The sequence below is a fragment of the Actinacidiphila bryophytorum genome (genome assembly GCF_016916835.1).
Lineage (GTDB): Bacteria > Actinomycetota > Actinomycetes > Streptomycetales > Streptomycetaceae > Actinacidiphila > Actinacidiphila bryophytorum.
In genome coordinates this window covers 1-56,455 of sequence record NZ_JAFFIX010000019.1, presented here as the reverse complement: position 1 = coordinate 56,455, position 56,455 = coordinate 1, and the positions used below count along the sequence as shown (strand labels likewise).

The window sequence follows — 56,455 nt, the reverse complement described above, 5'->3', positions numbered from 1 at the left end:
CTGGCTGTACAGCACCGCCCACCCGTCGGGGTGAGCCGCGGTGTGCTCGAAGAAGCCGAGCAGGCCGCTCCACAACTGCCGTTCGGGGGTCGCGCCGACCTCCACGGCGTCCCGTACGGCCGCGGTCAGCGCGGCGGCCTCACGCCGGATGCAGGCGGAGAACAGCTCGTCCTTGGAGTTCAGATAGAGGTACACCAGCGGCTTGCTGACGCCGGCCGCCTCGGCGATCTCGTCCATCGACGCGGCGCGGTAGCCGCGGCGGGCGAAGGTCGCCACGGCCGCGTCGAGCATCTGCCGCTCGCGTTCCGCCCGCGGCAGCCGCCTGCTGCCGGCGGCGGCCATCAGGCCGTACGCGGGGCGCTGTCCCTCGCGGCGTCGTCCGCCGCGTCTTCCTGCTGGGCGTTGGCGGCCAGGTTCAGCCGGGTGCGCTCGACCTTCTGCGACACCTTGATCGCGGCCTGTTCGCGCGCACCGCGCAGCAGGACCAGGCTCAGCGGGGCGGAGATGACGAGGGCCAGGAGTGCGACCCACAGGTAGTTCGAGTCACCGAGCCCGGCCGGCAGGATGTGCAGCCGCACCAGGCCCCAGATGACACCGAAGCTGGCGACGATGAGGCCGAAGCGCAGGGCGGTGTATCGGAGCATGCTCCCAGTGAAGCACGGCTCCCCTGCGACCCCACCCCCGCCCCCACGTCCTGCCGCCCCGTGCAGGGGGTGCCTCTTCGGCGGGGCCGAACCCCCAGCCCACCACCGGCCGGTGGTCCGACACGAACCGAACAGCCCCTTTCGGACGGAGACGACCCGCGCCCCGGCGGGGGCTTGTCGCGCAGTTCCCCGCGCCCCTCAAAACGCTCACCGCCAGGCGCAAGGGCAACCCCTCAGCCCCCGCAGCCCCGGAGGGATGCCCTTGCCCGGGAGGGCAACCACCAGGGGCGCGGGGAACGGCGCGCTCAGCCACCCACCGGCCGGTGGTCCGGCACGGACCGAACAGCCCCTCTCGGACGGAGACGACCCGCGCCCCGGCGGGGGCTTGTCGCGCAGTTCCCCGCGCCCCTGAAAAACGCTCGCCGCCCTGCGCAAGGGCACCCCGAAGCCGCCGCGGCCGGTGGAGGGTTGCCGCCTACGTCAGGGGGAGGTAGAGGGTGATGTCGTCGCGGTCGTCGGTCGGGGTGACGCGGATGGCCGCGGGGACGCGGCCTACTTCCTTGTAGCCGCAGGCCGAGTAGAAGGCGTCGGCGCCCGTGCCGCCACGGCACGTGAGGCGGATCGCCTCGATGCCGTCGAAGCTGCGGGCGGCCTGCTCGACGGCCGTCATGAGAGCGCGGCCGTAGCCGCGCCCCTGGTACCGGGGGTGGACCATCACCGTGTAGACCCAGACCCAGTGCCGCATGAGCCGGTGCGCGTTGTACGCGATGAAGGCCGTGGCCGCGACGCGGCCGTCCTCGTCGCGGCCGACGACGAGCCGGCGCCGCCCGTCGGCCACCGCGGCGAGCGCCGCGTCGAGGTCGGGCACGATCTCCTCGGGCGTGACCGGCGGCACGAACCCGACCGCACCGCCGGCGTTGGACACATCGGCCCACAGCGCGAGTATCTGCTCGCGCACGACCTCGTCGACCAGCGGATCCAGCTCACACGTAAGGGTCATAGCTCCAGAGTAGCCATTACGCGCGCCGGGTCGCCGTGACCCGGGTCACACCCGCATGGGCTGCGGGGACTCCCGGCGCGACCCGTCGGGGCCGGGGTACTCGCGGATGATCTCGTAGCGCGTGTTGCGCTCGACGGGGCGGAAGCCGGCGTCGCGGATCAGGTCGAGGATGTCGTCCCTGGTGAGCTTGTTGGGGGTGCCGTAGTCGTCCGCGTCGTGGGTGATCTTGTACTCGACGACCGAGCCGTCCATGTCGTCGGCCCCGTGGTTGAGGGCCAGTTGGGCCGTGGACAGGCCGTGCATGACCCAGAAGACCTTCACGTGCGGCACGTTGTCGAACAGCAGGCGCGAGACCGCGAAGGTCTTGAGCGCCTCGGCCCCGGTGGCCATCGTGGTGCGGGCCTGCAGGGTGTTGCGGACCTTGCCGTCCTTCATGTCCACGAAGTCGTGCTGGTAGCGCAGCGGGATGAAGACCTGGAAGCCGCCGGTCTCGTCCTGCAGTTCGCGCAGCCGCAGCACGTGGTCGACGCGGTGCCTGGGCTCCTCGATGTGGCCGTAGAGCATGGTGCAGGGGGTCTTGAGGCCCTTGGAGTGCGCCAGCCGGTGGATGCGGGACCAGTCCTCCCAGTGGGTGCGGTGGTCCACGATGTGCTGGCGCACCTCCCAGTCGAAGATCTCCGCGCCGCCGCCGGTCAGCGATTCGAGGCCGGCCTCGATCAGCTCGTCGAGGATGTCGGAGGCGGACATGCCCGAGATGGTCTCGAAGTGGTGGATCTCGGTGGCGGTGAAGGCCTTGAGCGAGACCTGCGGCAGCGCTTCCTTGAGGGCCTTGAGCGAGCGCGGGTAGTAGCGCCACGGCAGCGTCGGGTGCAGGCCGTTGACGATGTGCAGCTCGGTGAGGCTGTCGCCCTCCATCGCCTTGGCCAGCCGCACGGCCTCCTCGATGCGCATCGTGTACGCGTCCTTCTCGCCCGGCTTGCGCTGGAAGGAGCAGTAGGCGCACGAGGCCGTGCACACGTTGGTCATGTTCAGGTGGCGGTTGACGTTGAAGTGGACGACGTCGCCGTTCTTCTTCGTGCGCACGTGGTGCGCGAGCCCGCCCAGCCAGGCGAGGTCGTCGGACTCGTAGAGGGCGATGCCGTCCTCCCGGGTCAGCCGCTCGCCGGCGTAGACCTTCTCCTCCAGCTCCCGCTTGAGCCCCGCGTCCATGTGCTCCTCCTCCTGCCGGCCGCTGCCGGGTCCCGACCGACCCTACGCTCAGACTTCCTCGGGCAGCGCCCCGACCCGGTTCTCCCACTTCGTGGACAGCACGATCGTGGTACGGGTGCGGGCGACGCCCTTGGTCCCGGACAGCCGGCGGATGGTGTGTTCGAGGCCGTCCACGTCGCCGACCCTGACCTTGAGCATGTACGAGTCGTCGCCCGCGATGAACCAGCAGTCCTCGATCTCGTCCAGGTCGCGCAGCCTGCCTGCCACGTCCTCGTGGTCGGCGGCGTCGCTGAGCTGGAGTCCGACCAGGGCGGTCACGCCCAGGCCCAGTGCGGCGGGGGCGACCGTGGCGCGGTAGCCGGTGATCACTCCGGCCTGTTCCAGGCGGTTGATGCGGTCGGTGACGCTGGGACCGGACAGGCCCACCAGTCGGCCCAGTTCCGCGTACGACGCCCGGCCGTTCTCCCGCAACGCCTGGATGAGCTGCCTGTCCACCGCGTCCATCAGAAGGGACCCTCCCGTTCATGCCACGACTGCGCTGTCTGGACACGAATCTAAGGCATGAACGGGTCAGCGCCCTGCGCATGTGGTCTTCCCGGTGATGCCGCACCCGTCTCATGAGCCGCAGCGGCCTCCTGTGTCGCGGCGCCCAGCTCGCCCTGCCAGCGGCGGTACAGCTTGTGCGGCACACCTGCGGCGTCCAGCACCCGGCCGGCGACGAAGTCCACCAGGTCCTGGATGTGGACGGCGCCGGTGTAGAAGGCCGGCGAGGCGGGCAGGACCACCGCGCCCGCGTCGTCGAGGGCCACCAGGTGGCGCAGCGTCTGGCCGCCGAGCGGGGTCTCGCGCACCGCGACCACCAGCGGGCGGCGCTCCTTGAGGGTGACGCTCGCGGCCCGCTGGAGCAGGTCCTTGGACAGCCCGAGCGCCACCCCGGCCACGCACGCGGTGCTGGCCGGCACGATCAGCATGCCCTTGGCCGGGTACGACCCGGAGGACGGTCCGGCGGCCAGGTCGCCCGCGGGCCAGTGGCGCACCCGGGACAGGTCGGCCGGCGGGTGCAGGTCCGGGGTGCCGTCGGCGCCGCGGGCGAGCAGCCTGGCCAGGTCCTCGCGCCAGTGCGCGTCGCGGAAGCCGGCGCCGGTCTCGTCCAGCAGGGTCAGCCGGGCCGCCCGGCTGACCACCAGGTCGACGTCCTCGCCCGCGTGCAGCAGCGCCCGCAGCACGGCGGCCGCGTACGGCGTGCCCGAGGCCCCCGACACCCCGACGACCCACGGTTCGCGCGCGCGGCGCCGCGGGGTGCCGTCGGGGGTGCCGTCCTGGGCACCGTCGGGGATGTCGTCCACGCCGACGAGCGTAACCGGACCGGGGCGGAGCCGCCGAAGCGGGAACCGGGCGCGGGCGGCAGGCGTTGTCAACGGTGGAAGGCACTGGGCTCAGGGGGGACTCAGGGGGGTTTCGTGGCATACGGACAGACCGCGGGACGGGCCGCGCGGCCGCGGGCGGGCCTGGTCGACACGGTGCTCTCCCCGCTGCGTGCCGGGAGCCGGGTCGTCGCCGCCGCGGCGCTCATGCTGGGCTGGCTGGCGCTGCTGTGGGTCCTGGAGGCCGTCAGCGCGCTGAGCGGCCAGCGGCTCGACACCTTCGGCATCACCCCGCGCAAGGGCAGCGAGCTGCTCGACATCGTGCCCGCCGCCTTCATGCACGTCGGCTTCGCGCACCTGGCCTCCAACAGCCTGCCGCTGCTGGTGCTCGGCTTCATCGCGGCGCTGCGCGGCATAGCCCGCTACCTCGCGGTGGCCTTCACCATCGTGGTCATCAGCGGCCTGGGGGTGTGGCTGATCGCGCCCGCGCACACCACGACGCTCGGCGCGTCGGGCCTGATATTCGGCCTGTTCGGCTATCTGCTCAGCCGCGGCTTCGTGGACAAGCGCCCGCTGGACGTCGTCGTCGGCCTGATCGTCGGTGTGCTCTACGGGTCGATCCTGTGGGGCGTGCTGCCGACCGCCGACGGGGTGTCCTGGCAGGCGCACCTGTTCGGTCTCGTCGGGGGTGTGGTGGCCGCGTTCCTCTTCCGCGAGCGCACGGTCTCGGTGTCCTCCTGACCGCAGGCTGCCGCATCCCGGCAGCGCAGGCCGCCACAACTCAGCCGGAAACCCCCGCGAGACCACAGCTCCCGCACAGATACGCTTCTGCCAGCCCCCCACCGACAGCACACCGACACCACACCGCCGTTCGCGATCTGGTCGCCACGTCCGAGGAGTTCGTCATCATCACCATGCGCAAGGGTCTCGCCGCCGCCGGAGTGGTCGCGCTGATAACCGCCGGGGCGGCCGCATGCGGCAGCGAGGAGCCCGGCACCCCGCAGGGCAAGGTCACCAACGCCTTCACCAAGCTCGGTGAGCAGAAGTCGGTGACGATGGGGCTGTCCTTCGACGGCACCCCCGAGCAGATCTACGCGGCCCTCAAGGACCAGGACGACTTCAAGCGCGCCGACGCCGACATGCTCGGCGGGCTGCGGGTCTCCACGTCCTTCAGCGCCGACAAGGCGCTCGCCGAAGTCAAGGGCGACGACAAGGGCACGTCCTTCGGCCTCGAAGTGGCCGGCGGCGCCACGGGCAAGTCCGAGGGCAAGACGCTGGTCGGGGTGCGCTCGGTCGACCAGAAGGCCTACGTACAGGTGGACCTCAAGGGCCTGGCGGCCCTGGACACCACCGGTGACGCGGGCCTGTCCGACCTCACCGGCATGCTGAACTCGGTCGACCAGCTGCCGTCGTCCTTCGCCTCGATCAAGACCCTCGCCAAGGGCGGCTGGGTCTCCATCGACCCGCAGGCCTTCGCGGACTTCGCCAAGACCCTCGGCGGCGGCAAGGGCTCCGGCGGCTCGGACGACGGCTTCGGCAGTTCCGACGGCTCCGGCAGCTCCGAGGACTCCCCGCTCGGCGGCCTCGGGCTGCCCTCGGACCTGCCGACCGCGCTGCCCACCGACCTGGCGCAGAAGACCTTCGCCGAACTGCTCGCGCCGCTCCAGAAGTCGCTGGCCAAGGACGCGAAGATCACCGACCTGGGGAGCAAGGACGGCGCCGACCACCTCAAGGTCAGCCTGCCGGCCCGCACCCTGGCCCAGGACATCGAGAACAGCCTGGGCTCGATGACCTCGATGCTGCCGGGCGACCTCAAGAAGAGCCTGGACGACGTGCCGAACAAGACGGTGTCGCTGGACCTGGCCGTCAAGGGCGGCAAGCTGAACCACATCAGCGTGGACCTGGCGCAGTTCGACGACACCATCCACGGCTCGCTGCCGCTCGGCCTGTCGATCGACGGCGGGGCCGACCCGGTCAAGGCGCCGTCGGGCGCCCAGCAGCTCAACCCGCAGGACCTGATGGGTGCGGTGATGTCGCAGCTGGGCGACCTCATGGGCAACAAGGACGCCTGACCGCGCCCGACGGGAACCCGCCCGCGCGGCCCCGGCGCCTCAGGTGCCGAGGCCGCGCGCCAGCAGGTCGAGCAGGGCGAAGACGAAGAGCGTGATGCCGATCACGCCGTTGACGGTGAAGAAGGCCCGGTTGAGCCGGCTCAGGTCGTGCGGCCTGACGATGGAGTGCTCGTAGAGGAAGGCACCGCCGACCACCACGAGCCCCGTCCACCAGAAGCCGCCCGCGTGGACCGCGGCCCCGTACCAGACCAGCAGGGCCGTGGTGACGACGTGGCAGATCCGGGCGCCGTGCAGCGCGGCCGGGATGCCGAAGCGGGCCGGCACCGACTTCACGCCGTGCGCCCGGTCGGCGGCCACGTCCTGGCAGCCGAAGATCAGGTCGAAGCCGCCGATCCACACCCCGACCGCGAGGCCGAGCACCACCGGCTGCCAGGCCCACTCCCCGGTCACCGCGAGCCAGGCCCCTATCGGCCCCATGGCCTGCGCGATGCCCAGGATGGCGTGCGGGAAGTTCGTGAACCGCTTGCCGTAGGGGTAGACGACCATCGGCACCACCGCGACCGGCGCGAGCGCCAGGCACAGCGGGTTGAGCAGGGCGGCGGCGCCCAGGAAGACCACGACGGCGATCAGTGCGCCCGTCCACGCGGACCGTACCGACAGGGCGCCGGTGACCAGTTCGCGGGTGGCGGTGCGCGGGTTGCGGGCGTCGATCTCCCGGTCGATGATCCGGTTGCAGGCCATCGCGAAGGTGCGCAGGCCGACCATCGCCACGGTGATCAGCAGCAGTTCGCCCCAGTGCACGGAGCCGTTGTCGCGGAACATCGCGGTGAGGGCGGCGATGTAGGCGAAGGGCAGCGCGAAGACCGAGTGCTCGATCATCACCAGCCGCAGGAAGGCCTTGACCCGGCCGTCGGGGCTCGGCTGCGGTCCGAACAGGTCCGGGGTGGCGGATTCCGCGCTCACAGGCCGTACTCCCTCCATCGGCGGTCGACCTTCGCCGCCGTCTCCGGGTCGGAGAGCACCATCTCCGGCCAGCCCCCGTCCCGCGTGTAGCCCTCCTCGGGCAGCTTGCGGGTCGCGTCGATCCCGGCCTTGCCGCCCCAGAACTGCTGGTACGAGGCGTGGTCCAGGTGGTCGACGGGTCCCTCCACGACGGTCAGGTCGCGGGAGTAGTCGGTGTTGCCCAGCGCACGCCAGGCCACCTCGTGCAGGTCGTGGACGTCGCAGTCGGAGTCCACGACGACGATCAGCTTGGTGAGCGACATCATGTGGGCGCCCCAGATCGCATGCATCGTCTTCTGCGCGTGCTTGGGGTACTTCTTGTCGATCGAGACGATGGCGCAGTTGTGGAAGCCGCCGGCCTCCGGCAGGTGGTAGTCCACGATGTCCGGCACGATGATCTTCAGCAGCGGCAGGAAGAAGCGCTCGGTGGCGCGGCCCAGCGGCCCGTCCTCGGTCGGCGGCCGGCCGACCACGATGGACTGGAAGAGCGGGCGCTTGCGCATCGTGACGCAGCCGACGGTCAGTGCGGGGAACGGTTCCTGCGGGGTGTAGAAGCCGGTGTGGTCGCCGAACGGCCCCTCCGGCAGCATCTTCCCGGGCTCCAGCCACCCCTCGACGACGACCTCGGCCTGCGCGGGCACCTGCAGCGGCACCGTCTTGCAGTCGACCAGCTCGACCCGCTTGCCCTGCACGAAGCCGGCGAAGAGGTACTCGTCGATGTCGCCGGGCAGCGGTGCGGTCGCGGCATAGGTGACGGCGGGCGGGCAGCCGAAGGCGATGGCCACCGGCAGGCGCTCGCCGCGCCGCTGGGCGACCTGGTAGTGGTTGCGGCTGTCCTTGTGGATCTGCCAGTGCATGCCGATGGTGCGCCGGTCGTGCCGCTGGAGCCGGTAGAGGCCGAGGTTGCGCACCCCGGTGCCGGGGTCCTTGGTGTGGGTCAGGCCCAGGTTGAAGAAGGAGCCGCCGTCCTGCGGCCAGGTGAAGAGCGCCGGCAGCGCGTCGAGGTCGACGTCGTCACCGGTGAGCACGACCTCCTGGACGGGCGCGTCCCCCGACTTGACCTTCTTCGGCGGCACATGGACCATCCCGGCCAGCTTCCCGAAGGCCTCCCGCACCCCGACGAAGCCGTGCGGCAGCTCCGGCTTGAGCAGCCCGGCGATCTTCTCGCCGATGTCGGTGTACGCGCTCAGGCCGAGCGACTTGAGCAGTCGGCGGTCGGTCCCGTAGACGTTCATCGCCAGTGGCGCGACCGAGCCCCGCACGTTCTCGAAGAGCAGTGCGGGGCCACCGGACTTGTTCACCCGGTCGGTGATCTCGCCGACCTCCAGGTACGGGTCGACCTCGGCGGTGATCCGCCGCAGGTCGCCCTCCTTCTCCAGCGCCCGGAGGAACGAGCGGAGATCGTCGTAAGCCATGGCGCCAGTCTCGCATCCCGCCGGGACAGCTTCGTCAGACCCCGGCGTAGGAGTGCTTGCCGCTGACGAAGATGTTCACGCCGTAGTAGTTGAACAGGAAGCACGCGAAGGCGATCAGCGCCAGATACGCCGCCTTGCGGCCCTTCCAGCCGGCGGTGGCGCGCGCGTGCAGGTAGCAGGCGTAGGCGACCCAGGTGATGAACGCCCAGGTCTCCTTGGGGTCCCAGCCCCAGTAGCGGCCCCATGCGGCCTGCGCCCAGATCGCGCCGGCGATGATGGTGAAGGTCCACAGCGGGAAGACCAGCGCGTTCATCCGGTACGCGAACTTGTCCAGGGTCGCCGCGGACGGCAGCCGCCGCATGATGTCGCCCCACCGGCCGTCCTGCGCCCGGCCCGCGGTCACCGCGACCTCGTAGTGGTCGCGGAAGAGGAAGAGCAGGGTGCCGACCGCGGCCAGGTAGAAGATCGCGCCGGAGATGATCGCGCACGAGACGTGGATCCACAGCCAGTACGAGTGCAGCGCCGGCACCAGCTGCTCGCTGTTGGTGTAGAGCACCGAGGTGGCAAGGCCCAGGTCCAGCAGCACCGACGTGGTCAGGAACAGCCCGATCCAGCGGACGTCCTTCTTCAGCGCGAGCAGCAGCAGGTACGAGCCGACGGCGACGGCGCCGAAGGTGGTGGAGAACTCGTACATGTTGCCCCAGGGGGCGCGCTGCACGGAGGCCGCGCGGAAGGCGACGCCCGTGGCGTGCAGCAGCCAGGCCAGCACGGTGAAGGACACCGCGATCCGGCCGTAGAGGTCGCCCTTCTCGCTGCCGCCCGCGGCGCCCGGGCCGTCCTCGATACCGCGGTCGCTGGCCGAGGCACGGGTGACGACCGTGGGGCGCTCCAGGGTGACCGTACTGCCGCCCGCGGTCTTCACCGTGACCTGCTGGGCCGCCTTCCGCCGGGCCGCCTCGGCCGCGTCCTGCTCGGCCTGCGCCTCGGCGGTCAGGGCCGCGGACTGCACGGCGACCTTGCTGCGCCCGCCGAAGACCCACTCGGCCAGGTGGGCGAGGAAGGCGAGGGCGTAGACGAACATCGCCGAACGGATCAGGTAGTTGCTGTTGTTCGCGAAGCTCTCGTTGACCGCGGCAGCGATGTTCACGCGCGCGCTCCTTCGTCGTCGTTCACGGCTGTGGTCTCGGCGTCGGCGGTGGCCTCGGCGTCGGCTGGGGTCCCGGCTTCCGCCGGGGGTTCGCCTTCTGGTCTGACGGGCGCGTCGGGCAGCAGTTGCAGGGCGACGTCGCCGATCTCGTCGGCGATCCGCGCGGACTCGCTGCGGCCGAGGCCCCCCATCTCCACGACGGTCACGCCGTCCTCGGCCCGCACCGCCCGCACCCAGATCCTGCGGCGCTGGATGAACAGCGAGCCGGCCAGTCCCAGGATCGCGCCGACCCCGCTGACCAGGGCGGCCTCGTTGCCCGACTGGTGGGAGATGGTGAAGCTGGCCCAGGTCTTGACGCCGTCGAAGGTGAGGCTGCCCGCGCCGTTCGGCAGCGTCATGGTGTCGCCGGGCTTCATCGCCTTGCTGACGAGCTGGCCCTTGCTGTCGGTGAACTGCTTCATGTGCGCGGTGTCGAGCTGGTACACGTTCTGCTGGGCGCCGGAGTCCAGGCCGAGGTCGCCGTGGAAGGCGTTCAGGACCAGCGCCGGGTACTGCAGGGTCGGGAAGGACGAGTGCGGTCCCCGCACCGAGTCCAGCGCGAAGGTCGGGGTGAAGATGCCGCGGAAGCCCAGCTGGTCGGGCTTGCCGTCCTTGCCCAGCGCGTCCGGCACCTTGATGACGCCGACCGAGGTCAGCGCGGTGTCCTGGGGCAGGAAGGGCACGATGGACTTGAGCACGTTGCCCTTGGCGTCCCTGACCGTCACGACGGGCGCGTAGCCGTGCGAGATCAGGTAGACCTTCTCGCCGCCGATGCTCAGCGGGTGGTTGACCGAGATCTCGCCCTTGACGGGCTTGCCGTCGGTGCCGCTGTAGTAGTGGATGTTGGCCTTGAACTCCAGCGCCGTGCCCTTCTCCGGGCCGCTGGTGGCGTACTTCTGGTCGAAGCTGTCCAGGTCGAAGCCGAAGGGCTGGAGGTCGTCGGCGCCGTAGAGGGTGCCGCCGCTGAAGTCGTCGTACTGCGTGAGGTTGTTGACGAAGCCGTCGCCCTCGACGACCAGCTTGCCGCCCTCGGCCTTCTCCAGCGACGTCAGCGCGAAGGCGATGAGCAGGCCGAACAGCGAGACGTGGAAGAGCAGGTTGCCGAACTCGCGCAGGTAGCCCTTCTCGCCGGCCACCGAGGTGCCGGTCACGCTGGTGCGGAACCGGCGGCCGCGCAGCGCCTTGCGGGCCGCCTCCGTGACGTCCTCGGGGCTCGCGTCGGTACGCCAGGTGCTGTACGCCGGCAGCCGGGTCAGGTTGCGCGGGGCGTGCGGCGGCCGGGAGCGCAGCTGGCCGACGAACTGCCAGGTGCGCGGCACGATGCAGCCGGCCAGCGAGATGAACAGCAGGATGTAGATCGCCGCGAACCACGGCGAGCTGTAGACGTGGAAGAGCCCGATCTTCTCGTAGAACGGGCTGACCGTCGGGTGCTTGGCCTTGAAGGCGTCGACCTTGAGCTGGTCGCTGTGCTGCGGGACCAGCGAGCCGGGGATCGCGGCGAGCGACAGCAGGAAGAGCAGGATCAGCGCGACCCGCATCGAGGTGAGCTGGCGCCACATCCAGCGCAGCCAGCCCAGCACGCCGAGCGCGGGCGTCTCCGCGAGGGTGTCGGCGGGGGCGGTGCTCAGCTGCGCGCCTGCCGCGCCGAGGTCTTCGCGCTCGGACTTCTCGGTGATGCTCATGGGTTCAGACCCCTGTGGTGAAGCTGCCAGACCAGATCTGCATCTGGTAGGTGATGTGATCCCACACTCCGGTGACCAGCAGGACGCCGACCGCCACGAGCATGCCTCCGCCGATCCGTACGACCCACGCGTAGTGGCGCTTGACCCAGGCGAAGGCGCCCAGCGTACGGCGGAAAGCTATGGCCGCCACGATGAAGGGCACGCCGAGGCCCGCGCAGTAGAACGTCATCAGCAGCGCACCGCGGCCGGCGCTCGCGTCGTTGAAGGCCAGGAAGTTGACGGCGCCCAGGGTGGGGCCGACGCAGGGCGTCCAGCCGAGCCCGAACAGCACGCCGAGCAGCGGCGCCCCTGCCAGGCCCACCGCGGGCCTGGTGTGGAAGCGGAACTCGCGCTGGGTCATGCCGCCGACGAAGCCCATGAAGGCCAGGCCCAGCACGATGGTCAGCGCCCCGAAGACCTTCGTCAGGACGTCCTTGTGCACCAGCAGCGTCTGCCCGAAGTTGCCGAAGAGGGCGCCGCCGGAGACGAAGACGGCGCTGAAACCGAGGACGAACAGCGACGCGCCGGCGAGCATCCTGCCCCGCCTGGCCTCGGCCAGGTCGGTGCCGGTCATGCCGGTGACGTAGGACAGGTAGCCGGGGACGAGCGGCAGGACGCAGGGCGAGAAGAACGAGACCAGGCCGGCGAACATCGCGATCGGGATCGCGGCCAGCAGCGCCCCGGTCAGCACCGTCTGGTTCTGGTCGGCCGCCAGGACGGTCAGCGCACCCGTGCCGCCCACGTCACTTCTCCGCGGCGATCGGGTCGATCAGCTGGTTCAGGTCGTCCAGGCCGAGCGGCTTGAGCGCCCGGGCGGCGAGCCGGCCCTGCCGGTCGATGACCAGCGTGGCGGGCAGGCTCTGCGGGTTGAGGCTGCCCTTGGGGAAGCGCAGGATCAGCTTGCCGTAAGGGTCGAAGAGGTTCGGGTAGGTGATCCCGAAGCGCTTGGCGAAGCTGGTGGCGTTCGAGGCGGTCAGGTCCCGGGTGTTGATGCCCAGGAACTGCACGCCCTTGGCCTGGTCGGCGGCGGCGACGGAGGCCAGGTGCGGGGCCTCGGCCCGGCAGGGGCCGCACCACGAGCCCCAGATGTTGACGACGACGACCTTGCCCTTGTACGCGGCCAGGCTGTCCTGCCCGCCGGCGATGGTCTTGCCCGACAGGTCGGGTGCGGGCTTGCGGTCGGCGGGCTTGAGGACGGTGATCTCACCGCTGCCGCTGACGAAGTTGGAGCTGCCCGAGTTCGAACCGGTCGAGGACGACGAGCAGGCGGCGAGCGTCAGCGCCACGACGGCGGCTCCGGCCAGTGCCAGGGCACTGCGCAGCGGGCGGCGTCGAAGAGCGCGCGTAGGACTCATGTGAAAAGTTTCGCATGGGCCTTCGGGCGATCTTCCACACCCCCGACACCGGCACCAAAAGCGGCAATCGCCCCAAGTAAGGACCAGATGATGGTGCCGGCGGCGGGGTGGGCGGCCTCAGGCGACGGCGGCGGCCGACGGTGCGGTCTCCGCGGGCACCGGCGCCGGCGCCGTCATGAAGTCCTTCCAGCCCTGCGAGGGCGCCTGGCCGACCTCCAGGGTGCGCAGCCGGTCGAGCACCGCCGGGTCCTGCGCGTCCAGCCAGTCCACGAACTGCCGGAAGGACACCATGCGGACGTCGTCGTGCCCGGCGGCGGCGATGTACTTGAACGCGTCCTCGACGGCGTCCATGTAGATCCCGCCGTTCCACTCCTCGAAGTGGTTGCCGATGTAGAAGGGTGCCCGGTTGGTCTGGTAGGCCCGCTCGAAGCCGGCGATGTAGGACTGGGCGGCCTGCTCGCGCCAGTACGGGTAGTTGCGCGGGTCGCTGCTGGTGGCGGCGTGCGACTGGTTGGCCAGCATGTTGTAGTCCATGGACAGCACCTCGAAGGTGTGCCCGGGGAAGGGGATCAGCTGCAGCGGCAGGTCCCACACGCCCATCTTCTTCGACGGCCAGACCTGGTTCCCGCCCGGCGAGCTGGCGTCGTAGCGGAAGCCCAGGGCGCTCGCGGTCGGCAGCCACTGGTTCTGGCCGAGCAGGCACGGGGTGCGGCCGCCGATCAGCTCCGTCTCGTAGTCGAAGGGCAGCGGGTCCTCCTCGTGCCAGCCGGTCTGGGTCTTCCAGGTGGTCACGAAGGTCTTGGCCTGGTCGATCTCGCTCTTCCAGTCCGCCGGGGTCCAGCGTCCTACGCTTCCCGCGCCGGTGCAGAAGTGGCCGTTGAAGTGGGTGCCGATCTCGTGGCCCTCCTGCCAGGCCTGCCGGACGTTGTCCAGCGTCATCCGCAGGTGGTCGTCGGCGAGGTAGCCGATGTCGGAGGCGCCGAGCGGGCTGTTGGGCGGGGCGTACTCCAGCTTCTTGTCCTCGGGCAGCAGGTAGAGCCCGCTCAGGAAGAAGGTCATGGACACGCCGTGGTCGGCGGCGAGCTTGCGGAAGCGGGGGAAGAGGCCGTTGCCGACCTCGCCGGCGCCGTCCCAGGAGAAGATCACGAACTGCGGCGGGGTCTGGCCGGGCTCCAGCCGGTCGACGGCGGGCTGGTTGGGCTGGTCGCCGGTGTGGGCGGTGGACCCGTCGCCGATCAGGGTGACGGTCTTGGCCGGGGCGTGCGCCCCGCTGGCCCCCGACGGCTCCCCCGTACGCTCCGCTCCCCGGCCCCCCTTCCCCGTCCCGCACCCTGCGACGGCCACCCCGGCCGCCACCCCAGCGGTTGTCGTCAGCAGGCTCCTCCGGCTCATCCCACTCATGCGATTCCCCACTCTCGGCGTGCATGTCCTGCAGCTGAGGCGGGCGGAAGTGCGGACGCCCACCATGACGTCCACACGTTCCTCGCGGATTATATGATTTTGGTCAAATCACCCGAATATCCCCCACGTGGCTCTCCCTCTTTCGCCCGCGTGGGGGGGGCGTCAGGCACCCTTGGGACCCTTGGCGCCGCGCAGGTGCGGGGGCACCAGGTCGATGGCGGGCTCCGAGTAGCCGACCGAGACGATCTCGTCGCCGCGGTAGGTGAAACTCGTCACGCTCGCCAGCGTGCACTGGCGGCGGCGCGGGTCGTGCCACAGCCTGCGCCGCTCGGCGAAGGAGCGCACCACCCAGATGGGCAGCTGGTGGCTGACGCACACCGCCTCGTGCCCGCGGGCCGCGTCCCGCGCCGCACCGAGCGCCGCGGTCATCCGCACGACCTGGTCGACGTACGGCTCGCCCCAGCTCGGCCGGAAGGGGTTGGTCAGGTACTTCCAGTTCGCCGGCTTGCGCAGCGCGCCGTCGCCGACGCCGAAGGTCTTGCCCTCGAAGATGTTGGCCGCCTCGATGAGCCGCCGGTCGGCGGCCAGGTCGAGGCCGTGCGCCTTCGCGATCGGCGTCGCCGTCTCCTGGGCGCGCTCCAGCGGCGAGGCCACCACGTAGGTGACGTCCCGCCCGGCCAGGTGCTCGGCGACCCGGTCGGCCATCTTCCGGCCGAGCTCCGACAGGTGGTAGCCGGGCGCGCGGCCGTACAGGACGCCGTCGGGGTTGTGGACCTCGCCGTGCCGCACCACGTGCACCACGGTCAACTCGTCGCCGGCGGACGTGGGGGAACTCATGCGTGGGCCTCCGCTGCGGCACGTGCGGCGGCGGGCAGCGCGGCAGCGATACGCTCCACGGCCCGCTCGTCGTGTGCGGTCGACACGAACCAGGACTCGAACGCCGACGGGGGCACGTACACGCCCTGCGCCAGCATCGAGTGGAAGAACGGGGTGAAGCGGTACGCCTCCTGGCGCTTGGCCGCCTCGAAGTCACGGACCTCCTCGTCCGTGAAGAAGACGGAGAACATACTGCCCGCCGTCTGCAGCCGGTGCGCGACCCCCTCCTTGCTCAGCGCCGCCGTCACCAGCCCGCGGATCTCCGCGGAGGCCGCGTCCACCGCCCGGTAGGCCGCGTCGTCCAGCAGCCGCAGCTGCGCCAGGCCCGCCGCGGTCGCCACCGGGTTACCGGACAGGGTGCCGGCCTGGTAGACCGGGCCGACCGGGGCGAGCTGGGCCATGACGTCGGCCCGGCCGCCGAAGGCCGCGGCGGGGAAGCCGCCGCCCATGACCTTGCCGAAGGTCATCAGGTCGGGGCGGACGCCGTCGAGCCCGTACCAGCCGGCCCTGCTGACCCGGAAGCCGGTCATGACCTCGTCGGAGACATAGAGGGCGCCGTCGGCCGCGCACAGCTCCTTCAAGCCCGCGTTGAAGCCGTCGCGGGGCGGTACGACGCCCATGTTGCCGGGCGACGCCTCGGTGATGACACAGGCGATCTGCCCGGGGTTCGCGGCGAACGCGGCCCGTACGGCGTCCAGGTCGTTGTACGGCAGCACGATCGTCTCGCCGGTCTGCGCACCGGTCACGCCCGGGGTGTCGGGCAGCCCGAAGGTGGCCACACCGGAACCGGCGGCGGCCAGCAGCGCGTCCACATGACCGTGGTAGCACCCCGCGAACTTGACCACCTTCGCGCGCCCGGTGAAGCCGCGGGCCAGCCGGATCGCGGACATCGTCGCCTCGGTGCCGGACGACACCAGCCGCACCTGGTCCAGCGGTTCGACCCTGGCCACCATCTCCTCGGCCAGCGCGACCTCGCCCTCGCTGGGCGTGCCGAAGGACGTGCCGCGGGTCACAGCGGCCTGGACGGCGGCGATCACCTCGGGGTGCGCGTGGCCGAGGATCATCGGTCCCCACGAGCAGACCAGGTCCACGTACTCGCGGCCGTCGGCGTCGGTCAGGTACGGACCGGTACCGGACACCATGAAGCGGGGCGTACCGCCCACGGCACGGAAGGCCCGCACCGGAGAGTTCACGCCTCCTGGGGTCACGGCCGCCGCGCGGTCGAACAGTTCCTGGGACACTGGTGCTTCGTAGGGATAGCTCACAGACACATGCTCTCAAACCCCGGGCGTTGCGCCACAACGTCTCAACCGTGCATCTGAGACGATGATCGGGTTGCATGGTTGGGGCGGCAGATGGTCGGGTAGTGGAATGCAGCAGACGGGTGGCGGTCCGGGCGAGGGACCGGGAGAACACGTACCCGAACCCGACGACGCCCGCCCGACCGGCAAGCGCCGCCGCACCCCGCAGAACTCGCAGAACTCGCAGAATCGACACACCGCAGAGCCGAGCAGTCCAGAACCACGCGATCAAGAACACCACGAGCAACAGCAACACCGAGAACCACGCGATCGCCGCGGAGATCGCGGGGACCGCGGACAGCGCGACACGAACGAACGCCGATCGACCGCAGAGGGCAGGAGCAGGGGTGGCCGAGTGGGGGTGACCTACAAGTACTTCGGTGCGCCCGACGGTGCCACCGCGGCCCGCGTCCCGATCTCGATGCGCCCGGAGGAACTCGGCGGCGACGAACTCGGCCAGGGCCTGTACACCAAGGTCAAGCCGGAGACGATGGCCGCGATGGTCCTCACCGGCATCGAGGGCATACCCCCGGCCAAGGTCCCGCCGCTCGAACTCGTCGTCCTGCACCCGGACTACGCCGTCGTCCGGCTGCCCGCGTCCGTCGTGGAACCGCTGCGCAACGCCAACGAGGAGTCCCTCGGCGCCGCCGCCTTCATATGGTCGACCGTCCCCGACCGGCGCGGCCCGCGCGACGCGTTCGTCATCTACCAGATGCTCCACGAATGGCAGGACTTCGCCCGCCGCTGCCAGGAGTCGGGACACCAGCTGTACTGCCTCGTCTGGCCCTGAGTCCCCGGGCGCCGCGGGCTGGGTAGCCTCGCGGTCATGGACCTCAGGCAGCTCGAATACTTCGTCGCGGTCGCCGAGGAGCGCAACTTCACCCGGGCCGCCGAGCGCGTCCACATCAGCCAGTCCGGGGTCAGCTCCCAGATTCGGCAGCTGGAGCGGGAGTTGGGCGCGGAACTCTTCGACCGCTCGGGCCGCACCGCCCGGCTGACCGTCGCGGGCAAGGCCGCACTCGAACACGCCAGGGCCGCGCTGGCCGCCGCGCATGCGGTCGGGCAGGCCGTCGGCGAGGTCACCGACGTCATCCGCGGGCAGGTCGTCGTCGGCATGGTCGTCGGATGCACGGTCACCCCGCTCTTCGACGCGCTCGCCGCCTTCCACCAGGCCCACCCCGGAGTGGAGATCACCCTGGTCGAGGACGCCTCGGAGCAACTGGCCGACGGCGTACGGGACGGCGCCGTCGACCTGGCGCTGATCGGCTGCGCGGGCGGCACACCCGGCGGGCTCGACGCCTTCACCGTCGTCAGCGAGCGGCTGGTCGCCGTCGTGCCCGCCGGGCACCCGCTGGCAGGGCCCGGCGGGGCGGACTCCGACGGCGGGGCGGACCCGGTCACGCTGCGGGAGGTCGCAGGACACCCGCTGGTGTGCATGCCCCGCGGCACCGGCCTGCGCGGCGTCCTGGACCAGGCCTGCGCCGAGCAGCGGCTCGACCCGGTGATCGCGCTGCAGGCCAGCGCCCCCGACGCGATCGCCGGCCTGGCCGCACGCGGGCTCGGCGTCGGGGTGCTGAGCGAGTCGACGGCGCCCCGCCACCGGGACCTGCCGGCCGCCCGCCCGATCGCCGACGTGGACATCCCGGCGCTGCTGGCACTGGTCTGGCGCGGTACGCACCCGCCGGCGGTGCGCGAGCTGGTCGCGCACTGCCGGAGGGCCTTCACCCGGCCGTAGCGCTCGCGGGGCCGGCACCTGTCCGCGCCTGCGGGCCGTGCTCCTCGGCACCGTCGCCGGATCTGTCGCCCGCCTCGTCGTCCCAGGCGAGCGCCTTGAGCTGCATCCGGGCCGCGGGCGCACTGTGGGGCACCGTCGCCCAGTACGGATGTGCGGTGACCTGGACCGAGAGCCGCACCAGGCGGCGGCGCAGCACGGTGGTCTGGGAGCCGGCGGCGCCGGCCAGTTGGCGATACGTGGCGTACCAGTCGCGCTGCGCCTGGACGAGGTCGGCGGGGAAGGTGTGGTGGTGCATGCTCCGGATTCTCGCATACGTTCGAACGTATGTACGAGACCCCGGGCGGGCCGGACCGCCGCGTGTCGTTCTCGGGCGGTCCGCACCGCTGACGCCTCCCCCGCGCAGGCGTCAGCGGCGGGTCACAGGCAGATCAGCAGGATGCAGACCTGGCGCGGCGGCTGCGGGTCCGACGTGGCCGGCGGCTGCGCCGGGGCGGTCGTCGCGGGCGGCTGCGAAGGCGTCGTCGTCGGCTGGGTCACCGGCGTCTGGGCCGTCGAGGTGGGCGACGGCGTCACCGGGGCCTGCGTCGTGACCGACTGGGTCATCGGCTGCCGGGACGCGGCCGTGTTCGGGGCCGCGGTACGCGGCACGACCGGCACCGAGCGGGTGCCCGACGGCGGGGTCGTGGCCGCGGGGTGCGGCGGGGCCGGGGTGCCCGCGGTGGTCCGCGGGGCCGGCGCCGAGGGGATGGTGGCCGAGGTCGCGGCTGAGGTCGTCGCATCCGGCAGCGTGTCGCCCACCGGCAGGTCCGGGGTCGCCGCGGCGGCCGAGCGCCCGTCGGAACCACCGGTCGACGTCGCCGCGATCGTCAGACCGCCGCCCGCGAGGGCCACAGCGGTCGCCGCCGCGGCCCTGCGCCGGTTCTTGCGCCAGCGCGCCTGCTGCTGGCGGCGGGCGGCACGCCCGCCGGGGCGCGGCCCCGACGGCACGAAGTCCACCGCCGGCTCGGGGTCCGGGCCGTGCGCACCGGACGACAGCAGTTCCGGCAGTGCCTCCGGCAGCGGCGGGTCGGGCATCAACTGCGCCGACGGCATCGCCGATATCGGCTCACCGCCGTAATACGGCGGCCGATACGCCTCAGCGGGCGGCGCGATGTCCGGGGCGTAAGCACCGCAACCCGGGCACACCAGCGCCCCGTTGAGGGTGCGACGGCATTGGTAGCAGTAGTCCATTTTTTCGGCTTATGGCTTTCTGTGCTGCTGCAGGCCGGCTGACCGCAAAACGCTAACAGCACGGGCCGAAGGCCCTGCGGGGCAGTTGTGAGGCTTTCGAAAAGATCGGCCTTCCCAATTCCGGCGAAGTCGGCGCCAAGCGCATGAAGCGAGGCACCCGGCGGGCGCTATCCCGGGTCTTCGCGGTCGTCCGGCTCTCCCGCTCAGCCGCGGTCGCGCTCGTACCGCAGCAGCACGACGCCGTTGCCGAACGTACGGCTCTCCGCCAGGTGCAGCGCCGTACGGTCCGCGGCCTCGGGAAAGAGCCGCTTGCCCGAGCCGAGCAGCACCGGGTGCACGTAGATCCGGTACTCGTCGATGAGGTCGTGCGCGGCGAAGGCCGCGGCCAAGTCGGCGCCGCCCAGGGCCAGATCGCCGCCCGGCTGCGCCTTGAGCGCCGCCACCTCCGCCGGGACGACCTCGCGCACGACCGTCGTGTTCCACCCGGCCTGCTCCAGGGTCCGCGAGTAGACGATCTTGGGCATCTCCCGCCAGATACGGGCGAATTCCTTGACCGGCTCGGGATTCGACGCGTCCTCGTCCGCGGTCGGCCAGAATTCGGCCATGAGTTCGTATGTGACGCGCCCGTCGAGAAATGCGCCCATCGTGCGCAGGTGCGCGTTGAAGTAGTTGTGCAGTTCGTCGTCCACGAGGTGCCAGTCGATCTCCCGGTTCGGCCCCTCCATGAAACCGTCCAGCGATACCGACATCATCAACACGATCTTTCGCACGGCGGTGTGCTCCTCTCTCTCCCGCGCTCTCCCGGCCCGTCCACCGAATTGTGCCGCGCAGGTACGACAACGGGCCGTCACCAGCGCATTCGGCGCGCACGATAGGCTCGTGCGCATCCGGTTCGGCGGCACGAGAGGGCGGCACGGGTGCACGATCAGGCGCGGATCCAGGACGAGACGGTCGGCGGCTACCTGGACCGGCTCGCCGCCCGGTTGCCCGCACCCGGCGGCGGGGCCGCCGCCGCGCTGCACGCGGCCCAGGGCGCCGCACTGCTCGGCATGGTCGCCCGCTACACCACCGGCGAGAAGTACGCCGCCCAGGCGGAAGCCGTCGCGCGGATCACCGCCGAGAGCGACGAGCTGCGGGGCGCCGCGCTCGACCTCGCCGCGGCCGACGCGGCCGCCTTCACGGCGGTCACCGATGCGTACGCGCTGCCGCGCGGGGGCGACGGGGAGAAGGCGGCCAGGTCCGCTGCCATCGCCGCGGCGCTGGCCGGGGCCGCCAGGCCGCCCGCCGACGTCATCGGGGTCGCCCGGCGGATCATCGCCCTCGCGGAGGAGCTGCTTCCCATCGGGAACCCCAACGTCGTGACGGACGTCGCCGCCGCCGCGGAGGCGGCCAGGGCCGCGGCCACGACCGCCCGGGTCAACGTCGAGATCAATCTCGCCGGGATCAAGTCCCCGGCCACCCGGGCGGCCCTCACCGCCGCCACCTCCGACGTCGACCCCCTCGCGGCCCGAGCCGCCGCCCTGACCTCGGCGGTCCGCCAATCCCTCCAGGGTTGACGGCCGCTCCGTCCGCCCCAGGCGATTGCCACTTGCAGTGGCGCTGCTTGCCTCCGGCCCGGTGGGGGCTGGGCGCGCAGTTCCCCGCGCCCCTTGAAAACGCTCACCCTGCGCAGGCCAAGGAACGCCCACCCTGCGGGAAGGGGGCAACCACCAGGGGCGCGTGGGGGTACCCCCTCTGGGGGAGAACGGAGCGACCACCCCCCGCCGCAGGCAGGCAACGCACCGCAAGGGGCAGGACCTCAGGGGCGCGGGGAACTGCGCGCCCAGCCCCCGGTCGGGGGAAAGAAAGCAACGCCACTGCAAGTGGCACCCCCTCCGGGGGAGGAGAGGAGTCGGCGTGGGGTACGAGACGGTGGAGCTGGGTGGGGGCGCGCGGGCCGCGGAGTTGCGCGCGGAAGCGCGGGACGTGGCGGAGGCGGTCGGGCGCGTGCGGCTCGTGGTGGTCGTCGCCACCGACGACGAGAGCACGGCCTGGTACGTACGCTCCATCACCCGCGCCGCGGAAAAGGTGGGGATCGACTGCACGACCGTGAGACTCCCGCCCGACGCCGCCCCCGCGGCGATCCGCCAGGAGCTGCTGGCGCTGAGCGCCGACCCCACCGTGCACGGGGTGATCCTGCAGACGCCGCTGCCGCCCGGCGCGTCCGCCGCCGACCTGGCGGGGGCCATCGCCCCGGAGAAGGACGTGGACGGCGCGAACCCGCTGAGCCTGGGCCGGCTGGCCGCGGGCCTGCCGGCCTTCGCCCCGGCGACCGCGGAGGCCGTGGTCAGCCTGCTGGACGCGCACGGCATCGCCCTTGCCGGGCGTTCGGTCGCGGTCGTCGGCCGCTCCACGGTCGTCGGCAAGCCGCTCGCGCACCTGCTGCTGGACCGGGACGCGACGGTCACCGTGTGCCATTCGCGTACCGCGGACCTGGCCGCGGCGACGCGCACCGCGGACATCGTGGTGGCCGCGGCGGGCAGGCCCGGGCTGATCAGGGGCGAGCACCTGGCACCCGGCTCGGTCGTCGTGGACGTCGGCACGAATGCCACGGAGGACGGCGGGCTGACCGGTGACGTGGACGCGGAGTCGGTGGCCGGGCGGGCCGCCGCCCTGTCCCCGGTGCCGGGCGGAGTCGGCCCGGTCACGACCGCGCTGCTGCTGCGGCACACCGCGCTGGCGGCGCAGCGGGCGGCGGCCGGGGGCCAGTGACATCTGTCATGGGTGAGTACGGACGGACGGCTCTGCCGTCCTCCCCTCTCCGGCGGTGATGCTCATGCCATGGCAATCACCGACGCAGTGCGCACCTCCGACAGCCTCGACGCCCCGGCCGGCAAGGGCACCGCTGAGGGCGGTTCGGCCGGCTTCCGTCCCGTCCCGGTGTGGTTCTTCGCCTTCGAGGGTGTGATCGGCGCGTCGTACGACATCATCAAGTCCGCCCCGCACGCCTGGGTGTTCGTGGTCGCTGCCGCCGCGGTGAACATCGTGCTGGCCCGCACGGTCATGCGCGGCCGGCTCAAGATGGCCAAGGCCATGCTCAAGAGCAAGCGCACCCGCAAGATCGCGGTCGGCCTGATCGCCCTGCGGGCCGGCATGCACCTGGCGATGCACGCGATAGGGATGCAGGCGATGTCGGCCCCCGCCCATGTCGCGGTGGCCGCGGCCATGTGCGCGGCCACCGTCGCTCTGCTGGCGTTCGACCAGCGGGTGGTGCTGCGGGCGCTGTCCGCGGCCTGACCGCCCGCCTGGACCCCCGCCTGGACGCCCACCTGGACGCCCACCTGGACGCCCACCGGCGTACGGCCGTACGGACCGCGCAGGCCGCCGCATATGCTGCGGAGGAACGCAGCGCAGCACCCCCGGAGCCCGAGAGGCAGCACGACATGAGCACCCGTACCGCAGTGGTCACCGGCGCGAGCAGCGGTATCGGCGCCGCGACCGCCCGCAGGCTCGCCGAGGCCGGCTTCCACGTCGTGCTCACCGCCCGCCGCGCGGAGAAGCTGGACGCGCTGGCCAAGGAGCTGGCCGCCGACGGTCGCAGCGTCGCCGTGTACGCCCTGGACGTGACCGACAGGGCCGCAGTGGACGCCTTCGCGGCCGGCCTCGACGCGTACCCGCCGGTGCATGTGCTGGTCAACAACGCGGGCGGCGCGCTCGGCACCGACCCGGTCGCCACCGCCGACCCGGCGGACTGGCGGGCGATGTTCGAGGTGAACGTGCTCGGTGTGCTCAACGTCACGCAGGCCCTGCTGCCCGCGCTCAGCTCGTCGGGCGACGGCACGATCGTCGTCCTGTCCTCGACCGCGGGCCTGGCGACGTACGAGGGCGGCGGCGGTTACGTGGCCGCCAAGCACGGCGCGCACGTCATCGCCGAGACGCTGCGGCTGGAGCTGAACGGCCACCCGGTGCGGATCATCGAGATCGCCCCCGGCATGGTCAAGACCGACGAGTTCGCCCTCACCCGCTTCCGCGGCGACGCGAGCCGCGCCGAGGCGGTGTACGCCGGGGTGGCCGAGCCGCTGACCGCGGACGACGTCGCCGACACCGTGGCGTGGGCCGTGACCCGCCCGGCCCATGTGAACGTGGACCTGCTGGTGCTGCGCCCGCGCGCCCAGGCGTCCAACTACAAGGTGCACCGCGAGCAGTAACCGTCACACCTGCGGGTGAACTCCTGGCACACCGTCAACTTCCGTTGTTGCGGGGGTTAGCGGCGCGCCGCACCCGGGAACCATGTCCGCGTCAGGTCTTCGCGCGTAGACCCGTACGACCCCGTACGCCCCGCAACACCCCGTACGGCCCGTTCCCGTCCTCGTGGACCGGCCCCGGCCCGCCCCTGCGGCCGCGGCCCGGCCCACGCACGCCCGGAGGTCCCCTCATGCGCATCCGCCTGGCACTCCCGTTCGCCGCGGCCGCCCTGTCGCTGCCCGCCCTGCTCGCCGTGGCCACGCCCGCGGGCGCCGCGCCCGCCGACAAGGCGCAGGTGCTCAGCAGCTGGACGCAGACCAGCGCGTCCAGCTACAACGCCTGGCTGGCCGCCCGCAACAACCAGGCCGCCTGGTCCGCCTACGGCTTCGACTGGTCGACCGACTACTGCTCGGACTCCCCCGACAACCCGTTCGGCTTCCCCTTCAAGACCGCCTGCGCCCGGCACGACTTCGGCTACCGCAACTACAAGAAGGCCGGCACCTTCACCGCCAACAAGGCCCGGCTGGACGACATGCTCTACGCCGACCTCAAGCGGGTCTGCGCCGGCTACTCGGGCGCGACGAAGACCGCGTGCGACTCCACCGCGTGGACCTACTACCACGCGGTGGACATCTTCGGCTCGGCTGCGCCGGCCCGGCAGGCCGCCTGAACCGCCCGGCGGGCGGGGGCCGCTGCCCCCGCCCGCCGGTCCGTCCTGCCGCCTCAGCTGTGCGCGACGGTGAGCGCGTAGAAGGCGACGCGCGCGCCCTTGGTGGTGCTGTCGGACGACGACTGGTTGTAGGAACCGGCCTTGAAGTACTGCTTGTAGGGGTTGAAGGACGACGGGATGGCGTAGTGCGTCGTGCTTCCGTTGACCGTCAGGTCGATGGTGTTCCCGCCGGACACGCCGATCGTGTAGGTCCACGTCGTGCCGACGGCGACGTGCCCGACGGTGTGCGTGGTCTGGCCGCCGGACGGCGAGTTCTCCACGCCCGCGACGATGTCGCCGTTGGAGTGGTAGTACAGCTCGATCAGCGGCTTGGTCGAGGTGCCGCCGGAGCCGAGGTGGATCTGCCCGACGCACACGTTGGAGGTCACCGAGACCACCCGCAGCGTCGCGTTCATCCGGTGGGTGCCGGCCAGCGACCAGTCGGCGGCGCTGCCGTTGGTGTTCATCTCGCGCAGCTCGGAGCGTGCGTAGTTGGAGTTCGGCGTCGTGACGCCCTTCTCCGGCGCCCAGAAGGTCATGGCGCCGTCCGACCCGTCGGTGTAGAAGTACGAGTCCTGGTAGCCGCCGGCGCCCTGCAGCCGCGACGACGAGATCGTGGTGGGCGAACCGGGCGAGCCCACCGGCTCCTGCAGCTCCCACACCGACAGGTTGAAGTTGCCGCCGGGCGCCACCCCGGTGTTCAGCCCGCCGGACGGCGGCGTCGAGCCGCCGGGCAGCGTCCACTTCTGGTTGGCCGCGCCGGTGCACGTCCATATCTGCAGCTGGGTGCCGTTGGCGGAGGACTGGTCGGTCGCGTCCAGGCACTTGCCGGAGCCGGTGTTGACCAGCTCGCCGTTGCCGGCGGTCCACTGCTGGGCCGCGGTGCCGTTGCAGTCGTACAGCTGCACCTTGGCGCCGCTGGCCGTCGAGGCGGCCGTGACGTCCATGCACTTGCCGAGCGCCCGCACCGAGTTGTCGGCGTTGCCGACCGTCCAGCTCTGCGCGGCCGTCCCGTTGCAGTCGTAGAGCTGCACATGCGTCCCGTTGGCACTCGACGCGGCAGCCACGTCCACACACTTCCCGCCGAGCCCGGTGATCTGCCCGGCAGCGGCAGCCGAAGCACTGCCAGAGCCCAGCAGTCCGACCGCACCGGCAACACCCGCGGCACTGACGGCCGCGAGCACTTTCACACGCCATTTCATGTGGGGGTCCCCAAGCCTAGAGTCGTGGTCTAGTCCAAAGGGTGCGCCCCAGTTGAATAACACGCCCCCACCCCACCGTCAACGCCCGGCGGCGGGGCCGGCCTGTGCCTGCCCCGCCGCCGTGGACGCCGTTCAGCCCTTGACGCAGACGACCTGCTTGAGCTTGGCCACCACTTCGACCAGGTCGCGCTGCTGGTCGATGACCTTCTCGATGGGCTTGTACGCGCCCGGGATCTCGTCCACCACACCCGAGTCCTTGCGGCACTCGACACCGCGGGTCTGGTCCTCCAGGTCGCGGGTGGTGAAGCGCCGCTTGGCCGCGCCGCGGCTCATCTTGCGCCCGGCCCCGTGCGAGGCGGAGTTGAAGGCCGCGGTGTTGCCGAGGCCGCGCACGATGTACGAACCGGTGCCCATGGAGCCCGGGATGATGCCGTAGTCGCCCGCGCCCGCCCGGATCGCGCCCTTGCGGGTGACGAGGAGGTCCATACCGTCGTAGCGCTCTTCCGCCACGTAGTTGTGGTGGCAGGAGATGACCTGGTCGAAGGTGACCCGGGCCTTCTTGAACTCCTTGCGGACGACGTCCTGGAGCAGGCCCATCATCAGGGCGCGGTTGCGCTTGGCGTACTCCTGCGCCCAGAACAGGTCGTTGCGGTAGGCGGCCATCTGCGGGGTGTCCGCGACGAAGACCGCGAGGTCGCGGTCGACCAGGCCCTGGTTGTGCGGGAGCTTCTGCGCCTCGCCGATGTGGAACTCGGCCAGTTCCTTGCCGATGTTCCGCGAGCCCGAATGCAGCATCAACCAGACACTCCCGGACTCATCCAGGCATACCTCCACGAAGTGGTTGCCCGACCCCAGGGTGCCGATCTGCTGGGCTGCGCGCTCGGCGCGCCAGTGCACCGCCGGGGTCAGCCCCTCGAACCGGGACCAGAAGTCGTCCCAGCCCGCGGTCGGCATGCCGTGCACGTCGGCCGGGGTCACCGGGTCGCGGTGGAGGCCGCGGCCGACCGGGATGGACTGTTCGATGCGGGTGCGGAGGCGGGAGAGGTCGCCGGGGAGGTCGTTGGCGGTCAGGGAGGTCTTCACCGCGCTCATGCCGCAGCCGATGTCGACGCCGACCGCCGCCGGGCAGACGGCGCCGTGCATGGCGATGACCGAGCCGACCGTGGCGCCCTTGCCGTAGTGGACGTCGGGCATCACGGCGAGGCCCTTGATCCAGGGCAGCGTGGCGACGTTGCGGAGCTGCTGCATCGCGCCGTCGTCGACGGTGGACGGGTCGGTCCACATGCGGATCGAGACCCGGGCTCCGGGCACTTCTGTGTACGACATGGCTGCCCCCCCGGGCATCGGCGTGTGGGACACGCAAAGAAACGGAAAGAAGGCGACGAAACGGCACAATCGCCGGATTCGTCGAATATGGCAACGCGTCACCCGATAAACCCACCCCAACGGGCGGTTTCTGCGCGGCGTGCGGTAGACATTGTGTCCAGGGTTCGCTCATGCGCGCCAAGGAATTACCGCAGCGGGGTCACCCGGCATACGCCGTACGGCTGAATCCGCCGCATTCCGGGCGCATTCCGATCGAGAGGCGGCACGTGAGGCAAGGGCTCCGCCCAGCGCGGTCGATGCGAAGGCCGCAGGTGGCGTTCGGCGCAACTGTGCTGGCGCTTGCGGTCGGCGCGCTCGCCGCCTGCACGGGCAGCGGCAGCGGCGGCACGGCGAATGACGGCAAGTCCGCGCAGCTGCCCTACGGCGGCAGCATCTCCCCCGCACCGCCCGGCAAGTACAAGACGCTGCCGCAGCCGTGCGCAGCGGTGGACCTGGACACCCTCAAGGCCCTGGTGCCCGGCGCCGCCGACTACTCGGGCACCGAGGCGCTGACGTACGACACCGACCGCAGGGTCGGGTGCAGCTGGAAGGCGGCGGCGCCGGACGGCACGAGCCGCACCCTGGCCGTCGACATGGAGCGGGTCGTGTCCTACGACCCGGCGGTCAGCGACGAGGTCGAGGCGAAGTCGGACTTCGACGACCTGGCGGACGCCGCGTCGATCCCCCCACTGCCGCTGCCCGGCGCGACCACCACGTCGCCGACGGGGACGCCGACGGGCAGCGCGGACGGCGGGACCCCGCCGTCGGGTTCCGGCGGCAGCAGCCAGGACCTTGCGCCGCGGCGGCTGACGGATGTGGGGAACGCCGCATTCATCAACGACGTGCCCGTGACCTCGAAGGGCACCGCACGCCGTGTGGTGACGCTGGTCTTCCGCACCGCCAACGTCGTGGTGAGCATCCACTACACGCAGTCCTCGCCCGCTTCCGCCACGCCACCACAGAGCGCTGACCTGCAAAGCGGCGCCGAGAAGGTGGCCGGGCAGCTGGAGCACCGGGTCGAGGGCTGAGCGGTACGCGGCACGGGCACCCGCCGCGCACCCCTTAGGGTGGAGGGCCGACCGGCACCTGCCCCGCGGCAGCGGGGAGCCCAGGGCAGACACACGAGGACTTGGACCCATGGAACGACCACGACGCACCGCACCGCGGCCGGCCCTGCTGCTCGCCTGCGCGGCGGCGGTCCCGGCGATGCTGCTCGCCGGCTGCTCCTCGGGCGGCGGCTCGGACTCCGGCAAGTCCGGCGGCAGTACGGCGGGCAGCGGTACGCCGACGACCCCGGCGCTCGCCCCCGCGAAGTACGGCACGCTCCCCGAGGGCTGCGTCACGGTCGGCAAGTCGACGGTGGCCGCACTGGTGCCGAAGGTGAAGTCGGCGGCGGGCACCCCGGCGATGTCCCAGGACATCTCGGCGCGGGCGGGCTGCTCGTGGACGGGCAACGGCTCCGACGGCTACCAGTACCGCTGGCTGTCGGTGACCTTGCAGCGCTTCACCTCGACACCGACCGCGTCGGCCGAGCAGCAGGCCAAGGACCGGTACGCCGACCAGGTCGCGCAGCTGGGCAAGGCGCCGGGCGCGACGACCGCGGCGGTGGCCAAGCTCGGCGACCAGGCGAGTTCGGTCGCGGCGAAGGCCACGGTCTCGAAGGTGACCTCGCAGAACGACACGGTCGTGGCGCGGGTCGGCAACGTCGTGGTGATCGTCGAGTACAACGGCGCCGGGCTGGAGGGCAAGAAGAACCCGTCGGCGGCGACCGTGGTCTCCGGTGCGGAGCGGGCGGCGAAGGACGCGGTCCTGGCCGTCGTCGGCGCCAACAGCTGACGGCCCGGCGGCTGCCCGGCGGCGGCCCGGCGGCTCCGGCCCGGCCGAGGGCCGCGGCGGCGGCGAACACGTAACAAACGCTGCCCCGCCCGTCCGTAATCCATCAGCAATCCGTACGTTTGTCCGCCGGAGTGGCCACCGGAGCGTCGTTGGCGTATGGCAGTCTGGGGCGGCCAGTTGCCGAGCGGCAGGAGGGGTCGCGGGTGGCCGCGATACGTTTGACCCGGACACACCGGATATTGGTCGGGGTGGTCGTCGCCGGCGCAGTGATCATCGCCGGGATCGGTTTCGCCGGATCCTATGCCGCCGTGCGCACCCTCGCCCTCGACAAGGGCTTCGGCTGGTTCGCCAACGTCTTCCCGATCGGCGTCGACGCGGGCATCGTCGTCCTGCTCGCCCTCGACCTGCTGCTGACGTGGCTGCGCATCCCCTTCCCGCTGCTGCGGCAGACGGCGTGGCTGCTGACCGGGGCGACGATCGCCTTCAACGGCGCCGCGGCCTGGCCCGACCCGCTGGGTGTGGGCATGCACGCGATCATCCCGGTGCTGTTCGTGGTGTCGGTGGAGGCCGCACGGCACGCGATCGGCCGGGTCGCGGACATCACCGCCGACAAGCACATGGAGGGTGTGCGCTTCACCCGCTGGCTGCTCGCACCCTTCCCGACCTTCCGGCTGTGGCGGCGGATGAAGCTGTGGGAGCTGCGCTCCTACGAGGAGGTCATCAGGCGCGAGCAGGACCGGCTGGTCTACCGGGCCAGGCTGCGGGCGCGCTACGGCGTCGCGTGGCGGCGCAAGGCCCCGGTCGAGGCGATCATGCCGCTGCGACTGGCGAAGTACGGGGTACCGCTGACCGAGACCGCGGACGCCGGGCTCGCCGCGGCCGGCATCGAACCGCACACGCCCGCCAAGGAGTTGACGGCGGCACCGGCGGCGGCCGAGCCGGCGGCGCAGGCCGCACAGCAGTCCGCCGGCGAAGGTGCACAGCCCTCAGCGGCCGAGGCGGCGGCCCAGGCAGCGGAGCCCGAGGACGTGCCGGAGCCGCTGTACGCGGAGCAGGTCTACGGGCACCAGTACGACCCGCGCTACGACCCGCACTTCGACCCCAGGTACGACCCGCGCTACGACCCCCGGTACGCCTACGACCAGCAGCAGTTGCAGCAGCAGGCGCAGCAGTGGCAGGGCGCCCCGCACAACAGCCCCTGGTTCGCGGCCCAGCAGGGCTACATCCAGGAGCAGCAGTTCCAGGCCCAGCAGTACGAGCAGTACCAGCAGCAGGAAGCTTTCGCCGAGCAGCAGGCCCAGCAGCTCCAGCCCCAGCAGCAGCCGCAGCCCGAGCCGGAGCCCGCGGGACAGGTACGGGTCCCGGCAGGACCCAACCGCACCCGCCCGCTGGGCGGCGCCGCGGCGGCAGCGGTCAACGGGGCGAACGGGCTGAACGGCGGCACCCGGACGATCCCGGGTCCGCGGGCCGAGGAGGTCCCGGCCGCGGTCCGGCAGGACGTGCAGGAGCCGGTGGCCGTGCCCGCGGCCGAGCCGGAGCCGGTGCCCGAGCCGGGACTCGACATCCCCGACGGGGTCTCGGTGGAGGAGGCCTACTTCGCCGCCTACCGCCAGTACGTGCGCGAGCAGGGCCACTTCCCGAACGCCCGGCAGTTCGCCCGCTACCTGCCGAGCCTTTACGGCGGCACCGCGCCCGAGGAGCGCCACCTGGTCGCCTCGATCCGCGACATGCGCTACCGCTTCCAGTCCGAGGCGGACACCGAGCACATCCCGTAGAGACACTTACGCGGACACAAGACAGAGGACAGGCGAACGGCCCGGGTGGACTCACCGTCCACCCGGGCCGATCCGTTGTGTCTGCGGGCAGGACTACCTGCGGCCCGCCGTGGCGACGACGCCGGTCGGCTGGAGCGGCTCGTAGCCCTGCGCCAGCAGTTCCGCGGCGACCGACACCGGGCCTGCGGCCGGCTGGTTGCAGGTCAGGGCGACGGTCGTGCGGTAGGTGCCGCCGGGGCCGAGGTCGACGACGGTCGGAGGGGTGACCGTGGCGACGAGGGTGCCGCCGGGGCCTTCGGCGAGCGAGACCGGCTCGCCGTTGGCGGTCAGGGTGACGTCGTCGGGGGTCAGGCCGCCCTTGCGGGACAGCGTCAGGCGGGTGCCGACAGAGCTGTAGAAGGGGCCGTCGGCCGGGCTGGTGAAGGTGATGGTGCCCTCGGCGGAACAGGCCGCGCCGCCGCCACCGCCGTTGCCGCCCTTGAGCGCGGCCGGCGCGACACCGTCGGCCGGTGAGGTCTGGGCGGCCTGGGCGGGCGAGGCGGCGGCCTGTGCGGACGGGGCGGCGGACGAGGCGCCGTCGGCGCTCCACGTGCCAGGGCCGCCCGGGTCGCCGGGCGCGGTGGGCGTGAGGTCGACGCGTCCGGTCGCGGTCCTGGCGACGGCGAAGTCGTAGACGGTGCCGTTGACCGTGAGGTTGTCCACGTACGTGTCGAGGCTCGCGCTCGCGTCGCCGAGCCGGCCGACGTTGGCGATCACGCCGATCGCCCCGTCACCGGTGGCGTTGCAGGCGGCGGCGTAGTCGCTGAAGGGGTGGTCGCTGCCGGCGGCGAACGTGCCGACCGCCCGCGAGGTGCGCCACAGGGCGGCGCCGCCCGCGTCGAAGTGCCGCCAGGTGTCGGCGACGGCACCGGTGCGGCCCTGCGCGTCGGTGGCCAGCTGCGGCTGGAAGCTGAGGGTGGTGAAGGCGCCCTGGCAGAAGCCGGGCAGCTGGAGGTTCGCCCCGAAGGCGACGGCCGACGGGGTGCTGGTCCAGCCGCGGACGTACATGTCGTACGACAGCGGGTTCGCGCCGATCGCGCCGAAGGTGGCGACCCGGTTGAAGTAGTGGGCGGCCTGGGCCTGCTGGGCCTGGGCGGCGCCGGCGACCGACAGGTGGAGGCTGCCGTTGAAGCGGACCGGGTCGGCGAAGGGCGCGACCTCCTGCACACCGTTGGGGCGCCCGGCGTTGGACGGGTCGTCCTGGAGGCGGAGCCAGGGGCCTTGCGGCCCCAGGTCGGCCGCGGTGACCCGCTGGTGCACGACCGCCGCGGACGCGGTGGCGGGAGCGAGGACGGCGGGGGCCGCCAGGACGGCGGCTGTGGTGAGGGACGCGGCGAAACACGCGGCGAGGCGGGGCATACGGCGGGGCTCCCATCGGGTCCGGCTGCTGGCGGGAAGCTATGGATCCCACCGCCGGCCAGGCCCGACGCCCGCGCCGCTCCTATCTCACCCTGACGGCCCGCCCACCCTGCCCGGGTGGCAGGGGGTTTCGTCATCCGGGCGGCCCTGCCGGAACAGGGCCGCCCGGAGAGCAGGTTCAGCCGCCGGCGCCCAGCAGGGTGCGCACCCGGTCCTGGCCGACCGCGAGCAGCAGGGTGGGCAGCCGGGGGCCGGTGTCCCGGCCGACCAGCAGCTCGTAGAGCAGCGCGAAGAAGGACCGCTGGGCGACCTTCAGCTCGGGCGTAGGCTTGGCATCGGGCGCGAGCCCGGCCTGCACCTTCGGCACCGCGTAGACCAGGGTGGTCAGGCCGTCGAGCGACCAGTGCGAGCCGAGCCCGTCGACCAGCAGCTTCAACGCGCCCCGCTCGGCGTCGTCCAGTGCGGCGAGCCGCTCGGTGTCGGGCTCGGCCCGCACCACGGTCCGCTGCTCTGCGGGCACCTGGCTGGAGATCCAGTGCTCCGCCCGGTCCAGCCGCGGCCGCACCTCGTCCAGCGAGGCCAGCGGCCGGTCGGGCTCCAGCTCGGAGAGGATGCGCAGCGTCTGCTGCTCGGCGCCCGCGGTGATGTCGGCGACCGAGGCCAGCGTCCGGTAGGGAAGCGGCCTCGGGGTGCGCGGCAGCTCGCCTGCCGCGGTGCCGGCGGCGCGGGCGTAGGCGGCGACGTCGCCGGGCAGCGCGGTGCCGTCCTCGACCTTGCGGGTCAGCGCGTCCCACTCGTCGTAGAGCCGCTGGATCTCCTGGTCGAAGGCGATCTTGAAGGACTGGTTGGGGCGGCGGCGGGCGTAGAGCCAGCGCAAAATCTGCGGCTCCATGATCTGCAGCGCGTCGGCGGGCACCGGCACCCCGCCCTTGGACGAGGACATCTTGGCCATGCCGGAGATCCCGACGAAGGCGTACATCGGCCCGATGGGCTGCCTGCCGCCGAAGATCGGCCCGACGATCTGCCCGCCGACCTGGAAGGACGACCCGGGTGAGGAGTGGTCGACGCCGGACGGCTCGAAGACGACGCCCTCGTAGGCCCAGCGCATCGGCCAGTCGACCTTCCAGACCAGCTTGCCGCGGTTGAACTCGCTGAGCAGTACCGTCTCGCCGTGCCCGCACGCGCAGGTGTACGTCAGCTCGGTCGTCTCGTCGTCGTAGGCGGTGACGGTGGTGAGGTCCTTGCCGCACTGCCCGCAGTAGGGCTTGTACGGGAAGTACTCGGCCCCGCTGCCGCTGCCGTCGTCCTCCTCGGCCGCGCCCGAGCCCTGCTCGGCTGCCAGCTCCGCCTCGTCGACCGGCTTCTGCGACTGCTTGGCCGGCGCCTTCTTCGTGCGGTACTGCGCCAGGATCGCGTCGATCTCGGCGCGGTGCCGCATGGCGTGCAGCACCTGGTCGCGGTAGGTGCCCGCCGTGTACTGCGCGGTCTGGCTGATGCCGTCGTACTCGACGCCCAGGTCGGCCAGCGCCGCCGCCATCTGCGCCTTGAAGTGCTCGGCCCAGTTCGGGTGCGGGGAGCCGGCCGGTGCGGGCACCGACGTCAGCGGCTTGCCGATGTGCTCGGCCCATGAGGCGTCGACGCCCGCGACACCGTTCGGGACCTTGCGGTAGCGGTCGTAGTCGTCCCAGGAGATCAGGTGCCGCACCTCATGGCCGCGCCGCCTGATCTCGTCGGCGACCAGGTGCGGGGTCATGACCTCGCGCAGGTTGCCCAGGTGGATCGGTCCTGAGGGGCTGAGCCCGGACGCGACGACAACGGGTTTCCCGGGTGCGCGGCGCTCCGACTCGGCGATGACGTCGTCCGCGAAACGGGAGACCCAGTCGGTCTCGGTGCTGCCAGCCACGGCTCTTCCTTCCTGGTCTGCGGGGGCCGCTCCTGGGGCGCCCCGACCGCTCCAGTCTCCCAGACCCGCACCCTCCGCCCCGCCACCCCTGTGGACAACTCCACGCGGTACGCCGCCCTGTGGATAACCCGCTCGCCGATCGCCTCGCGCATGGGAGACTGGAGGCTCGCAGCCGCGTGGCGCGACCACGTGCTGCACACCCACGATCCCGACACACGAAACGGCACCTCCATGGCCTCGGTCGCTTCCCTTTCCGCCTCGCTCCAGCAGCGTGTCTCGGCCGCCCTCGCGGCGGCCGTGCCGTCGGCCACCGGTGCCGACCCGCTGCTGCGACGTAGCGACCGGGCGGACTTCCAGGCCAACGGCGTGCTGGGCCTGGCCAAGCGGCAGAAGGCCGACCCGCGGGTGCTGGCCGCCGAGGTCGCCGCCGCGCTGCCCACCGCGGGTGGCGCGGGCGCCGACGGCGACGACACGATCGCCGCGGTCGAGGTGTCGGGTCCCGGCTTCCTCAACATCACCGTGTCCGACGCGGCCATCACCCGCAATCTCGCCGCCCGGGCCGCCGACGACCGGCTCGGGGTGCCGCTCAAGGAGCACCCGGGCACCACCGTGGTCGACTACGCGCAGCCGAACGTGGCCAAGGAGATGCACGTCGGCCACCTGCGGTCCTCGGTGATCGGCGACGCGATCGTGAAGATCCTGGAGTTCGGCGGCGAGCAGGTCGTGCGCAGGCACCACATCGGCGACTGGGGCACCCAGTTCGGCATGCTCGTGCAGTACCTGATCGAGCACCCGCACGAGCTGGACCACAGCGAGGACGAGGGCGACACGGGCGAGGCCTCGATGTCCCGGCTCGACCGGACCTACAAGGCCTCGGGCGCGCTGTTCAGGTCCGACGAGGCCTTCAAGGAGCGGGCCAGGCGCCGGGTGGTGGACCTGCAGGCGGGCGACCCGGAGACGGTCGCGCTGTGGCAGCGGTTCGTGGACGAGTCGAAGATCTACTTCGACTCGGTCTACCGCAAGCTGGACATCGAGATCCGCGACGAGGACATCGTCGGCGAGTCCGGTTACAACGACATGCTGGTCGAGACCTGCGACCTGCTGGAGAAGTCCGGTGTCGCGGTGTGGTCGAACGGCGCGCTGTGCGTCTTCTTCGACGACATCAAGGGCAAGGACGGTGAGCCGGTCCCGCTGATCGTCCGCAAGACCGACGGCGGCTTCGGCTACGCGGCCACCGACCTGTCCGCGATCCGCAACAGGACCGGCGACCTGCACGCCGACACCCTGCTCTACGTGGTCGACGTCCGGCAGTCGCTGCACTTCCGGATGGTCTTCGAGACCGCCAGGCGGGCCGGCTGGCTCACCGACGAGGTCACCGCGCGGCACCTGCCGTTCGGCACCCTGCTGGGCAAGGACGGCAAGCCGTTCAAGACCAGGGCGGGCGAGAGCGTCAAGCTGGAGGACCTGCTGGACGAGGCGGTGCAGCGGGCCACGGCCGTGGTCAGGGAGAAGGGCGAGAAGATCGGCCTGACCGAGGAGGAGATCACCGCCAACGGCGTCCAGGTCGGCATCGGCGCGGTGAAGTACGCCGACCTGTCCACCTCCCTCGGCCGGGACTACGTCTTCGACCTCGACCGGATGGTGTCGCTCAACGGCGACACCAGCGTCTACGTGCAGTACGCCTACGCCAGGACCCGGTCGATCTTCCGCAAGGCCGGGGAGGGGCAGCGGGCGGTCGCGCACCCCGAGCTGCCGCTGGAGGCAGCCGAGCGGGCGCTCGGCCTGCACCTGGACGCCTTCGGCGACACCCTCGCCGAGGTCGCCGGGGTCTACGAGCCGCACCGGCTGGCGTCCTACCTCTTCCACCTCGCCTCGCTCTTCACCACCTTCTACGAGCAGTGCCCGGTGCTCACCGCCGACGGCGGCCCGGCCCAGGTGGAGAACCGGCTGTTCCTGTGCGACGTGACCGCCCGCACCCTGCGGCAGGGCCTGTGGCTGCTCGGGATCCGCGCCCCCGAGCGGCTCTGACCCCGCAGTAGGCCCCGCGACAGGCCCGCAGTGGGCCGTGCGCCCGCCGCCCGTACGCCGGGTGCCGCAGCTGCCCCCGCCTCGGCGGGCGGGGGCAGGCCACCTGTGGTGCGATGGTGGGTAGGGCAATGTCGGCACGAAGCGGGCAGGCGGCACGTGGCGGAAGAGGGGACGCAACCGGAGATCGACTACCGGGCGGTCTACAAGAGGCTGCCCGCCGGTATCGCGCTGCTCACCCCCGAGCTGTGCTTCGCCGACGCCAACGACGCGTATGTGCTGCTGTCCGGCCGCTCCCTGGACGACCTCACCGGCCGCTACATCTTCGACGTCTTCCCGGACAGCCCCCAGCGGGCGGACACCGCGAACGGCCCGACGAGCCTGGGCGCCTCCCTGCGCCATGTGCTCGCCACCCGGGAGCGCGACAGCCTCGCCCTCCAGCGCTACGACGTCGAGCTTCCCGACCGCCCCGGCACGTTCGAGGAGCGCTACTGGAGCACGATCAACACCCCGATCCTCGACGCCGCAGGCGAGGTCGTGCTGATCGCCCACCGGGTCGAGGAGGTCACGGCCTTCATGCGGGCACAGAGCGGCGGCCGGCCCGACGACGCCAAGCTGAGGGCCGAGCTGTACATGCGGGCGCGCGAGCTGCAGGAGGTGAACGCGCGGATGCGCGAGGCGCACGCCCGCGAGCGGGAAGTGGCGCTGACCCTGCAGGCCGCGCTGCTGCCCGCGCCCCGCCCCGTCGGCCACCGGGCCGCCGTACGCTACCAGCCCGCGGTCAGCGCGCTCAACGTGTGCGGCGACTGGTACGACCTGGTGGAGCTGCCGGGCGACCGCGCCTCGGTCGCCGTCGGCGACGTCGTCGGGCACGGCCTGAGTGCCGCCAGCGTGATGGGCCAGCTCAGAAGCGCGCTGAGCGCCGCCGCCCGGGTCACCTCCGGTCCCGCGGAGGCGCTGGACGCGCTCGGGCTGTACGCCAGGTCCGTGGAGGGCGCCGAGTCCACCACGGTGGTCAAGGCCTTCATCGACTGGCCGGAGCGCACCATCACGTACAGCAACGCGGGCCACCCGCCGGCCGCGCTGCTGCACCCCGACGGCTCGGTGCAGTTCCTCGACCAGGCCACCGACCCGCCGCTCGGCGCCCGCCCGGACCACCAGCCGCGACCGCAGGCCACCGTGGACTTCACGGCCGGCTCCACCCTGGTCCTGTACACCGACGGGCTGATCGAGCGGCGCCACGAGGACATCGACGTGGGGCTGGCACGGCTGGCGTCCGCACTGCGGCACCGGGCGCTGTTCGACCCGGAGAGCCTGGCCGACACGCTGCTCGCCGAGCTGATCCCGCCGACCGGTGCCACCGACGACACCGCCCTGGTCGTCCTGCGGCTGTGACACGATAGTTTGTTCCCGCACGTGTCCCCTTCACGTGTGACGTGCCGGCAGGACAGATAAGGCGGGACACAGCGAATGACCTCACCCGTGGACGAGGGCCGGATCCTCCCCAGGCACGCCGCGGTGCCACTGCCACGCGCCGATCCCGACCCGCGCCCCGCACCGCCGGTGGCCAAGCACCCCGGCAAGCGGCGGCTGTACGTCCTGGACGGGCTGCGGCTGGTCGCCGCGCTGATGGTCGTCGCCTACCACTACATGGCCTACAACCGGGTGCACTACTGGGGCAAGAGCACGGCCGCGGTCTTCCCGACCGGGAACAAGTTCGCGATATACGGCTGGCTCGGGGTGTACCTGTTCTTCCTGATCAGCGGCTTCGTGATCTGCCTGTCCTGCTGGGGGCGCACACCGCGGCAGTTCGCGGTGTCCCGCTTCATCCGCCTGTACCCGGCGTACTGGGTGGGCCTGATCCTCACCACGGCCGTGCTGTACTTCCGGCCCGGCGGCACCAAGCTGGAACTCACCGACGTGCTGACCAACGCCACGATGGTGCAGCAGGGGCTGCACGTCCACGACGTGGACGGCGTGTACTGGTCGCTGTGGGCGGAGCTGCGCTTCTACATGCTCTTCGCCGTCGTCGTCGTGATGGGCCTGACCTACCGCAGGGTCGTCAGCTTCTGCGTCATCTGGCTGGCCGCCTCGGTCATCGCCGAGGCCACCGGCGACAAGCTGCTCAACGTCGTCGCCAACCCCGTCTACTCGCCGTTCTTCATCGGCGGTGTCGCGATCTACCTGATGTACCGCTTCGGGCCGCGCCCCGAGCTGTGGCTGCTGACCGCCGCCTCCTGGCTGGACGGGCAGCACCAGATGAAGGTCCTGGTGGCCGGTTCCGAGCGGGTCACCAAGGTCGACGAGTCCTGGACGGTGTCCATGGTGCTCGTCACCCTCTTCTACGCGGTGGTGATCGCGGCGGCCCTGGGCAAGCTGGACTTCATCAACTGGCGCTGGATGACGGTGGCCGGCTCGATCACCTACCCGCTGTACCTGATCCACGAGGACATCGGCTGGGAGATCATCCGGCACGGGCGGCACCACATGTCGCCGTACGCGCTGGTGGCGTGCATCGTGCCGGTCATGGTCCTGGCGGCCTACCTCATCCACCGGCTCATCGAACGCCCCGCGGCGGCCTGGCTGAAGAACTGGCTGTCCCCGGCCCGGGCCGCCGCGGTGCGGCCGCCGTCGTAGGAGCTACAGGCGCTGGGCGACCTCGGTCGCCCAGTACGTCAGGATCATGTTGGCGCCGGCCCGGCGGATCGAGGTGAGCGCCTCCATGATGGCGCGCTCGCGGTCGATCCAGCCGTTGGCCGCGGCCGCCTCGACCATCGCGTACTCACCGGAGATCTGGTACGCCGCCACCGGTACGTCCACGGTGTCGGCGACCTTGCGCAGCACGTCCAGGTACGGCAGCGCGGGCTTGACCATCACCATGTCGGCGCCCTCGGCGAGGTCGAGGGCCAGTTCGCGCATCGACTCGCGGAAGTTCGCCGGGTCCTGCTGGTAGGTCTTGCGGTCGCCCTTGAGCGAGGAGTTCACGGCCTCGCGGAAGGGGCCGAAGTAGGCGGAGGCGTACTTCACGGTGTACGCCAGGATCGCCACATCCTGCCGGCCGATCTCGTCCAGCGCGTCGCGGACCACGCCGACCTGGCCGTCCATCATCCCCGAGGGGCCGACCACGTGGACGCCGGCGTCCGCCTGGACCTGGGCCATCTCGGCGTAGCGCTCCAGGGTGGCGTCGTTGTCGACCCGGCCCTCGGCGTCCAGGACGCCGCAGTGGCCGTGGTCGGTGTACTCGTCCAGGCACAGGTCGGACATGACCACGAGCGCGTCGCCGACCTCCTCGACGACGTCCCTGATGGCCAGTTGCAGGATGCCGTCGGGCTCCGTGCCCTGGCTGCCGACCGCGTCCTTGACCTCGGGCACCCCGAACAGCATGATCCCGCCGACACCCGCGGTCGCCGCCTCGACGGCGGCCTTGCGCAGGCTGTCGCGGGTGTGCTGGTAGACGCCGGGCATCGAGGAGATCGCCTGCGGCTCGCTGATACCCTCGCGTACGAACGCCGGCAGGATCAGCTCCGCCGCGTCCAGCCGGGTCTCCGCGACCAGGCGCCGCATCGCCGGGGTCGTACGCAGCCGTCGCGGCCGCGCCCCGGGGAACTCACCGTAGCTCACCATTCCTCCACGGTACGCCCGCCCGGGGCGTGCTCTTCCCGACGCCGAGTCGGCGGCGGGAGCCCCGGGTTCGGGCTCAGACGCGGGCGCGGCGGCGGGCGCCGGGGCGGCGCTCGCTGGGCCGGGTGACCGGGTCGCCCGCGAGGGCCGCGGCCTCACGGCGGGCGACGCCGAAGTCGGCCAGCGCCTGCGCGAGGGCGTGCACGGACGGCTCGGGCGCCATCACGTCGACCCGCAGCCCGTGCTCCTCGGCGGTCTTGGCCGTCGCGGGGCCGATGCAGGCGATCACCGTGACGTTGTGCGGCTTGCCCGCGATGCCGACGAGGTTGCGCACGGTCGAGGACGAGGTGAAGAGCACCGCGTCGAAACCGCCGCCCTTGATGGCCTCACGGGTGTCGGCCGGCGGCGGCGAGGCGCGCACCGTCCGGTAGGCGGTCACGTCGTCGACCTCCCAGCCCAGCTCGACCAGGCCCGCCACCAGCGTCTCGGTGGCGATGTCGGCGCGCGGCAGGAACACCCGGTCGATCGGGTCGAAGACCGGGTCGTAGGGCGGCCAGTCCTCCAGCAGCCCGGCCGCGGACTGCTCGCCGCTGGGCACCAGGTCCGGCTTGACGCCGAACTCGACCAGCGCCTGCGCGGTCTGCTCGCCGACGGCTGCGACCTTTATCCCGGCGAAGGCGCGGGCGTCCAGGCCGTACTCCTCGAACTTCTCCCGCACGGCCTTGACGGCGTTGACCGAGGTGAAGGCGATCCACTCGTAGCGCCCGGTGACCAGGCCCTTGACCGCGCGCTCCATCTGCTGCGGGGTGCGCGGCGGCTCGACCGCGATGGTCGGCACCTCGTGCGGCACCGCACCGTACGAGCGCAGCTGGTCGGAGAGCGACGCGGCCTGCTCCTTGGTGCGCGGCACGAGCACCCGCCAGCCGAACAGCGGCTTGGTCTCGAACCACGACAGGTGCTCGCGCTGGCCGGCCCGCTCCCCGACCACGGCTATCGCCGCGATCGGGCCCTCAGGCGTCGGCAGCGCCTTGGTCGCCTTCAGCTCCGCCGCGATGGTGGCCAGCGTCGCGGTCCAGGTGCGCTGCCGGGTGGTGGTGCCGGCCACGGTCACCGACAGCAGGGTGTCGGGCCTGCGGCCCGAGCCGATCAGCTCGGCGGCGGTCGCGGCGACCGTCTGCAGCGTCGTGGAGACCACCAGTGTCGCGTCGCTCGCGCCGACCTCGCTCCAGCACCTGTCGGACGCGGTGGCCGCGTCCACGAAGCGCACGTCGCCGCTGAGCGGCACACCGGCGTAGGCAGGCACGCCCACCGCGCTGGCGATGCCGGGGACGACCTCGAAGGGGATGCCCGCCTGGGCGCAGGCCAGCATCTCCGCGGCGGCGCAGGCGTCGAGCCCGGGGTCGCCGGCCACCGCACGCACCACCCGCTTGCCGGTCCGCGCGGACGCCATGACAAGCTGTGAAGCGGCATCGGCGATGGCGGAGGTGTCCAACACCTCACCGTCCGCGGCCGGTTCCGCCGTGTTCACGTCCGTGCGGGCGTGGGTGCGGACGACGTCGAGCACGGGCCTGTCGCCGACCAGCAGGTCGGCGTGGGCGAGCGCCTCGACGGCGCGCAGGGTCAGCAGCCCGGGGTCACCGGGCCCGGCACCCAGGAAGGTGACGTGACCGGTTGCGGACCGCCCGGCGGAGCCGGGACTTGCGGTGGTGCCGGCCGAAAGGGCCGTACCGGCGGCGGTGTTCGTCGTAGCAGCGACGGCGGCGGGGTTCAAAGTGCGCGCTCCCCCATAAGACCGGCCGCACCCTTGGCGAGCATCTCGTCGGCGAGTTCGCGGCCCAGGGCACGCGCTTCGTCGTCGGACGCCGGTACGGGACCGGTGATGGACATCTGCACCAGCGAGGTGCCGTCGGTGGTGCCGACGACGCCGCGCAGGCGCAGCTCGGAAGTCTGCCCGTCGGCCACGAGGTCGGCCAGCGCGCCCACAGGGGCGCTGCAGCCGGCCTCGAGGGCGGCGAGCAGGGATCGCTCGGCGGTCACGGCGACCCGGGTGAACGGGTCGTCGAGCCCGGCGAGCTGTGCGGCCAGCTCCGGGTTGGAAGCGGCGCACTCGACGGCCAGTGCCCCCTGGCCGGGGGCGGGCAGTACGGCGTCGGCGGCGATCAGCTCGGTCGCCTCAGCGATCCTGCCGATACGGTTCAGCCCGGCGGCGGCCAGCACGACGGCGTCGAGCTTGCCGGAAGTAACGTACCCGATCCTGGTGTCAACGTTGCCACGGATCGGTACCGTCTCGACGTTCAGACCGTGTGACCGCGCCCACGCGTTGAGCTGGGCCGTGCGGCGCGGCGAGCCCGTGCCGACCCGGGCGCCGGGGGGCAGCGCTTCGAAGGTCAGCCCGTCCCTGGCCACCAGTGCGTCCCGCGGGTCCTCGCGGACCGGGATGGCGGCGAGCGTCAGCCCCTGCGGGGCGGCGGTCGGCAGGTCCTTCAGGCTGTGCACGGCGAAGTCGATCTCACCGGCGAGCAGGGCGTCCCGCAGCGCCGAGACGAAGACGCCGGTGCCGCCGATCTGGGCCAGGCTCTCGCGTGAGACGTCGCCGTAGGTGGTGATCTCCACGAGCCGGACCTCGCGGCCGGTCAGGTCGCGGACCTGGTCCGCCACCATGCCGGACTGGGCCATCGCCAGCTTGCTCCTGCGCGTGCCAAGCCGCAGCGGCGGCGCGGCACCGGCGGACGGCATCGAGCTCGGTGCGTCCCGGCGCGCTGCCGACTGCGGATCCGTTTCGGCTGCTCGCGCAGTTCCGCCCCCAGGGCTTCGCCTGGGGGTACCCCCAGCGCCTCCTTCGGGGCGCTCCTCAGGTACCGCCTTGGTCATCAGCCAGCCTCGATTCGGTTCTGCTCCACGGCCTTGGGCCGGGTCTCGGCCCGGCTGACGGCGGCGACCGCCTGCGGGTCGAGGTCGAAGAGTTCGCGCAGCGCGTCGGCGTACCCGGCGCCGCCGGGCTCGCCCGCGAGCTGCTTGACCCGCACGGTCGGCGCGTGCAGGAGCTTGTCGACGACGCGGCGCACGGTCTGGGTGATCTCCGCGCGCTGCTTGTCGTCCAGATCGGGCAGCCTACCGTCGAGCCGGGAAAGTTCACCCGCCACGACGTCGGCCGCCATCGCGCGCAGCGCCACCACGGTCGGGGTGATCCTGGCGGCGCGCTGGGCGGCGCCGAAGGCGGCGACCTCCTCGGCGACGATCGCCTGGACGGCGTCCACGTCGGCAGCCATGGGGGCGTCGGCGGACGCGGCGGCCAGCGACTCGATGTCGGCCAGCACCACACCGTCGAGGCCGTGCGCGGCCGGGTCGACGTCCCGCGGCATGGCCAGGTCCAGTACGGCCAGCGGCCGGCCGGCGGCGCGCAGGTCGTCGGCGGAGAGCACCAGGCCGGTGGAGCCGGTGCAGGAGACCACGAGGTCGGCCTCGGCCAGTGCGGCGGCCAGCCGGGTCATGCTGACCGCCTGCGCCCGGGTGCCCTGCTCGGTGAGCTGGGCGGCCAGCCGGACGGCACGCTCGGGGGTGCGGTTGGCGATCGTCAGGTGGGCGACGCCGGCGCGGGCCAGGGTGGCGGCGGCCAGCGAGGACATCGAGCCCGCGCCGACGACCAGGGCGCGCTTGCCGGCCAGCGGGCCGGTCGCGGGGGCGAGCTGGGCCAGCCCGAAGGTGACCAGCGACTGACCGGCCCGGTCGATGCCCGTCTCGGAGTGTGCGCGCTTGCCGACCCGCAGTGCCTGCTGGAACAGGTCGTTGAGCAGCCGGCCCGCGGTGTGCAGCTCCTGGCCGACCGCGAGGGCGTCCTTGATCTGGCCGAGGATCTGGCCCTCGCCGACGACCATGGAGTCCAGGCCGCAGGCCACCGACAGCAGGTGGTGGACGGCACGGTCCTCGTAGTGCACGTACAGGTGCGGGGTCAGCTCTTCCAGGCCGACACCGCTGTGCTGGGCGAGCAGCGTGGACAGCTCGGCGACACCGGCGTGGAACTTGTCGACGTCGGCGTACAGCTCGATGCGGTTGCAGGTGGACAGCGCCACCGCCTCGCTCGCCGGCTCGGCGGCCAGCGCGTCCTGCAGCAGCTTGCCGCGCGCGTCCTCGGTGAGCGCGGCCCGCTCCAGCACGCTCACCGGCGCACTGCGGTGCGAAAGCCCGACGACCAGAAGGCTCATGCGCGTCCCTCGCTTCGCTCGGGCCGGCCTTCGTCCGGGGCGCACCTTCTGATGATTCTCCCCCAGCCTCCGGCCGGGGGTGCCCCCATGCTGTGCTCGCTCATGCGGGCATCACGGCGGGTACGTCCCCGTCGGGCTCCTGTCGCCCCTCGCCCGCCTTGCGCTGCTCGTGGAAGGCGAGGATCTGCAGCTCGATGGACAGGTCGACCTTGCGTACGTCCACGCCGTCCGGCACCGACAGCACGGTGGGGGCGAAGTTGAGGATCGAGGTCACCCCGGCGTTGACCAGCCGGTCGGTGACCTCCTGTGCGGCGCCGGCCGGGGTCGCGATGACCCCGATCGACACCTGGTTGTCGGCGACGATCGCTTCGAGTTCGTCGATGTGCCGCACCGGCAGGCCCGCGACCAGGCGGCCGGCCAGCGAGGCGTCGGCGTCCAGCAGGGCCGCGACGCGGAAGCCGCGGGAGGCGAACCCGCCGTAGTTGGCGAGGGCGGCGCCCAGGTTGCCGATACCGACGATGACGACCGGCCAGTCCTGGGTGAGGCCCAGTTCGCGGCTGATCTGGTAGACGAGGTATTCGACGTCGTAGCCGACGCCCCTCGTGCCGTACGAGCCGAGATAGGAGAAGTCCTTGCGCAGCTTGGCCGAGTTGACTCCGGCAGCGGCGGCTAGCTCCTCCGAGGACACGGTGGGCACGGATCGCTCGGACAGAGCGGTCAGCGCCCGCAGGTACAGCGGAAGCCTGGCGACGGTGGCCTCGGGAATCCCTCGGCTGCGGGTCGCCGGTCGGTGCGATCGGCCAGTTGCCACGGTGCTCCTGCGGGTAGAGCTGGGCTGAGGGCGACCACGGTCTTTGGAGCCGCCCCGTGCACGCCAGGCTATGTCTTTGTGAACGCGTGCACAAAGATGGTGTCCGTTTTGCCCGGCGGAAGTGATGGGCATCACGCACTCCCATTACGGACATTGGGCACGCTTTGCCGTGGCGAATCGTTGCTGCGGCGCTTCCACAGCGCGTCCGCCGCCGCCAGCAGACCGGGGGCCTCGGGCCAGCGGACACCTGCAGCCTGCAACAACTGCCGCTCCAGTACGGACGCCCCGGCGCCGGCCGCCCCGCCGGCCGCGAGACGGGACTGCGCCACAAAGTGGCCGAAAAGCGCCGCCGTGGCGCGGGCGTCGCCCAGCGCGGTGTGCGGGGTCCAGCCGGTCACTCCCAGCTCCTGCACGCATGCGCGCAGCGACAGCCCGCAGGGCACCGGGTGTTCGCGGTGGCGGTCGGCGGCCAGCCGCATCGTGCACACCTCGGGCACGGCCGGCAGCCGCACCCCGACCCGCGCGTACTCGGCGGCCAGGAAGGCCCGGTCGCAGCCGACGTTGTGCCCGACCAGCACCCGGCCGCGCAGCAGGGTCAGCAGCCGGGCGGCGATGCCGGCGAAGCGCGGCGCACCGCCGAGGTGCGCGGGCTCGATGCCGTGGATGTGCGTGGGGCCGACCGGGCCCTGCGGGTCGACCAGGGTCGTGAACTCGCCCTCGGGTTCGAGGTCGCGGTCCAGCAGGACCAGCGCCAGCTCGACCACCCGGTGCCGCCGCGACGACGAACCGGTCGCCTCGACGTCGACCACCGCGTAACCGCTCGCCGCGGTTGTGACCACCGAGGGCACTCGGCACGCTCCTCACACATCGCCCCCGGCCGTACAAAACGCCCTCGATCCTACCCGAGGCCGCAGAGCGGGTCAGGCCGCGCAGCCGGTCATGCCGCCAGTGCCCGGCGCAGCCGCTCGGCGTCGACACGCCAGAAGGTGTGCTGCTCGCCGTCGACCAGGACGACGGGGATCTGCTCCCAGTAGCGGCGGTACAGCTCCTCGTCCTGCGTGATGTCCTGCTCGACCACGGCGGCCCCGGCCTCCGCCGCGACCTCCTGCACCACGGCGCGGGCGTCGTCGCACAGATGGCACCCGGGCTTCCCGATCAGCGTCACGGTCCTGGCAGTCGTCATACGGCACATTGTGACGCCAGCGGTTCACGTACCCGCATCGTGGCCGAACCGGCCATGTCGCACGGGGTCGTTATGCTCGCGCTATGGCCGCTATCAGATGGCTCACCCCCCGCAGGCATTCCGCCACGGAGCGGAGCGTGCTGGCCGGCGAGGCCGCCGCTGCCGCCGCGGAGGCGGCACTCGCGACGAAGCCCCGGCCGCAGGAGCCCGCACCCGAGCCGGCGCAGGCCGACGCCTTCCCGGTGTCGGGCGACCCGCGCGCCGCCGCGTTCTTCGACCTCGACAACACCGTGATGCAGGGCGCCGCGATCTTCCACTTCGGGCGCGGCCTGTACAAGCGGCACTTCTTCGACACCCGCGACCTGCTGCGTTTCGCGTGGCAGCAGGCGTACTTCCGGATGGCCGGTGCCGAGGACCCCGAGCACATGCAGGACGCCCGTGACAGCGCGCTGTCCATCGTCAAGGGGCACCGCGTCGAGGAGCTGATGTCCATCGGGGAGGAGATCTACGACGAGTACATGGCCGGGAAGATCTGGCCCGGCACCCGCGCCCTGGCGCAGGCGCACCTGGACGCGGGCCAGCGGGTGTGGCTGGTCACGGCCGCACCCGTGGAGACGGCCACCATCATCGCCCGCAGGCTCGGCCTGACCGGGGCGCTCGGCACGGTCGCCGAGTCCGTCGACGGCGTCTACACGGGGCGGCTGGTCGGCGAGCCGCTGCACGGCCCGGCCAAGGCCGAGGCGGTGCGGGCGCTGGCGATGAGCGAGGATCTGGACCTGTCGCGCTGCGCCGCCTACAGCGACTCGCACAACGACATCCCGATACTGTCCCTGGTCGGCCACCCGTACGCGATCAACCCCGACAGCCGGCTGCGCAAGCACGCCCGCGCCGAGGGCTGGCGGCTGCGCGACTACCGCACCGGGCGCAAGGCGGCCAGGATCGGCATCCCGGCCGCGGCCGGCATGGGCGCGGTCGCGGGCGGCGCCGCGGCGGCGATCGCGATCAGCCGCCGCCGCAAGTGACAAGGATGCGCCGGTAGTAGGCCCACCGCCGGTGTCCGGCGCCGCGCACACGCTCACAACACGGCCTCTGCGCGAGCTGTTCACGAACAGAAGTGGTCAACAGGGGCCGCCTGTTCGATAATTGGTCGATCACCATTCCGTACAGGAAGTGGCGCAAACGGCGATTTGCGCAACTCGGTGTAGCGTCGCCTGTACGAAGCGTTATTCTCCTCAGACGCAATCCGGAACCCACGCGTCGCCACGACGGGTGAACGGTCCCGTACTGCACGTGATGGAAGTTCTGCCTCTGGGAGTCCCGTGTACCCACACGACGGGGTTGACACCTCCGGCCTGGCTGCGTTGCGCGCACTGGTGCTCGACCGACTGATGCGCACAGTCCCCGCGTACGCCCTGCCCGCCCTCGCCACGTCAGGTCCCACCGTCCCCGGCCCGGCGTACGCGCTGGCCGAAGTCAGCACAGCCGCAGGCAGACGCACCCGCACCAGCCAGGGCGCGGCAGGAACCAACGCCGCAGCCCACGGCACCCACGCCCGCCGCCCCTCCTCCGACACCGACTCCGGCCGGATGATGGACCTGGTCGAACGCGCCCAGGACGGCGAGACCGAGGCCTTCGGCCGGCTGTACGACCACTACAGCGACACGGTCTACCGCTACATCTACTACCGGGTCGGCTCCAAGGCGACCGCCGAGGACCTCACCAGCGAGACCTTCCTGCGCGCCCTGCGCAGGATCGGCACCTTCACCTGGCAGGGCCGCGACTTCGGCGCCTGGCTGGTCACCATCGCCCGCAACCTGGTCGCCGACCACTTCAAGTCGAGCCGGTTCCGGCTCGAAGTGACCACCGGCGAAATGCTGGACGCCAACGAGGTCGCCCGCAGCCCCGAGGACTCCGTCCTGGAGTCGCTGTCCAACGAGGCGCTGCTGACCGCGGTGCGCAAGCTCAACCCGCAGCAGCAGGAGTGCGTGACCCTGCGCTTCCTGCAGGGCCTTTCCGTGGCCGAGACCGCCCGCGTCATGGGAAAGAACGAGGGCGCGATCAAGACCCTGCAGTACCGGGCCGTGCGCACCCTCGCCAGACTCCTGCCAGACGACGCGAGGTGAGACCTCGGTGGCCCCGCACGATCATCACACCTGCGTAACCCAACTGGCGCGGCACTCGTTGCTTCACATGCAGACAACTTGTGCCCGGCGCCGGAAGGCCACGGCTGCCGCGTTTCACTCGATCGGGTGCAAGGGTGGCATGCAGCGCAACCCACGGGCGGCACGGGGAGTCGAGTGTGGATGACGAGAGGAGGTGCCGCCCGTGATCGGACAGGCAACGGCACACCGCCGGGCGAACGCCTTCGCCCAGGCCCTTGAGGACGCGGCCGCCCAGGAGGGCGCCGGCGCACCGGAGCGGCAGCAGGGCGGCCACGCCCACGGCAGCCACGCCGCGGCCCGGCACGCCGACCCCGAGCAGGGCGCCCTGCTCGCCCTGGCCACGGCGCTCACCGAGCAGCCCAGGCCGGTGCTCGACCCCGAGCGCAAGACCGTGCAGCGGGCCCAGCTGATCGCCGCGATGGAGCAGGCGCTCGCCGACGGCAGCTTCCCGGCCACCGCCCGGGTGCCCGAGCAGCGCGGCGACGGGCAGGGCGGCAGCCACCGGCTGCGCAAACTCACCCCGACCAGCAAGCTCTCCCGGCGGCTCGCCGTCGGCGGGCTCACCGTCGGGGTCGCGGCGGGCGCCTTCGGCGGAGTCGCGGCGGCCAGCACCAACGCGCTGCCCGGCGACACCCTCTACGGCCTCAAGCGCGGTATGGAGGACCTCAAGCTCGACATGGCCAACGGGGACGCCTCCCGTGGCAAGGTCTACCTCGACATGGCCTCCACGCGCCTGCAGGAGGCCCGCCGCCTCATGGACCGCGGCCGCGGCGGACCGCTCGACGACGAGTCGGTCTCCGAGGTGCGCAAGGCCCTGTCGGGCATGCACCAGGAGGCCTCCGAGGGCCACCGGCTGCTCAGCCAGGCCTACCAGGAGGACGGCTCGCTCCAGCCGATCGAGACGCTCAACTCCTTCTCGGCGGCGCACCGCCAGGGCTGGACCGACCTGCGCGGCAAGCTGCCCAGCCAGCTCACCGACGTCTCCGAGCAGGTCTCCTCGGTCTTCGACGCCATAGACCAGGAGGTCGCCCCGCTGCAGGCGCTGCTTCCGCAGCCGAAGAAGGGCGAGCGCACCCACGGGGGCGGCGGCTCCTCGGACTCCGGCCCCTCCGGCGGTTCGCCCGCCGCGCCGTCCGCCTCCGCCCCGGCCACGCCCGAGGACAACGGCGCCGGCACGCAGAGCGCGAGCCCCACGCCGTCCGGTACGACGCCGGCCGACGGGCTCATCGGCGGGACGAACCCGCTCGGCCCGCTCCCGACCCTGCCGACCCCGGACTCCCCGTCCCCGTCCATCCCCTCGGGCCACTCCGTGACCCTCCCCCCGCTCCTCCCCGGCCTCCTCCCCGGCCTGGGCCTGGGCACGACCACCGACGACGAGGGATGAGCGGTCCGGGGTCGCCCTCCCGGCGGGGAGGGCGACCCCGGACCGCTCACGGGCCGTTCAGAAGAAGACCGACCTGCGCTGGACCAGCAGCTCGTACAAGGTGTGCTGGATCGTCTCGCGGACCTGGTCGGTCAGGTTGAAGACCAGCATCGGATCCTCCGCCGCCTCCGGCGGGTAGCCGTCCGTGGGGATCGGCTCGCCGAACTGGATCACCCACTTCGTGGGGAGCGGCACCAGGCCCGCAGGCCCCAGCCAGGGGAAGGTCGGCGTCAGCGGGAAGTACGGCAGGCCCAGCAGCCGCGCCACCGTGCGGGAGTTCCCGACCATCGGGTAGATCTCCTCGGCCCCCACCACCGAGCACGGCACGATCGGCACCTTCGTCTTCAGCGCCGTCGCCACGAAGCCGCCGCGCCCGAAACGCTGCAGCTTGTAGCGGTCGGCGAAGGGCTTGCCGATGCCCTTGAAGCCCTCGGGCATCACCCCGACGACCTCACCGCGCTCCAGCAGGACCTCCGCGTCCTCCGCGCACGCCAGCGTGTGGCCGAGCTTGCGGGCCAGCTCGTTGACCAGCGGCATCATGAAGACCAGGTCGGCGGCCAGCAGCCGCAGATGGCGGCCCGCGGGGTGGTGGTCGTGCACGGCGACCTGGGCCATCAGGCCGTCCAGCGGCAGCGTCCCCGAGTGGTTGGAGACGACCAGTGCCCCGCCCTCGGCGGGGATGTTCTCGATGCCGCGGACCTCGACCCGGAAGTACGCCCCGAACATCGGCCGCAGCAGCGACATCAGCACCTGGTCGGTCAGCTCGGCGTCGTAGCCGAACTCGTCGACCTCGTACTCGCCGGTGACCCGGCGCCGCAGGAAGGCGAGGCCCGAGGCGACCTTGCGCTCCCAGTCGCCGCCGAGCACCCGGTCGGCGACCGCCCCGACGGCCGCGGCCAGGTCGCCGCGCGGCTCCCCCGGCGGCTCCCCGGCCGGCGGCTCGACCGGGCGGCCGCCCGCGGCCTGCGCGGGAATGCCGGGCTGCGGTGGCTGCGGTACGGCGCCGTCCTCGGGCACCGCGGCCAGCGGCGGCTGCACGCCGTCCGCGGCCCTGCCGGGCGCGGGCGTACGGCCGCGCCCGGGGCGGTGGCGGCCGGAGCCGCGCCGGCCGCGCGAGTCCTCGTCGAAGGGGATCACCTTGGCGTCGGCCATGGTCCCTGCTCCTTCCCGTGGGCGGGCGGCACCGCCGCGGCGAGCCGGTCCACGGCGGCGGCGAGCCGGGCCGGGGGCAGCAGCCCCGGGCCGTGGCTGCGGGCGAAGTCGTGGAAGGTCTCGGCGGTGGTGTACGTCGGCTCGAAGCCGAGGGTGTCGCGCATCTGCGTGGTGTCGACGACCCGGCCGTGCGTGAGCAGCCGGATCTGCTCGGGTGCGAAGTCCGTCACGCCAGCCGTGCGCAGCACCTGCCCGAGCCAGGTCACCGCGGGCAGCAGCACCGGCACGGTGGGCTTGCCCAGCCGCCTGGCGGTCTGCGACAGCAGCAGCACCCCGTCGCCCGCGATGTTGAACGTGCCGCTGTTGAGGGTGCCGCGGCGGGCGTCGAAGGCGGCGAGCACCAGCACGTCCAGCACGTCGTCCTGGTGGACGAACTGCAACCGGGGGTCGTAGCCGAAGACGGTGGGCAGCACCGGCAGCGCGAAGAACTCCGCGAGCGGGGTGTCCGCGTCGGGTCCGAGGATGTTCGCGAAGCGCAGCACCGCCACCGCGACGTCGGGCCGGCGGCGGGCGAAGCCGCGTACGTACCCCTCGACCTCGACGGCGTCCTTGGCGAAGCCGCCGCTGGGCAGCGACTTGACCGGCGTCGTCTCGTGGAAGACCGCGGGGTCGCGCGGCGCGGAGCCGTAGACGCTGGTGGTGGACTTCACGACCAGCCGCTGCACGGTCGGCGCCTTCTGGCAGGCGCCGAGCAGCTGCATGGTGCCGATGACGTTGGTCTCCTTGACCTGGGTGCGGCCGCCGGAGCCCAGCGGGGTGCCGGTGACGTCCAGGTGCACCACGGTGTCCACGGAGTGCTGTGCCAGCACCTTGGCGATCACCGGCTGCCGGATGTCGGCCCTGACGAACTCCGCACCGCCCAGGTCCTGCTCCGGCGGCACCGCGTCGACGGCGACGACCCGCGCGACCTGGGGGTCGTGCACGATCCGCCGGACGAACCTGCCGCCGAGCTGCCGCGCGGCGCCTGTGACGAGCACCACCTTGCCCACGCCCACGGTTCAGCGCCTTCCTCGGGGTTTACCCGCACCGTATCCCCTGCGCCTCCCCCGCGCGCCCCCCGACATGCACCTGTTGCCCGCCGGACATGCCACTGCCCTCCCCCGGCCGCCGTGCGGCGGTGGGGGAGGGCAGGAAGTGCGGCGGAAAAGTCGCCCGCTTACTTCTTGTTGCGGCGCTGGACACGCGTCCGCTTCAGCAGCTTGCGGTGCTTCTTCTTGGCCATACGCTTACGCCGCTTCTTGATGACAGAGCCCACGACTACCCTCGCTTCGGTTTCACTCGGTGCGGGGCGTCCGAGCCCACACGACCTACGTCGGCCAAGCCTACCCGCCCGGAGCGGACGGACATAAACGAGGCCCACGCGGACGGTCATCTGCCCGTCAGGGCCTTCTCAGGCAGATTCCACCCCCACGTAGGACTCGCGCAGGTACTCGTGCACCGCCTGCTCCGGGACCCGGAACGAACGACCCACGCGAATCGCCGGCAGATGACCGCTGTGCACCAGGCGGTACACCGTCATCTTCGACACCCGCATCACCGCCGCCACTTCGGCGACGGTGAGGAAAACGACCTCGTTCAGAGGCCGCGTTTCAGTAGTAGCCATGTCACACCTGAACCTTCCGCACACGCCGGGCACCGGCTTCCCCTCCGGCGACTCAAAGCGGCGCGTGCGCTCCCCCCCAGATTAGGGGCGCATGAGGTAAGTGGGGAAGAGGAGTTGCCAATGGTTGACTACTGGGACAGCCAGGCACGCTTGAGTACGTAGCGCGTCAATGGCCGGTAGTAGTCGGACCTCACGGCGTCGTCGACGGGCACCGCGACCGATACGCTGCCCTCCGCCTCGGCGACGAATACCGCGGGGTCGTCGCAGTCCGCAAGACCGATGGCTTCAATGCCCAACTGACCTGCGCCGCACACGAATCCGTGATCTCCGACGACCAGCCGCGGCAGCATTCCGCCCTGTTCCGCGGCCGCCGCGAGAGCCGCTCTGACGGGCAGCGGCGAGTGGGTGTGGGCGCCCGGCTCGACCGGCGGACGGTCACTGTCCGTGTCCACCGGGCGGGCCACGGCGACTCCTCCGACGTACCACAAATGATGGCGGCGTACGCCGAACTGCGTGGGCACGTCCACGTCGCGCCCATACGCAGGGGTGAGGACGACACATCCCGCCGCCGAGAGAGCCGCGGCCAAAGATGCGTAGAAACCGAGGAGGCGATGTGGATGTCCTGTGCCCAAGAGGATCGGAATGCGGTCACGGGCGGCCCGCGCGAGCCGCTCAGCGAACGCGTCGAGCGCCGCCACCGTACAGTCCGGGTCGATCGCGTCGGGACCCGACGTCAGCTCCGGATCGGGCGAGACCCCGCACCGGTCGGCCATCAGCCGCAGCAGGTCGGCCGCCGTCCACTCCCCCGCCGGGTCGAGCCCCAGCGTCTGCCGCGGGTCGCGCGCCGCGAACAGCCGATAGCTTGCCAGGCTCTTCTCCCGCGGCGTCGCGACCTGACCGGCCAGCCCGGCCGCCACCAAATGCGCGCGCAGCGCGCCGACACTCACCACAGCATGATCGTGACGGCCCAACTCGCCCAAGGCGTGCGGAAACCGCCAAATTCACCCTACAGGTACCGGCCCGAACAACGGCCCGCGCACCAACGGGTACGACTCCGGCACCCGGCCCCCTGCCCCACGCCTCCTACGGCATGTCTCCTACGGCAGCAGCCCGTGCAGCGGGAAGACCGCCCGCCGCGTCGCCAGCACCGCCTGGTCCAGCCGGTCCGCGGGGTCGTAGCCGGCCTCCTCGAAGCCCGTCCAGCGCGGTTGCCTCCCATCGGTCATCCGCAGCGGCGCAGGCCGCCTGGTGCGCGCGTAGACCTCCTGCCGCCACTCCTGCGGAACCGCCGACTCCGGCGCAACCGGCGCGCCCGCCGCGATCGCCACCAGATGCGTCCACGTCCGCGGCACCACGTCGGTCACCGCGTAGCCGCCGCCCCCCAGCGCCACCCAGCGCCCCTCCGCGTGCTCGTGCGCCAGCGCGTGGCAGGCCTCCGCGACCATCCGCTGGGCGTCCACGGTCACCGCCAGGTGCGCCAGCGGGTCCTCCACATGCGTGTCCGCCCCGTGCTGGCTGACCAGCACCTGCGGCCGGAAGGCGGCCAGCAGCTCGGGCACCACCGCGTGGAAGGCCCGCAGCCACCCCGCGTCCCCCGTCCCCGGCGGCAGCGCCACGTTCACCGCCCCGCCCTCGGCCCCCGGCCCACCGGTCTCCTCCGGCCAGCCGGTGTGCGGGAAGAGAGTGCGCGGATGCTCGTGCAGCGAGATCGTCAGCACCCGCGGGTCGTCCCAGAAGGCCGTCTGCACCCCGTCGCCGTGGTGGACGTCCACATCGACGTACGCCACCCGCTCCGCGCCCAGCTCCAGCAGCCGCGCCACCGCGAGAGCCGCGTCGTTGTAGACGCAGAAGCCCGCCGCCGCCCCCGGCATCGCATGGTGCAGCCCGCCCGCGAAGTTCACCGCGTGCGCCGCCTCACCCCGCCACACCGCCTCGGCCGCCGCCACCGACTGCCCCGCGATCAGCGCCGAGACCTCGTGCATCCCCGGGAAGACCGGGTTGTCCTCGGTCCCCAGACCGTAGGCGGCGTACGCCCGGTACGCCGCTGCCGCCGACGCCGGCTCCCCCGACGCCTGCCGCACCGCGGCCACGTACTCCGCGTCGTGCACCAACCTCAGCGTCGACTCGCCGGCCGCCGGGGCCGCCACCACCCGCAGCGCCGGGTCGAGCCCGAAGGCCCGCACCAGGTCCCTGGTGAGCGACAGCCGCACCGGGTCCATCGGATGCCCTGGGCCGAAGTCGTAACCGGTGACCCGCTCATCCCACATCAACTGTGCTCGGCCGCTCATGGCCGACACCGTACCCGGCGGACTCCGCACCGAATGACCTGGCGTAGTGCAGCGTCAACCCCACCAGCACCATCGGTACGAGCATGGCGCCGCGGTAGCTCCACGCGTCACCCAGCGCGCCCACCAGCGGCGACCCCACCAGGAAACCCACGTAGTTGAAGACGTTCAGCCGCGCGATGGCCGTGTCCGACGCCCCGGGGAAGAGCCGCCCGGCAGCCGCGAAGGTCTGCGGCACGATCACGCACAGCCCGAACCCCAGCAGCGTGAAGCCCAGCATCCCGACCCACGCACCCGGCGCCACCGCCACGACCGCGAACCCCGCCATGGCCACGACCGTGCCAAGCCGCACCACCGCCACCGCACCGAACCGCCGCACCCCGAAGTCGCCCACCGAGCGGCCCAGCAGCGTCGTCACCATGTAGACGGCGTAGGGGACCGTCGAGAGCTGCTCGGAGCTGTGCAGGGTGTCCTGCAGGTACTTCGCGCTCCAGTTGGAGACCGTCGAGTCGCCGATGTACGCGAACGCCATCACCAGGCAGAGCGGCATCAGCAGCCGCATCACCACCGGCTGCGTCTCCTGCTGGGCGGCCTGGCCGGTGTCCGTGCCCGCGGGTGCGTCGAACGCGTCCCGGTACCAGCGGCTCGCCACTAGCGTCAGCGGGATCAGCACCAGCACCGCGGGCCCGTACAGCGCCACGAGCGAGACGTGCCAGTGCGCACCCGACCAGGCCAGCGACGCCCCGATGATGCCGCCCAGGCTGTACGCGGCATGGAAGCCCAGCATGATGCTGCGCCCGTACTCCCGCTGCAGGCTCACCCCGAGCATGTTCATCGACGCGTCCAGCCCGCCGACGCACACCCCGAACAGCGCCAGCGTCACACCGGCCACCCACATGCTCGACCCGGCCCCCAGGCCGACCAGCACCAGCGCCACCACCGGCTGCACCCAGCGCAGCACCACACTCGGCCGCAGCCGCTTGACCAGCTGCTCGGTCGCGACGCTGCCCAGACCCGCCAGGATCGGCACCGCGGCCAGGAACACCGGCAGCAGCCCGTCACTGATCCCGTAGCGGTCCTGGATCGCCGGAATCCGGGTCACCAGCAACGCGAAGAGCGCCCCCTGCGCGAAGAAGCTGACCGCGAGGGCCGCACGGCCGTACCGCAGGGACTGCGGGCGAGCGTCGTCGTCCATAAGCGAGCACGGTAGACGCGAAAGCTACGGATGAGTAGGTGCGCGGAGTCACGATCCTGCCTCGCGGTCCCCCGTACCCGGGAATTCCCCGCGGGTCAGCGGAACAGCAGGTCGGGCAGCTCGGCCATAACGGAGAACAGGGCACTGGCGTCCGCGAGCTTCGCCGCCGGCGTCATCGCCGTGTAACCGAACACCGCCATCCCGGCCGCCCGCGCCGCCGCCACCCCCAGCCCGCTGTCCTCCACCACGGCACACCGCTCCGGCAGCACCCCCATCGTGCGGGCCGCGTGCAGGAACAGGTCAGGCGCCGGCTTCCCCCGCCCCACGTCCTGCGACGAGAAGATCCGCTCCTCCCCGAACCTCTCGTACAGCCCGGTCTTCCGCAGCGCCACCCTGATCCGCTCATGCCCCCCGGACGACGCCAGGCAGTACGGCACCCCGTCCGCCGCCAGCTTCTCCAGGACGACGGCGACACCCTCGACCGGCTCCAACTCCCGCTCGAACGCCGCGAAGACACGGGCGTGATAACCCGCGTCGAACCCCTCGGGCAGACTCCCGCCGCCCCGCTCCCGGACGACATCGTGCACGCGGTGCATCGCGGCACCCATGAAGTCCCTGACCGAGTCCTCGAAGGTCGTCGGGAACCCGGCCTCGGTCAGGCAGTCCGCCAGGATGCGGTTGGAGATCCGCTCGCTGTCGACGAGAACGCCGTCGTTGTCGAAGATGACCAGGTCGTAGGGCATGGCCACACGGTACAGGGCCGCAGAACGCAGAAAAGCGTCAGCCCCCGTGCACGGCACGGGGGCTGAC

The 56,455-nt window shown here is 72.0% G+C and carries 55 protein-coding genes (1 of these 55 cut by a window edge); 18 read left to right on the top strand and 37 right to left on the bottom strand.

Annotation, left to right across the window (positions count from 1 at the left end):
* The 6 genes from JT723_RS24555 to JT723_RS24530 form a co-directional block, all read right to left on the bottom strand.
* A protein-coding gene (locus tag JT723_RS24555) for a TetR/AcrR family transcriptional regulator (RefSeq protein WP_205046948.1) crosses the window boundary here: on the bottom strand, window positions 1-342 show its 5' portion. 300 nt of this gene lie to the left of the window's left edge; the window shows 342 of its 642 coding nt (coding positions 1-342); the start codon lies at window positions 340-342; its stop codon lies off the left edge, out of view.
* Window positions 342-644 (bottom strand): DUF4229 domain-containing protein, encoded by a 303-nt coding sequence (locus JT723_RS24550; protein WP_205046947.1) that lies wholly within the window; start codon window positions 642-644, stop codon window positions 342-344. The genes JT723_RS24555 and JT723_RS24550 overlap by 1 nt, the downstream gene beginning before the upstream one ends.
* A gap of 475 nt (window positions 645-1,119) precedes the next feature.
* Window positions 1,120-1,644 (bottom strand): GNAT family N-acetyltransferase, encoded by a 525-nt coding sequence (locus JT723_RS24545; RefSeq protein WP_205046946.1) that lies wholly within the window; start codon window positions 1,642-1,644, stop codon window positions 1,120-1,122.
* A gap of 45 nt (window positions 1,645-1,689) precedes the next feature.
* Window positions 1,690-2,853 carry an aminofutalosine synthase MqnE gene (mqnE, locus tag JT723_RS24540; RefSeq protein WP_205046945.1) on the bottom strand — a complete coding sequence of 388 codons (1,164 nt, stop codon included), beginning with the start codon at window positions 2,851-2,853 and terminating at the stop codon, window positions 1,690-1,692.
* 48 nt (window positions 2,854-2,901) lie between these two features.
* A complete protein-coding gene (locus tag JT723_RS24535; RefSeq protein WP_205046944.1) occupies window positions 2,902-3,357 on the bottom strand; it encodes an Lrp/AsnC family transcriptional regulator in 456 nt (151 codons plus the stop codon).
* Between the two features lie 50 nt (window positions 3,358-3,407).
* Window positions 3,408-4,190, bottom strand: a complete 783-nt coding sequence (locus tag JT723_RS24530; protein WP_251512484.1) for a UbiX family flavin prenyltransferase — start codon at window positions 4,188-4,190, stop codon at window positions 3,408-3,410.
* A gap of 234 nt (window positions 4,191-4,424) precedes the next feature.
* Between JT723_RS24530 and JT723_RS24525 the strand changes: the two genes are divergently transcribed.
* Both JT723_RS24525 and JT723_RS24520 read left to right on the top strand, forming a co-directional pair.
* Window positions 4,425-4,958: a rhomboid family intramembrane serine protease gene (locus JT723_RS24525; protein WP_205047028.1), complete on the top strand. Its 534-nt coding sequence runs from the start codon at window positions 4,425-4,427 to the stop codon at window positions 4,956-4,958.
* Between the two features lie 173 nt (window positions 4,959-5,131).
* A complete protein-coding gene (locus JT723_RS24520; protein WP_205046943.1) occupies window positions 5,132-6,289 on the top strand; it encodes a hypothetical protein in 1,158 nt (385 codons plus the stop codon).
* 39 nt (window positions 6,290-6,328) lie between these two features.
* Here the strand turns inward: JT723_RS24520 and mqnP are convergent, their stop codons facing one another.
* The 9 genes from mqnP to hemL all read right to left on the bottom strand — a co-directional run bounded on the left by mqnP (window position 6,329) and on the right by hemL (window position 16,510).
* On the bottom strand, window positions 6,329-7,252 hold the full coding sequence (gene mqnP, locus JT723_RS24515; protein WP_205046942.1) for a menaquinone biosynthesis prenyltransferase MqnP: 924 nt from the start codon (window positions 7,250-7,252) through the stop codon (window positions 6,329-6,331).
* The gene (locus tag JT723_RS24510; RefSeq protein ID WP_205046941.1) at window positions 7,249-8,706 is read right to left on the bottom strand and encodes a menaquinone biosynthesis decarboxylase; all 1,458 of its coding nucleotides are present in this window, start codon (window positions 8,704-8,706) and stop codon (window positions 7,249-7,251) included. The genes mqnP and JT723_RS24510 overlap by 4 nt, the downstream gene beginning before the upstream one ends.
* Window positions 8,707-8,740: 34 nt before the next feature.
* Entirely contained in the window at window positions 8,741-9,853 is a 1,113-nt protein-coding gene (gene ccsB / locus JT723_RS24505) for a c-type cytochrome biogenesis protein CcsB (protein WP_205046940.1), read from the bottom strand.
* The gene (gene resB / locus JT723_RS24500) at window positions 9,850-11,574 is read right to left on the bottom strand and encodes a cytochrome c biogenesis protein ResB (protein WP_205046939.1); all 1,725 of its coding nucleotides are present in this window, start codon (window positions 11,572-11,574) and stop codon (window positions 9,850-9,852) included. The genes ccsB and resB overlap by 4 nt, the downstream gene beginning before the upstream one ends.
* Before the next feature lie 4 nt (window positions 11,575-11,578).
* Window positions 11,579-12,337 carry a cytochrome c biogenesis CcdA family protein gene (locus JT723_RS24495; protein ID WP_205047027.1) on the bottom strand — a complete coding sequence of 253 codons (759 nt, stop codon included), beginning with the start codon at window positions 12,335-12,337 and terminating at the stop codon, window positions 11,579-11,581.
* A gap of 19 nt (window positions 12,338-12,356) precedes the next feature.
* The gene (locus JT723_RS24490) at window positions 12,357-12,968 is read right to left on the bottom strand and encodes a TlpA family protein disulfide reductase (protein WP_205046938.1); all 612 of its coding nucleotides are present in this window, start codon (window positions 12,966-12,968) and stop codon (window positions 12,357-12,359) included.
* Between the two features lie 117 nt (window positions 12,969-13,085).
* The gene (locus tag JT723_RS24485; protein ID WP_205046937.1) at window positions 13,086-14,369 is read right to left on the bottom strand and encodes a polysaccharide deacetylase family protein; all 1,284 of its coding nucleotides are present in this window, start codon (window positions 14,367-14,369) and stop codon (window positions 13,086-13,088) included.
* Window positions 14,370-14,531: 162 nt separating this feature from the next.
* Window positions 14,532-15,206, bottom strand: coding sequence for a histidine phosphatase family protein (locus JT723_RS24480; RefSeq protein WP_205046936.1), 675 nt, complete (start codon window positions 15,204-15,206; stop codon window positions 14,532-14,534).
* Entirely contained in the window at window positions 15,203-16,510 is a 1,308-nt protein-coding gene (gene hemL, locus JT723_RS24475; RefSeq protein ID WP_205046935.1) for a glutamate-1-semialdehyde 2,1-aminomutase, read from the bottom strand. The genes JT723_RS24480 and hemL overlap by 4 nt, the downstream gene beginning before the upstream one ends.
* Before the next feature lie 397 nt (window positions 16,511-16,907).
* On the opposite strand from hemL, the gene JT723_RS24470 reads away from it, so the two are divergent.
* Window positions 16,908-17,336, top strand: coding sequence for a hypothetical protein (locus JT723_RS24470; protein ID WP_078582806.1), 429 nt, complete (start codon window positions 16,908-16,910; stop codon window positions 17,334-17,336).
* Window positions 17,337-17,372: 36 nt separating this feature from the next.
* Complete coding sequence (locus tag JT723_RS24465; RefSeq protein WP_205046934.1) at window positions 17,373-18,281, top strand: LysR family transcriptional regulator; 909 nt, start codon at window positions 17,373-17,375, stop codon at window positions 18,279-18,281.
* Here the strand turns inward: JT723_RS24465 and JT723_RS24460 are convergent.
* The 3 genes from JT723_RS24460 to JT723_RS24450 form a co-directional block, all read right to left on the bottom strand.
* Window positions 18,268-18,576 (bottom strand): DUF8825 domain-containing protein, encoded by a 309-nt coding sequence (locus JT723_RS24460; RefSeq protein ID WP_307794073.1) that lies wholly within the window; start codon window positions 18,574-18,576, stop codon window positions 18,268-18,270. The two genes, JT723_RS24465 and JT723_RS24460, sit on opposite strands and share 14 nt — an antisense overlap.
* A 122-nt stretch (window positions 18,577-18,698) precedes the next feature.
* Window positions 18,699-19,511: an SCO2400 family protein gene (locus JT723_RS24455; protein ID WP_205046933.1), complete on the bottom strand. Its 813-nt coding sequence runs from the start codon at window positions 19,509-19,511 to the stop codon at window positions 18,699-18,701.
* Window positions 19,512-19,714: 203 nt separating this feature from the next.
* Window positions 19,715-20,281, bottom strand: coding sequence for a dihydrofolate reductase family protein (locus tag JT723_RS24450; protein WP_205046932.1), 567 nt, complete (start codon window positions 20,279-20,281; stop codon window positions 19,715-19,717).
* A 147-nt stretch (window positions 20,282-20,428) separates the two neighbouring features.
* Between JT723_RS24450 and JT723_RS24445 the strand changes: the two genes are divergently transcribed.
* From JT723_RS24445 to JT723_RS24425, 5 genes are all read left to right on the top strand, one after another.
* Window positions 20,429-21,067, top strand: a complete 639-nt coding sequence (locus JT723_RS24445; protein WP_265934402.1) for a cyclodeaminase/cyclohydrolase family protein — start codon at window positions 20,429-20,431, stop codon at window positions 21,065-21,067.
* 340 nt (window positions 21,068-21,407) lie between these two features.
* On the top strand, window positions 21,408-22,262 hold the full coding sequence (locus JT723_RS24440) for a bifunctional 5,10-methylenetetrahydrofolate dehydrogenase/5,10-methenyltetrahydrofolate cyclohydrolase (RefSeq protein WP_205046931.1): 855 nt from the start codon (window positions 21,408-21,410) through the stop codon (window positions 22,260-22,262).
* A 69-nt stretch (window positions 22,263-22,331) separates the two neighbouring features.
* Entirely contained in the window at window positions 22,332-22,787 is a 456-nt protein-coding gene (locus tag JT723_RS24435) for a hypothetical protein (protein WP_240166123.1), read from the top strand.
* 146 nt (window positions 22,788-22,933) lie between these two features.
* Window positions 22,934-23,698 (top strand): SDR family NAD(P)-dependent oxidoreductase, encoded by a 765-nt coding sequence (locus JT723_RS24430; RefSeq protein ID WP_205046930.1) that lies wholly within the window; start codon window positions 22,934-22,936, stop codon window positions 23,696-23,698.
* Between the two features lie 227 nt (window positions 23,699-23,925).
* Entirely contained in the window at window positions 23,926-24,405 is a 480-nt protein-coding gene (locus JT723_RS24425) for a phospholipase (RefSeq protein ID WP_205046929.1), read from the top strand.
* Window positions 24,406-24,458: 53 nt separating this feature from the next.
* On the opposite strand, the gene JT723_RS24420 is transcribed toward JT723_RS24425, so the two are convergent.
* A complete protein-coding gene (locus JT723_RS24420; RefSeq protein ID WP_205046928.1) occupies window positions 24,459-25,646 on the bottom strand; it encodes a polysaccharide lyase family 7 protein in 1,188 nt (395 codons plus the stop codon).
* Between the two features lie 132 nt (window positions 25,647-25,778).
* Window positions 25,779-26,972: an RtcB family protein gene (locus JT723_RS24415; protein WP_205046927.1), complete on the bottom strand. Its 1,194-nt coding sequence runs from the start codon at window positions 26,970-26,972 to the stop codon at window positions 25,779-25,781.
* A gap of 311 nt (window positions 26,973-27,283) precedes the next feature.
* Between JT723_RS24415 and JT723_RS24410 the strand changes: the two genes are divergently transcribed.
* The 3 genes from JT723_RS24410 (at window position 27,284) to JT723_RS24400 (ending at window position 30,622) form a co-directional block, all read left to right on the top strand.
* A complete protein-coding gene (locus JT723_RS24410) occupies window positions 27,284-28,039 on the top strand; it encodes a hypothetical protein (RefSeq protein ID WP_205046926.1) in 756 nt (251 codons plus the stop codon).
* A gap of 109 nt (window positions 28,040-28,148) precedes the next feature.
* Entirely contained in the window at window positions 28,149-28,847 is a 699-nt protein-coding gene (locus tag JT723_RS24405; RefSeq protein WP_205046925.1) for a DUF3558 domain-containing protein, read from the top strand.
* A 203-nt stretch (window positions 28,848-29,050) separates the two neighbouring features.
* Window positions 29,051-30,622, top strand: coding sequence for a DUF2637 domain-containing protein (locus tag JT723_RS24400; RefSeq protein ID WP_205046924.1), 1,572 nt, complete (start codon window positions 29,051-29,053; stop codon window positions 30,620-30,622).
* Between the two features lie 93 nt (window positions 30,623-30,715).
* Here JT723_RS24400 and JT723_RS24395 read toward each other — a convergent pair whose 3' ends face one another.
* Together JT723_RS24395 and lysS are read right to left on the bottom strand one after the other, a co-directional pair.
* Window positions 30,716-32,020, bottom strand: a complete 1,305-nt coding sequence (locus JT723_RS24395; RefSeq protein WP_205046923.1) for a hypothetical protein — start codon at window positions 32,018-32,020, stop codon at window positions 30,716-30,718.
* A 178-nt stretch (window positions 32,021-32,198) separates the two neighbouring features.
* A complete protein-coding gene (lysS, locus tag JT723_RS24390) occupies window positions 32,199-33,923 on the bottom strand; it encodes a lysine--tRNA ligase (protein ID WP_205046922.1) in 1,725 nt (574 codons plus the stop codon).
* A gap of 231 nt (window positions 33,924-34,154) precedes the next feature.
* Here lysS and argS point away from each other — a divergent pair, with 231 nt between their 5' ends.
* The 3 genes from argS (at window position 34,155) to JT723_RS24375 (ending at window position 38,585) form a co-directional block, all read left to right on the top strand.
* A complete protein-coding gene (gene argS, locus JT723_RS24385; protein WP_205047024.1) occupies window positions 34,155-35,951 on the top strand; it encodes an arginine--tRNA ligase in 1,797 nt (598 codons plus the stop codon).
* Window positions 35,952-36,107: 156 nt separating this feature from the next.
* Window positions 36,108-37,343, top strand: a complete 1,236-nt coding sequence (locus JT723_RS24380; protein WP_205046921.1) for a PP2C family protein-serine/threonine phosphatase — start codon at window positions 36,108-36,110, stop codon at window positions 37,341-37,343.
* Window positions 37,344-37,418: 75 nt separating this feature from the next.
* A complete protein-coding gene (locus JT723_RS24375; protein WP_205046920.1) occupies window positions 37,419-38,585 on the top strand; it encodes an acyltransferase family protein in 1,167 nt (388 codons plus the stop codon).
* 3 nt (window positions 38,586-38,588) lie between these two features.
* On the opposite strand, the gene hemB is transcribed toward JT723_RS24375, so the two are convergent.
* The 7 genes from hemB to JT723_RS24340 form a co-directional block, all read right to left on the bottom strand.
* Window positions 38,589-39,572 carry a porphobilinogen synthase gene (gene hemB, locus JT723_RS24370; RefSeq protein ID WP_205046919.1) on the bottom strand — a complete coding sequence of 328 codons (984 nt, stop codon included), beginning with the start codon at window positions 39,570-39,572 and terminating at the stop codon, window positions 38,589-38,591.
* Between the two features lie 73 nt (window positions 39,573-39,645).
* Window positions 39,646-41,223, bottom strand: a complete 1,578-nt coding sequence (locus tag JT723_RS24365; RefSeq protein WP_240166133.1) for a bifunctional uroporphyrinogen-III C-methyltransferase/uroporphyrinogen-III synthase — start codon at window positions 41,221-41,223, stop codon at window positions 39,646-39,648.
* 113 nt (window positions 41,224-41,336) lie between these two features.
* On the bottom strand, window positions 41,337-42,305 hold the full coding sequence (gene hemC / locus JT723_RS24360; RefSeq protein WP_205046917.1) for a hydroxymethylbilane synthase: 969 nt from the start codon (window positions 42,303-42,305) through the stop codon (window positions 41,337-41,339).
* A 134-nt stretch (window positions 42,306-42,439) separates the two neighbouring features.
* Window positions 42,440-43,771, bottom strand: coding sequence for a glutamyl-tRNA reductase (locus JT723_RS24355; protein WP_205046916.1), 1,332 nt, complete (start codon window positions 43,769-43,771; stop codon window positions 42,440-42,442).
* A gap of 100 nt (window positions 43,772-43,871) precedes the next feature.
* Entirely contained in the window at window positions 43,872-44,582 is a 711-nt protein-coding gene (locus JT723_RS24350; protein ID WP_033177671.1) for a redox-sensing transcriptional repressor Rex, read from the bottom strand.
* A gap of 131 nt (window positions 44,583-44,713) precedes the next feature.
* Entirely contained in the window at window positions 44,714-45,430 is a 717-nt protein-coding gene (locus JT723_RS24345; RefSeq protein ID WP_251512339.1) for a 3'-5' exonuclease, read from the bottom strand.
* A gap of 89 nt (window positions 45,431-45,519) precedes the next feature.
* A complete protein-coding gene (locus JT723_RS24340) occupies window positions 45,520-45,765 on the bottom strand; it encodes a glutaredoxin family protein (RefSeq protein WP_240166122.1) in 246 nt (81 codons plus the stop codon).
* 83 nt (window positions 45,766-45,848) lie between these two features.
* Here JT723_RS24340 and JT723_RS24335 point away from each other — a divergent pair, with 83 nt between their 5' ends.
* From JT723_RS24335 to JT723_RS24325, 3 genes are all read left to right on the top strand, one after another.
* A complete protein-coding gene (locus JT723_RS24335) occupies window positions 45,849-46,787 on the top strand; it encodes an HAD family hydrolase (RefSeq protein WP_205046914.1) in 939 nt (312 codons plus the stop codon).
* A gap of 297 nt (window positions 46,788-47,084) precedes the next feature.
* Complete coding sequence (locus JT723_RS24330; RefSeq protein WP_205046913.1) at window positions 47,085-47,888, top strand: ECF subfamily RNA polymerase sigma factor, BldN family; 804 nt, start codon at window positions 47,085-47,087, stop codon at window positions 47,886-47,888.
* Window positions 47,889-48,090: 202 nt separating this feature from the next.
* On the top strand, window positions 48,091-49,311 hold the full coding sequence (locus tag JT723_RS24325) for a DUF5667 domain-containing protein (protein WP_205046912.1): 1,221 nt from the start codon (window positions 48,091-48,093) through the stop codon (window positions 49,309-49,311).
* Between the two features lie 57 nt (window positions 49,312-49,368).
* Here the strand turns inward: JT723_RS24325 and JT723_RS24320 are convergent, their stop codons facing one another.
* The 8 genes from JT723_RS24320 to JT723_RS24285 form a co-directional block, all read right to left on the bottom strand.
* Window positions 49,369-50,502, bottom strand: coding sequence for a lysophospholipid acyltransferase family protein (locus tag JT723_RS24320; RefSeq protein ID WP_205046911.1), 1,134 nt, complete (start codon window positions 50,500-50,502; stop codon window positions 49,369-49,371).
* Entirely contained in the window at window positions 50,484-51,551 is a 1,068-nt protein-coding gene (locus JT723_RS24315; RefSeq protein ID WP_205047022.1) for an NAD-dependent epimerase/dehydratase family protein, read from the bottom strand. The genes JT723_RS24320 and JT723_RS24315 overlap by 19 nt, the downstream gene beginning before the upstream one ends.
* A gap of 167 nt (window positions 51,552-51,718) precedes the next feature.
* Window positions 51,719-51,934, bottom strand: a complete 216-nt coding sequence (locus tag JT723_RS36570) for a 30S ribosomal protein bS22 (RefSeq protein ID WP_443608210.1) — start codon at window positions 51,932-51,934, stop codon at window positions 51,719-51,721.
* 18 nt (window positions 51,935-51,952) lie between these two features.
* Window positions 51,953-52,165 (bottom strand): helix-turn-helix domain-containing protein, encoded by a 213-nt coding sequence (locus JT723_RS24305; RefSeq protein ID WP_031524045.1) that lies wholly within the window; start codon window positions 52,163-52,165, stop codon window positions 51,953-51,955.
* A 128-nt stretch (window positions 52,166-52,293) separates the two neighbouring features.
* On the bottom strand, window positions 52,294-53,115 hold the full coding sequence (locus JT723_RS24300) for a phosphatase (RefSeq protein ID WP_205046910.1): 822 nt from the start codon (window positions 53,113-53,115) through the stop codon (window positions 52,294-52,296).
* Between the two features lie 147 nt (window positions 53,116-53,262).
* A complete protein-coding gene (locus JT723_RS24295; RefSeq protein WP_205046909.1) occupies window positions 53,263-54,453 on the bottom strand; it encodes an acetoin utilization protein AcuC in 1,191 nt (396 codons plus the stop codon).
* The gene (locus JT723_RS24290; protein WP_240166121.1) at window positions 54,422-55,645 is read right to left on the bottom strand and encodes an MFS transporter; all 1,224 of its coding nucleotides are present in this window, start codon (window positions 55,643-55,645) and stop codon (window positions 54,422-54,424) included. The genes JT723_RS24295 and JT723_RS24290 overlap by 32 nt, the downstream gene beginning before the upstream one ends.
* Before the next feature lie 95 nt (window positions 55,646-55,740).
* Window positions 55,741-56,388 carry an HAD family hydrolase gene (locus JT723_RS24285; RefSeq protein WP_205046908.1) on the bottom strand — a complete coding sequence of 216 codons (648 nt, stop codon included), beginning with the start codon at window positions 56,386-56,388 and terminating at the stop codon, window positions 55,741-55,743.
* Window positions 56,389-56,455: the final 67 nt, after the last annotated feature.

Coding starts and splice junctions, on each gene's coding strand:
- JT723_RS24405 (WP_205046925.1), top strand. CDS start 28,149: ATGGAACGACCACGACGCACCGCACCGCGGCCGGCCCTGCTGCTCGCC.
- JT723_RS24525 (WP_205047028.1), top strand. CDS start 4,425: ATGCTGGGCTGGCTGGCGCTGCTGTGGGTCCTGGAGGCCGTCAGCGCG.
- hemB (WP_205046919.1), bottom strand. CDS start 39,572: ATGGTGAGCTACGGTGAGTTCCCCGGGGCGCGGCCGCGACGGCTGCGT.
- mqnE (WP_205046945.1), bottom strand. CDS start 2,853: ATGGACGCGGGGCTCAAGCGGGAGCTGGAGGAGAAGGTCTACGCCGGC.
- JT723_RS24335 (WP_205046914.1), top strand. CDS start 45,849: ATGGCCGCTATCAGATGGCTCACCCCCCGCAGGCATTCCGCCACGGAG.
- JT723_RS24485 (WP_205046937.1), bottom strand. CDS start 14,369: ATGAGTGGGATGAGCCGGAGGAGCCTGCTGACGACAACCGCTGGGGTG.
- JT723_RS24420 (WP_205046928.1), bottom strand. CDS start 25,646: ATGAAATGGCGTGTGAAAGTGCTCGCGGCCGTCAGTGCCGCGGGTGTT.
- JT723_RS24320 (WP_205046911.1), bottom strand. CDS start 50,502: ATGGCCGACGCCAAGGTGATCCCCTTCGACGAGGACTCGCGCGGCCGG.
- JT723_RS24305 (WP_031524045.1), bottom strand. CDS start 52,165: ATGGCTACTACTGAAACGCGGCCTCTGAACGAGGTCGTTTTCCTCACC.
- JT723_RS24355 (WP_205046916.1), bottom strand. CDS start 43,771: ATGAGCCTTCTGGTCGTCGGGCTTTCGCACCGCAGTGCGCCGGTGAGC.
- hemC (WP_205046917.1), bottom strand. CDS start 42,305: ATGCCGTCCGCCGGTGCCGCGCCGCCGCTGCGGCTTGGCACGCGCAGG.
- JT723_RS24285 (WP_205046908.1), bottom strand. CDS start 56,388: ATGCCCTACGACCTGGTCATCTTCGACAACGACGGCGTTCTCGTCGAC.
- JT723_RS24340 (WP_240166122.1), bottom strand. CDS start 45,765: ATGACGACTGCCAGGACCGTGACGCTGATCGGGAAGCCCGGGTGCCAT.
- JT723_RS36570 (WP_443608210.1), bottom strand. CDS start 51,934: ATGACCGTCCGCGTGGGCCTCGTTTATGTCCGTCCGCTCCGGGCGGGT.
- JT723_RS24430 (WP_205046930.1), top strand. CDS start 22,934: ATGAGCACCCGTACCGCAGTGGTCACCGGCGCGAGCAGCGGTATCGGC.
- JT723_RS24435 (WP_240166123.1), top strand. CDS start 22,332: ATGGCAATCACCGACGCAGTGCGCACCTCCGACAGCCTCGACGCCCCG.
- JT723_RS24490 (WP_205046938.1), bottom strand. CDS start 12,968: ATGAGTCCTACGCGCGCTCTTCGACGCCGCCCGCTGCGCAGTGCCCTG.
- JT723_RS24550 (WP_205046947.1), bottom strand. CDS start 644: ATGCTCCGATACACCGCCCTGCGCTTCGGCCTCATCGTCGCCAGCTTC.
- JT723_RS24295 (WP_205046909.1), bottom strand. CDS start 54,453: ATGAGCGGCCGAGCACAGTTGATGTGGGATGAGCGGGTCACCGGTTAC.
- JT723_RS24465 (WP_205046934.1), top strand. CDS start 17,373: ATGGACCTCAGGCAGCTCGAATACTTCGTCGCGGTCGCCGAGGAGCGC.
- JT723_RS24510 (WP_205046941.1), bottom strand. CDS start 8,706: ATGGCTTACGACGATCTCCGCTCGTTCCTCCGGGCGCTGGAGAAGGAG.
- JT723_RS24460 (WP_307794073.1), bottom strand. CDS start 18,576: ATGCACCACCACACCTTCCCCGCCGACCTCGTCCAGGCGCAGCGCGAC.
- JT723_RS24545 (WP_205046946.1), bottom strand. CDS start 1,644: ATGACCCTTACGTGTGAGCTGGATCCGCTGGTCGACGAGGTCGTGCGC.
- resB (WP_205046939.1), bottom strand. CDS start 11,574: ATGAGCATCACCGAGAAGTCCGAGCGCGAAGACCTCGGCGCGGCAGGC.
- JT723_RS24535 (WP_205046944.1), bottom strand. CDS start 3,357: ATGGACGCGGTGGACAGGCAGCTCATCCAGGCGTTGCGGGAGAACGGC.
- JT723_RS24455 (WP_205046933.1), bottom strand. CDS start 19,511: ATGGACTACTGCTACCAATGCCGTCGCACCCTCAACGGGGCGCTGGTG.
- JT723_RS24290 (WP_240166121.1), bottom strand. CDS start 55,645: ATGGACGACGACGCTCGCCCGCAGTCCCTGCGGTACGGCCGTGCGGCC.
- JT723_RS24415 (WP_205046927.1), bottom strand. CDS start 26,972: ATGTCGTACACAGAAGTGCCCGGAGCCCGGGTCTCGATCCGCATGTGG.
- JT723_RS24395 (WP_205046923.1), bottom strand. CDS start 32,020: ATGCCCCGCCTCGCCGCGTGTTTCGCCGCGTCCCTCACCACAGCCGCC.
- JT723_RS24520 (WP_205046943.1), top strand. CDS start 5,132: ATGCGCAAGGGTCTCGCCGCCGCCGGAGTGGTCGCGCTGATAACCGCC.
- JT723_RS24480 (WP_205046936.1), bottom strand. CDS start 15,206: ATGAGTTCCCCCACGTCCGCCGGCGACGAGTTGACCGTGGTGCACGTG.
- JT723_RS24375 (WP_205046920.1), top strand. CDS start 37,419: ATGACCTCACCCGTGGACGAGGGCCGGATCCTCCCCAGGCACGCCGCG.
- JT723_RS24425 (WP_205046929.1), top strand. CDS start 23,926: ATGCGCATCCGCCTGGCACTCCCGTTCGCCGCGGCCGCCCTGTCGCTG.
- argS (WP_205047024.1), top strand. CDS start 34,155: ATGGCCTCGGTCGCTTCCCTTTCCGCCTCGCTCCAGCAGCGTGTCTCG.